Annotated in this window: 54 protein-coding genes (1 of these 54 running past the window's edge); 34 read left to right on the forward strand and 20 right to left on the reverse strand. The window is 69.7% G+C overall.

Features of this window, described 5'->3' with window-relative positions:
• Window positions 1–548: 548 nt before the first annotated feature.
• The 4 genes from MKK84_RS02625 (at window position 549) to ggt (ending at window position 5153) form a co-directional block, all read left to right on the forward strand.
• A complete protein-coding gene (locus MKK84_RS02625; RefSeq protein WP_243916481.1) occupies window positions 549–1463 on the forward strand; it encodes an ABC transporter permease in 915 nt (304 codons plus the stop codon).
• A complete protein-coding gene (locus tag MKK84_RS02630; RefSeq protein ID WP_243916482.1) occupies window positions 1460–2476 on the forward strand; it encodes an ABC transporter ATP-binding protein in 1017 nt (338 codons plus the stop codon). Before MKK84_RS02625 ends, MKK84_RS02630 begins: the two co-directional genes overlap by 4 nt.
• Window positions 2473–3390, forward strand: a complete 918-nt coding sequence (locus tag MKK84_RS02635; protein WP_243916483.1) for an ABC transporter ATP-binding protein — start codon at window positions 2473–2475, stop codon at window positions 3388–3390. The genes MKK84_RS02630 and MKK84_RS02635 overlap by 4 nt, the downstream gene beginning before the upstream one ends.
• 161 nt (window positions 3391–3551) lie before the next feature.
• Window positions 3552–5153, forward strand: a complete 1602-nt coding sequence (gene ggt, locus MKK84_RS02640) for a gamma-glutamyltransferase (protein ID WP_243916484.1) — start codon at window positions 3552–3554, stop codon at window positions 5151–5153.
• A gap of 89 nt (window positions 5154–5242) precedes the next feature.
• Here the strand turns inward: ggt and prfB are convergent.
• Window positions 5243–6371, reverse strand: a protein-coding gene (gene prfB, locus MKK84_RS02645) for a peptide chain release factor 2 (RefSeq protein WP_243916485.1) whose coding sequence is annotated in 2 segments (ribosomal slippage) — window positions 5243–6301 and window positions 6303–6371 — 1128 coding nt in all. Because the reading frame shifts where the segments join, the coding sequence is not laid out codon by codon here.
• 188 nt (window positions 6372–6559) lie between these two features.
• Here prfB and MKK84_RS02650 point away from each other — a divergent pair.
• On the forward strand, window positions 6560–6898 hold the full coding sequence (locus tag MKK84_RS02650; protein WP_243916486.1) for a DUF3140 domain-containing protein: 339 nt from the start codon (window positions 6560–6562) through the stop codon (window positions 6896–6898).
• A gap of 169 nt (window positions 6899–7067) precedes the next feature.
• On the opposite strand, the gene MKK84_RS02655 is transcribed toward MKK84_RS02650, so the two are convergent.
• Together MKK84_RS02655 and MKK84_RS02660 are read right to left on the reverse strand one after the other, a co-directional pair.
• Window positions 7068–7427 carry a hypothetical protein gene (locus tag MKK84_RS02655; protein WP_243916487.1) on the reverse strand — a complete coding sequence of 120 codons (360 nt, stop codon included), beginning with the start codon at window positions 7425–7427 and terminating at the stop codon, window positions 7068–7070.
• Between the two features lie 111 nt (window positions 7428–7538).
• Entirely contained in the window at window positions 7539–7751 is a 213-nt protein-coding gene (locus MKK84_RS02660; RefSeq protein ID WP_243916488.1) for a hypothetical protein, read from the reverse strand.
• 418 nt (window positions 7752–8169) lie between these two features.
• On the opposite strand from MKK84_RS02660, the gene MKK84_RS02665 reads away from it, so the two are divergent.
• The gene (locus MKK84_RS02665) at window positions 8170–8577 is read left to right on the forward strand and encodes a hypothetical protein (RefSeq protein ID WP_243916489.1); all 408 of its coding nucleotides are present in this window, start codon (window positions 8170–8172) and stop codon (window positions 8575–8577) included.
• A 67-nt stretch (window positions 8578–8644) separates the two neighbouring features.
• Here the strand turns inward: MKK84_RS02665 and MKK84_RS02670 are convergent, their stop codons facing one another.
• Together MKK84_RS02670 and MKK84_RS02675 are read right to left on the reverse strand one after the other, a co-directional pair.
• The gene (locus tag MKK84_RS02670; protein ID WP_243916490.1) at window positions 8645–9862 is read right to left on the reverse strand and encodes an LL-diaminopimelate aminotransferase; all 1218 of its coding nucleotides are present in this window, start codon (window positions 9860–9862) and stop codon (window positions 8645–8647) included.
• A gap of 112 nt (window positions 9863–9974) precedes the next feature.
• The gene (locus MKK84_RS02675; RefSeq protein WP_409566429.1) at window positions 9975–10373 is read right to left on the reverse strand and encodes a hypothetical protein; all 399 of its coding nucleotides are present in this window, start codon (window positions 10371–10373) and stop codon (window positions 9975–9977) included.
• A gap of 158 nt (window positions 10374–10531) precedes the next feature.
• On the opposite strand from MKK84_RS02675, the gene MKK84_RS02680 reads away from it, so the two are divergent.
• The gene (locus MKK84_RS02680) at window positions 10532–12373 is read left to right on the forward strand and encodes a PHA/PHB synthase family protein (RefSeq protein ID WP_409566430.1); all 1842 of its coding nucleotides are present in this window, start codon (window positions 10532–10534) and stop codon (window positions 12371–12373) included.
• A gap of 166 nt (window positions 12374–12539) precedes the next feature.
• On the opposite strand, the gene MKK84_RS02685 is transcribed toward MKK84_RS02680, so the two are convergent.
• Complete coding sequence (locus tag MKK84_RS02685; RefSeq protein WP_243916551.1) at window positions 12540–13853, reverse strand: OmpP1/FadL family transporter; 1314 nt, start codon at window positions 13851–13853, stop codon at window positions 12540–12542.
• Window positions 13854–14269: 416 nt separating this feature from the next.
• Between MKK84_RS02685 and MKK84_RS02690 the strand changes: the two genes are divergently transcribed.
• Together MKK84_RS02690 and bioB are read left to right on the forward strand one after the other, a co-directional pair.
• Window positions 14270–15154 carry a fumarylacetoacetate hydrolase family protein gene (locus MKK84_RS02690; RefSeq protein ID WP_243916491.1) on the forward strand — a complete coding sequence of 295 codons (885 nt, stop codon included), beginning with the start codon at window positions 14270–14272 and terminating at the stop codon, window positions 15152–15154.
• 44 nt (window positions 15155–15198) lie between these two features.
• Window positions 15199–16200, forward strand: coding sequence for a biotin synthase BioB (bioB, locus tag MKK84_RS02695; RefSeq protein ID WP_243916492.1), 1002 nt, complete (start codon window positions 15199–15201; stop codon window positions 16198–16200).
• A 30-nt stretch (window positions 16201–16230) separates the two neighbouring features.
• Here bioB and MKK84_RS02700 read toward each other — a convergent pair whose 3' ends face one another.
• The 4 genes from MKK84_RS02700 to mnmA form a co-directional block, all read right to left on the reverse strand.
• Window positions 16231–17691 (reverse strand): sensor histidine kinase, encoded by a 1461-nt coding sequence (locus MKK84_RS02700; protein WP_243916493.1) that lies wholly within the window; start codon window positions 17689–17691, stop codon window positions 16231–16233.
• A 365-nt stretch (window positions 17692–18056) separates the two neighbouring features.
• The gene (locus tag MKK84_RS02705) at window positions 18057–18854 is read right to left on the reverse strand and encodes a TVP38/TMEM64 family protein (protein ID WP_243916494.1); all 798 of its coding nucleotides are present in this window, start codon (window positions 18852–18854) and stop codon (window positions 18057–18059) included.
• On the reverse strand, window positions 18851–19504 hold the full coding sequence (locus MKK84_RS02710) for a class I SAM-dependent methyltransferase (protein WP_243916495.1): 654 nt from the start codon (window positions 19502–19504) through the stop codon (window positions 18851–18853). Before MKK84_RS02710 ends, MKK84_RS02705 begins: the two co-directional genes overlap by 4 nt.
• 25 nt (window positions 19505–19529) lie before the next feature.
• Window positions 19530–20684, reverse strand: a complete 1155-nt coding sequence (gene mnmA, locus MKK84_RS02715; protein ID WP_243916496.1) for a tRNA 2-thiouridine(34) synthase MnmA — start codon at window positions 20682–20684, stop codon at window positions 19530–19532.
• A 249-nt stretch (window positions 20685–20933) separates the two neighbouring features.
• On the opposite strand from mnmA, the gene MKK84_RS02720 reads away from it, so the two are divergent.
• From MKK84_RS02720 to MKK84_RS02755, 8 genes are all read left to right on the forward strand, one after another.
• Window positions 20934–22556, forward strand: coding sequence for a flagellar hook-length control protein FliK (locus tag MKK84_RS02720; protein WP_243916497.1), 1623 nt, complete (start codon window positions 20934–20936; stop codon window positions 22554–22556).
• A gap of 74 nt (window positions 22557–22630) precedes the next feature.
• Complete coding sequence (locus tag MKK84_RS02725; protein ID WP_243916498.1) at window positions 22631–23314, forward strand: flagellar hook assembly protein FlgD; 684 nt, start codon at window positions 22631–22633, stop codon at window positions 23312–23314.
• A 91-nt stretch (window positions 23315–23405) separates the two neighbouring features.
• Window positions 23406–23681 (forward strand): DUF1153 domain-containing protein, encoded by a 276-nt coding sequence (locus tag MKK84_RS02730; protein WP_243916499.1) that lies wholly within the window; start codon window positions 23406–23408, stop codon window positions 23679–23681.
• Window positions 23682–24003: 322 nt separating this feature from the next.
• Entirely contained in the window at window positions 24004–25641 is a 1638-nt protein-coding gene (gene fliF, locus MKK84_RS02735; protein ID WP_243916500.1) for a flagellar basal-body MS-ring/collar protein FliF, read from the forward strand.
• A 23-nt stretch (window positions 25642–25664) separates the two neighbouring features.
• Window positions 25665–26711, forward strand: coding sequence for a flagellar motor switch protein FliG (locus tag MKK84_RS02740; RefSeq protein WP_243916501.1), 1047 nt, complete (start codon window positions 25665–25667; stop codon window positions 26709–26711).
• Complete coding sequence (locus MKK84_RS02745) at window positions 26708–27319, forward strand: FliH/SctL family protein (RefSeq protein ID WP_243916502.1); 612 nt, start codon at window positions 26708–26710, stop codon at window positions 27317–27319. The genes MKK84_RS02740 and MKK84_RS02745 overlap by 4 nt, the downstream gene beginning before the upstream one ends.
• 10 nt (window positions 27320–27329) lie before the next feature.
• On the forward strand, window positions 27330–27662 hold the full coding sequence (gene fliN / locus MKK84_RS02750) for a flagellar motor switch protein FliN (RefSeq protein WP_243916503.1): 333 nt from the start codon (window positions 27330–27332) through the stop codon (window positions 27660–27662).
• A gap of 72 nt (window positions 27663–27734) precedes the next feature.
• A complete protein-coding gene (locus MKK84_RS02755; protein WP_243916504.1) occupies window positions 27735–29093 on the forward strand; it encodes a sigma-54 interaction domain-containing protein in 1359 nt (452 codons plus the stop codon).
• 602 nt (window positions 29094–29695) lie between these two features.
• Here the strand turns inward: MKK84_RS02755 and MKK84_RS02760 are convergent.
• Both MKK84_RS02760 and MKK84_RS02765 read right to left on the reverse strand, forming a co-directional pair.
• Window positions 29696–29980, reverse strand: coding sequence for a hypothetical protein (locus tag MKK84_RS02760; RefSeq protein ID WP_243916505.1), 285 nt, complete (start codon window positions 29978–29980; stop codon window positions 29696–29698).
• Between the two features lie 99 nt (window positions 29981–30079).
• Window positions 30080–31387 (reverse strand): capsule biosynthesis protein, encoded by a 1308-nt coding sequence (locus tag MKK84_RS02765; RefSeq protein WP_243916506.1) that lies wholly within the window; start codon window positions 31385–31387, stop codon window positions 30080–30082.
• 281 nt (window positions 31388–31668) lie between these two features.
• Here MKK84_RS02765 and MKK84_RS02770 point away from each other — a divergent pair, with 281 nt between their 5' ends.
• From MKK84_RS02770 to fliP, 3 genes are all read left to right on the forward strand, one after another.
• Entirely contained in the window at window positions 31669–32112 is a 444-nt protein-coding gene (locus MKK84_RS02770; RefSeq protein ID WP_243916507.1) for a hypothetical protein, read from the forward strand.
• A 63-nt stretch (window positions 32113–32175) separates the two neighbouring features.
• Window positions 32176–33243, forward strand: a complete 1068-nt coding sequence (locus tag MKK84_RS02775) for a flippase-like domain-containing protein (protein WP_243916508.1) — start codon at window positions 32176–32178, stop codon at window positions 33241–33243.
• 5 nt (window positions 33244–33248) lie between these two features.
• Entirely contained in the window at window positions 33249–34016 is a 768-nt protein-coding gene (gene fliP, locus MKK84_RS02780; protein ID WP_243916509.1) for a flagellar type III secretion system pore protein FliP, read from the forward strand.
• Between the two features lie 31 nt (window positions 34017–34047).
• Here the strand turns inward: fliP and MKK84_RS02785 are convergent, their stop codons facing one another.
• From MKK84_RS02785 to MKK84_RS02795, 3 genes are all read right to left on the reverse strand, one after another.
• Window positions 34048–37434 carry a hypothetical protein gene (locus MKK84_RS02785; RefSeq protein WP_243916552.1) on the reverse strand — a complete coding sequence of 1129 codons (3387 nt, stop codon included), beginning with the start codon at window positions 37432–37434 and terminating at the stop codon, window positions 34048–34050.
• Between the two features lie 135 nt (window positions 37435–37569).
• Window positions 37570–38259 (reverse strand): invasion associated locus B family protein, encoded by a 690-nt coding sequence (locus MKK84_RS02790; protein WP_243916510.1) that lies wholly within the window; start codon window positions 38257–38259, stop codon window positions 37570–37572.
• Between the two features lie 114 nt (window positions 38260–38373).
• On the reverse strand, window positions 38374–38550 hold the full coding sequence (locus tag MKK84_RS02795) for a hypothetical protein (RefSeq protein ID WP_243916511.1): 177 nt from the start codon (window positions 38548–38550) through the stop codon (window positions 38374–38376).
• Between the two features lie 372 nt (window positions 38551–38922).
• Between MKK84_RS02795 and MKK84_RS02800 the strand changes: the two genes are divergently transcribed.
• Window positions 38923–40368, forward strand: coding sequence for a homospermidine synthase (locus MKK84_RS02800; protein WP_243916512.1), 1446 nt, complete (start codon window positions 38923–38925; stop codon window positions 40366–40368).
• A gap of 96 nt (window positions 40369–40464) precedes the next feature.
• Window positions 40465–40731, forward strand: coding sequence for a TM2 domain-containing protein (locus tag MKK84_RS02805; RefSeq protein WP_243916513.1), 267 nt, complete (start codon window positions 40465–40467; stop codon window positions 40729–40731).
• Here MKK84_RS02805 and MKK84_RS02810 read toward each other — a convergent pair.
• Window positions 40709–41557: a metallophosphoesterase gene (locus MKK84_RS02810; RefSeq protein WP_243916514.1), complete on the reverse strand. Its 849-nt coding sequence runs from the start codon at window positions 41555–41557 to the stop codon at window positions 40709–40711. The two genes, MKK84_RS02805 and MKK84_RS02810, sit on opposite strands and share 23 nt — an antisense overlap.
• A gap of 8 nt (window positions 41558–41565) precedes the next feature.
• Window positions 41566–42171 carry a cation transporter gene (locus tag MKK84_RS02815; protein ID WP_243916515.1) on the reverse strand — a complete coding sequence of 202 codons (606 nt, stop codon included), beginning with the start codon at window positions 42169–42171 and terminating at the stop codon, window positions 41566–41568.
• Window positions 42172–42356: 185 nt separating this feature from the next.
• On the opposite strand from MKK84_RS02815, the gene croR reads away from it, so the two are divergent.
• The 5 genes from croR to MKK84_RS02840 all read left to right on the forward strand — a co-directional run bounded on the left by croR (window position 42357) and on the right by MKK84_RS02840 (window position 46603).
• Complete coding sequence (gene croR, locus MKK84_RS02820; protein ID WP_243916516.1) at window positions 42357–42830, forward strand: 3-hydroxybutyryl-CoA dehydratase; 474 nt, start codon at window positions 42357–42359, stop codon at window positions 42828–42830.
• A 1-nt stretch (window position 42831) separates the two neighbouring features.
• On the forward strand, window positions 42832–43662 hold the full coding sequence (locus MKK84_RS02825; protein WP_243916517.1) for a TrmH family RNA methyltransferase: 831 nt from the start codon (window positions 42832–42834) through the stop codon (window positions 43660–43662).
• 238 nt (window positions 43663–43900) lie between these two features.
• Window positions 43901–44491, forward strand: coding sequence for a TadE/TadG family type IV pilus assembly protein (locus MKK84_RS02830; RefSeq protein ID WP_243916518.1), 591 nt, complete (start codon window positions 43901–43903; stop codon window positions 44489–44491).
• Window positions 44491–45102, forward strand: a complete 612-nt coding sequence (locus tag MKK84_RS02835) for a TadE/TadG family type IV pilus assembly protein (protein WP_243916519.1) — start codon at window positions 44491–44493, stop codon at window positions 45100–45102. The genes MKK84_RS02830 and MKK84_RS02835 overlap by 1 nt, the downstream gene beginning before the upstream one ends.
• Before the next feature lie 190 nt (window positions 45103–45292).
• Entirely contained in the window at window positions 45293–46603 is a 1311-nt protein-coding gene (locus MKK84_RS02840) for a pilus assembly protein TadG-related protein (RefSeq protein ID WP_279599329.1), read from the forward strand.
• A 220-nt stretch (window positions 46604–46823) separates the two neighbouring features.
• Here the strand turns inward: MKK84_RS02840 and MKK84_RS02845 are convergent, their stop codons facing one another.
• Window positions 46824–47699, reverse strand: coding sequence for a LysR family transcriptional regulator (locus MKK84_RS02845; protein WP_243916521.1), 876 nt, complete (start codon window positions 47697–47699; stop codon window positions 46824–46826).
• A gap of 74 nt (window positions 47700–47773) precedes the next feature.
• Here MKK84_RS02845 and MKK84_RS02850 point away from each other — a divergent pair, with 74 nt between their 5' ends.
• From MKK84_RS02850 to MKK84_RS02870, 5 genes are all read left to right on the forward strand, one after another.
• Window positions 47774–48988: a YbfB/YjiJ family MFS transporter gene (locus MKK84_RS02850; protein ID WP_243916522.1), complete on the forward strand. Its 1215-nt coding sequence runs from the start codon at window positions 47774–47776 to the stop codon at window positions 48986–48988.
• Between the two features lie 260 nt (window positions 48989–49248).
• Complete coding sequence (gene crtI, locus MKK84_RS02855) at window positions 49249–50838, forward strand: phytoene desaturase family protein (protein WP_243916523.1); 1590 nt, start codon at window positions 49249–49251, stop codon at window positions 50836–50838.
• Window positions 50835–51296 (forward strand): DUF2141 domain-containing protein, encoded by a 462-nt coding sequence (locus MKK84_RS02860; protein ID WP_409566431.1) that lies wholly within the window; start codon window positions 50835–50837, stop codon window positions 51294–51296. Before crtI ends, MKK84_RS02860 begins: the two co-directional genes overlap by 4 nt.
• Before the next feature lie 95 nt (window positions 51297–51391).
• Window positions 51392–52381 (forward strand): ABC transporter ATP-binding protein, encoded by a 990-nt coding sequence (locus tag MKK84_RS02865; protein ID WP_409566432.1) that lies wholly within the window; start codon window positions 51392–51394, stop codon window positions 52379–52381.
• Window positions 52378–53586, forward strand: coding sequence for an ABC transporter permease (locus MKK84_RS02870; RefSeq protein ID WP_243916525.1), 1209 nt, complete (start codon window positions 52378–52380; stop codon window positions 53584–53586). Before MKK84_RS02865 ends, MKK84_RS02870 begins: the two co-directional genes overlap by 4 nt.
• Window positions 53587–53596: 10 nt before the next feature.
• On the opposite strand, the gene MKK84_RS02875 is transcribed toward MKK84_RS02870, so the two are convergent.
• Entirely contained in the window at window positions 53597–54076 is a 480-nt protein-coding gene (locus MKK84_RS02875) for a cache domain-containing protein (protein WP_243916526.1), read from the reverse strand.
• 47 nt (window positions 54077–54123) lie between these two features.
• Complete coding sequence (locus tag MKK84_RS02880) at window positions 54124–54429, reverse strand: hypothetical protein (RefSeq protein WP_243916527.1); 306 nt, start codon at window positions 54427–54429, stop codon at window positions 54124–54126.
• Between the two features lie 294 nt (window positions 54430–54723).
• Between MKK84_RS02880 and MKK84_RS02885 the strand changes: the two genes are divergently transcribed.
• Both MKK84_RS02885 and MKK84_RS02890 read left to right on the forward strand, forming a co-directional pair.
• Window positions 54724–55569 carry a type 1 glutamine amidotransferase gene (locus MKK84_RS02885; protein WP_243916528.1) on the forward strand — a complete coding sequence of 282 codons (846 nt, stop codon included), beginning with the start codon at window positions 54724–54726 and terminating at the stop codon, window positions 55567–55569.
• 97 nt (window positions 55570–55666) lie between these two features.
• Window positions 55667–56669, forward strand: partial view of a phytoene desaturase family protein gene (locus tag MKK84_RS02890; RefSeq protein ID WP_243916529.1) — the 5' portion only. Its footprint extends 527 nt past the window's final position; the window shows 1003 of its 1530 coding nt (coding positions 1–1003); the start codon lies at window positions 55667–55669; its stop codon lies beyond the right edge, outside the window.

The raw sequence follows: 56669 nt of genomic DNA on the forward strand, positions 1-56669 counted from the left end.
GGGCGGGGGCTCCGATGGGCGCGGCGAGGCCGGTCACCTCGGCGATGGGGGTGCCGGTGCTCATCGGGGGCTCGCGCAGGTGGCAGCGACGACACTGACACGCGCTCTCCCTCCCCCCTCTGCGGGGGAGGGGGGCCGCCGAGCGGAGACATGAGAGTGATGCGAGGCTGCGGCACAGAGTTAAGTGCTACGGGAACGTGGCGGCGGAGTCGGAAGGCGCGATCCACGCGGCGGAGCCCCACAGACGCAGGCGCTACCACGTCCCGAAGTCGCGGCTGACGTGACCCGGAAGCTGAGTCGGGGATGTGGGGTATGTGTGAGCGCGACGCCTCTCCAGCCCCTTCTGCGGCGGAGGGTGGGGCGTGGGTCAGCAGGCGGCGGCAGAGTGCAGCGCGGTGTCCGAATGCGGCGCAACCTTCTCGTAGCACTGGACCTCGTACCGCACGGGCGCTCCCCTCGCCCGACTGGCTGCGGCGGCCACCCTCCCCCGCAGAGGGGGGAGGGAGAGCGCGTGTCAGTGTCGTCGCTGCCACCTGCGCGAGCCCCCGATGAGCACCGGCACCCCCATCGCCGAGGTGACCGGCCTCGCCGCGCCCATCGGAGCCCCCGCCCTCATCCAGGAACCCGGGACCCTCACGGCGTTCTGGCGCCGCCTGCGCGCCCGCCGGAGCGCTGTCGCGGGGCTCGTCATCGTCGGCCTGCTGATCCTGATGGCGGTCTTCGCCCCCGGGATCGCCCCCTACGACCCAACCGCTACCGACTGGGCCAACGTCCGCGGGCACCCAAGCTTTGCGCACCCGTTCGGCGGCGACGAGGTCGGACGCGACGTGCTTTCGCGGATCATCTTCGGCGCCCGCGCCTCGCTGGGCGCCGGCCTCGTCTCGGTGGCGCTGGCCGTATCCCTCGGCCTGCCGCTCGGATTGCTCGCCGGCTACGCGGGCGGCTGGATCGACGGCGTGATCTCACGGCTCACCGACGCGCTCCTGGCGATCCCGTTCCTGATCCTGGCGATCGCACTGGCCGCTTTCCTCGGCCCGAGCCTCGTCAACGCGATGATCGCGATCGGCCTCTCGGCGACCTCGACCTTCATCCGGCTGACCCGGGCGCAGGTGCGCGCCGTGGCGGCCGAGGAGTTCGTCGAGGCGGCGCGCGCCATGGGCAACCCGCCCTGGCGGATCGCCCGGGTCCACATCCTGCCCAACATCGTCCCGGCGATCCTCGTCCAGGCGACGCTCACCATCGCGGCCGCGATCATCGCGGAAGCGAGCCTGTCGTTCCTCGGCCTAGGCCAGCAGCCGCCCGAGCCGTCCTGGGGCGCGATGCTCAACACCGCCAAGAACTTCATGGACCAAGCGCCCTGGATGGCGATCTGGCCCGGCCTGTCCATCTTCCTGGCCGTGCTCGCCTTCAACCTGTTCGGCGACGGCCTGCGGGACGCCCTCGACCCGAGGCAGCGGACATGACCAAGCCCCTCCTGGATGTCCGCGACCTCGCGGTCGCCTTCGACACCGATGGCGGCGCGGTCCACGCGGTCAACGGCGTGTCCTACACCCTACACGAGGGCGAGACGCTGGGGATCGTCGGCGAGTCCGGCTCCGGCAAGAGCGTGCATGTGCTGGCCATGCTCGGCCTGATCCCGCGCCCGCCGGGCCGCATCACCGGCGGGCAGGTGCTGTTCGAGGGCCGGGACCTGCTCGCCCTGAAGGAGCGCGAACTCCGGAAGATCCGCGGCGGCGCGATCGGCTTCGTGTTCCAGGATCCGATGAGTTCGCTGAACCCGGGCATGACCGTCTCGGCGCAGATCGTCGAGCCCCTGCGGATCCATCTCGGCCTCGACGCCCGCGCGGCCCGCGCCCGGGCCAAGGAGCTGCTCGACCTCGTGCGCATCCCGAACGCGGCGGCGCGCCTCGACCAGTACCCGCACGAATTCTCGGGCGGCCAACGCCAGCGGGTGATGATCGCCATCGGCCTCAGCTGCCGGCCGAAGCTGCTGATCGCCGACGAGGCGACCACCGCGCTGGACGTCACCGTCCAGGCCGAGATCGTCGCGCTGGTGCAGGAATTGAAGCGCGAACTCGGCATGGCGATCATCTGGATCACCCACGATCTCGGCGTGGTAGCGGGCATCAGCGACACCGTGCAGGTGATGTATGCCGGTCGGATCCTCGAGCGCGGCCCGGTGGACGACATTTTCGCCGATCCCCGCAACGCCTACACGCTGGGGCTGCTGCGCTCTCTGCCGGACCTGAGCGCCGGCCGCGCCGGGCGCCGCCGCCTCCACCAGATCGAGGGCGCGCCGCCGGACATGCGCCACCCGCCGCCGGGTGATCCGTTCGCGCCGCGCAACGCCTTCGCGACCCCGCGCTGCCGGGCGGAGATGCCGCCCCTGGCTCAGGCGCCAGGCGCCGCCCCCGGCCACCTCGTCGCCGCTTGGTACGATTTGCCGAACCTGCTGGCGCAGGAGGCCACGCGATGAGCGGGCAGAATTATCCGATCGTCTCGGTGCGCGACCTGTCCAAGCACTATCCCCTGCGCTCGTGGTGGGGTGGCAAGGAATCCGTGTTTCGTGCCGTCGAGGGCGTGAGCTTCGACATCCGCCCCGGAGAGACCCTGGGCCTCGTCGGCGAATCCGGCTCCGGCAAGTCGACCATCGGCCGGGCCGTGACGATGCTCAACCCGCCGACCTCGGGCACCATCGCGTTCGAGGGCACCGACCTCGCCAAGCTCTCAGCGAGCGCCATGCGCAAGATGCGCGCCCGGATCCAGACGGTGTTTCAAGACCCCTACGCGGCCCTCAACCCACGGATGAGCGCCGGGGACTACGTCGCGGAGGCGTTCAAGCTGCATCGGCGCGACATGCGAGGCCCCGAGCGGCGGGAAGCGGTGGCGGCCCTGTTCCAACGGGTCGGGCTCGATCCCCGCTTCATGGGCCGCTACCCGCACCAATTCTCGGGCGGCCAGCGCCAGCGGATCTGCATCGCCCGCGCGATCGCCCTCAAACCCAGCTTCATCGTCGCCGACGAGCCGATCGCAGCGCTCGACGTCTCGATCCAGGCGCAGGTGGTGAACCTGCTGCAGGATCTACAGGACGAGATGGGCCTGTCCTACCTGTTCATCTCCCACGACCTGCGGATGGTACGCTACCTCTGCCACCGGGTGGCGGTGCTCTGGCGCGGGCGGATCGTCGAGCTGGCCGAGGCCGACGCGCTCTACGCGGATCCGCGCCATCCCTACACGCGCCGCCTGCTCGCCGCAGTTCCGGTGCCGCACCCGGCCGAGGAGCGCGCCCGCCTCGCCGCGCGAGACCTCGGGGGCCACGACCAGCCGCCGGATGGACCGCTCACCGAGGTGGCACCGGGGCACTGGGTGGCGCTACCGGGCGCCGGGTAACTATGGCTCACGCGTCTCTCCTCCCCCTTGCGGGGAGGAGCCGGAGGTGGGGGTGGTGCAGAAGGAACCGCACTGCTCGATCCTGAACCACCCCCACCCCTAACCCCTCCCCGCAAGGGGGAGGGGAAACGTTGGACGACTCGGAAACGACAGGACATCCCGTGAGAGACTTCTCCGCCCCCGGCCGCTCCCCGGTCTACGCCGCCAACGCCGCCGTCGCGACCTCGCACCCGCTCTCGACGCTCGCCGCCATCGAGGTGCTGCGCGCGGGCGGCAACGCCGTCGATGCCGGCATCGCGGCGGTCGCCGTGCAATGCGTGGTCGATCCGCTGATGACCGGCATCGGCGGCGACTGTTTTGCGCTGTATGCCCCCGCGGGCGCCACGAAGCCGATTGCCCTCGACGGCTCGGGCCGGGCGCCCGCCGCCGCGACGCCCGACTGGTACGCCGAGCACGGCGTCACGATCACGCCGACCTCGCCGCACGCCGTGACGGTACCGGGCGCCGTCGCGGCCTGGGATCTTCTGGTGCGCGAGCACGGCACCCGCTCCCTCGGCGAGTTGCTCCAGCCGGCGATCCGCTACGCCGAGGACGGGTTCGTCATCCAGCAACGGGTCGGCTGGGACTGGCACCGGGGCGCCGAGCGCGTGGCGACCGATCCGCACGCTGCCGCGACCTACCTGCCCGGCGGACAGGTGCCGGCGATCGGCAGCGTCCTGCGCCTGCCGAAGCTCGCAGCCACGCTCCGTCGCATCGCTGGGGACGGCGCGCGCGCCTTCTATACCGGGCCCGTGGCCGAGGACATGGTGAGCCGGCTTGACGCCCTCGGCGGCCTGCACACCCTGGACGACTTCGCCGCCGCCCGGCCCGACGTGGTGGTGCCGGTCTCGACCCGCTACCGTGGCTACGACGTCTACGAGTGTCCGCCCGCCGGCCAGGGCTTGGCCGCGCTGATGATGCTCAACGTGCTGTCCCACTATGATGTCGGCGCGCTGTCGGAGCTCGACCGGCTGCATCTGTTCGCCGAGGTATGCAAGCAGGGCTACCATCATCGCGACGTGCTGTTCGGAGACGCCGCCCTCGCCAACGTGCCGGTCGAGCACCTGCTCTCCGACGCCTGGAAGGCCGCCGCCCACGGGGCGATCGACATGGGCCGGGCCCAAGAGCCCAAGATCTATCCCGAGATCGCCCGCGAGATGGCCGAGGGCCGCGCCCACAAGGACACGGTCTATCTCTGCATCGTCGACCGGGACGGCAACGCGCTGTCGCTGATCAACTCGATCTTCCAGGGGTTCGGATCCGGGATCCTGGCACCCGAGAGCGGCGTGCTGCTGCACAACCGCGGCCTGTCGTTCCGCACCGAGGGCGGCCACCCGAACAGCGTCGGGCCGGGCAAGCGGCCGATGCACACGATCATCCCCGGCATGCTGATGAAGGACGGGCAGGCGGTCGCGCCGTTCGGCGTCATGGGTGGCCATTACCAGGCCATGGGCCATGTCGAGCTGCTCTCCGGCCTCCTCGATCGCGGCCTCGACGTGCAGAAGGCCCTCGATGCGCCCCGCAGCTTCGCCTATGGCGGGACCTTGGAGATTGAGGGCGGGATCTCCGACGCCGTGATGGCGGGGCTGAAGCAGCGCGGCCATCCGGCGATCCGGGCGCCGCTGCCGCTCGGCGGCGGTCAGGTCATCTGGATCGACCGCAAGGCCGGCACGCTGGCGGCGGGATCGGACCCGCGCAAGGACGGGGCGGCGCTGGGGTATTGAAGGCGGTTCGTGGGCGCCGCCTCAAGCGCGACGTCCTCTCTCCCCCGCGGAGGGGGGAGGGAGATCCTGCGGAGCTGTCCGCGCCCTGATCAATCGATATCCTCGACCGCCTCCATACCGCCAAAGACCCGCTGGGCGAGCGAGGCTTCCATGAACGGGTCGATGTCGCCGTCGAGCACCTCGTCCGGATCCGTGGACTGCGTGCCCGTGCGCAGATCCTTCACCAGCTGATACGGCTGCAGCACGTAGGACCGGATCTGGTGGCCCCAGCCGATATCGGTCTTGGAGGCGGCCTCGGCATTGGCCTTCTCCTCGCGCTTCTTCAGCTCGGCCTCGTACATCCGGGCGCGCAGCATGTTCCAGGCGGTCGCCCGGTTCTTGTGCTGCGAGCGCTCCTGCTGGCACGCCACCACGATCCCGGTGGGATTGTGGGTGATGCGCACCGCCGAGTCGGTGGTGTTGACGTGCTGGCCGCCGGCGCCGGACGACCGGTAGGTGTCGATCCGGCAGTCGGATTCCTTGATCTCGATTTCGATCCGGTCGTCGATCACCGGGTAGACCCAGACGCTGGCGAAGCTCGTGTGCCGCCGGGCGCTGGAATCGTAGGGCGAGATCCGCACCAGTCGGTGCACGCCGGACTCGGTCTTGAGCCAGCCATAGGCGTTGTGGCCCTTGATCAGGAGCGTGGCGCCCTTGATCCCGGCCTCTTCGCCGTCGGTCATCTCGACGATTTCGACCTTGTACTTCCGGCGCTCGGCCCAGCGGGCGTACATGCGCTGGAGCATGTTGGCCCAGTCCTGGCTCTCGGTGCCGCCGGCCCCGGCATGCACTTCGAGATAGGTGTCGAAGCCGTCGGCCTCGCCGGACAGCAGGGTCTCGACCTGCCGGCTCGCGGCCTCCTTCTCGACGGCCAGGATCGCAGCCTCGCCCTCGCGGATCGAGGATTCGTCACCCTCCATCTCGCCGAGTTCGATCAGCGTGGCGCCGTCCTCGAGATCGCGCTCGAGCTTCTTGATCGCCGTGACTGCCTCGTCGAGCTGCTGGCGCTCGCGCATGACGTTCTGGGCGGCCTCGGCATCGTTCCAGAGGTCGGGGTTCTCGGAAGCTGCGTTCAGCTCCGCGAGGCGTTTATCGACTGTATCCCAGTCAAAGATGCCTCCTCAGCAGCCCTATAGACTGCTTGGCGGCATCCGAGGCTTGCTCGATCTCGGCGCGCATCTGGTTCTTCGGAAAACGTGTGAGGCTGGTCGGGCCGGGGTGATACCCGCCGGGGGCCGGACTGTAAACGCCACAGCGCCGCCGTATGAGCGCTCCGTGCGGCGGCCGACCGCAGGGAGGGGAGCGACCCCACCGGCCCCGGACGCGTTGGTATCGACACCTGACGGGGCAAACGAAGGACCGGATCGATGGCAGAGGCCGACCACGCCGAGACCTGGAAGGACTTCAACGAAGCGGTCAACATGACGCCTGCGGCGCTGAAGAAACACCTCGACAGCGAGGCCAGCCAGGAGGTCGGCCAGAAGAAGGACGGCGATGAATCGACCGGCCACGAGATGGGCCGGCGCATCCTGGCGATCAAGGACACGAAAAAGGCCGACCTGACCGACGACGACTACGCCGCCATGCGCAAGGTCGTGGGCTACGTCCACCGCCATCTCAAGCAGGGTGGCGCGGCCCGGAAGGACCCCGACTCGCCCTGGCGGCTCTCGCTGATGAACTGGGGCCACGATCCGCACAAGGATTGAGAGCCCGTTCGACCTGAGCGCACGGTCGTCCGATGCATCAAAGGCCGAGTTCCGGTTTCGAAAGGTCGAGACCTTTCGCGGGTCCAGGGCGGAGCCTTGGAAAGGACTTCAGGGCTCTGCCCTGAAAACCCGCCCAAGGGCTCGCCCTTGGGAAACCCGGATAACCGGCTCAGTAGCGCGGGGGGACGACGTAGGACGGGGCGATCACGTATTCCTTCGGCCGCTTGCGCGCCCCGAACCGGCCCTCGGTGATCTGGTCGTTGTAGTAGTCGAACCCGGTGTAGCCGAAGCCGCCGCCGTTCATCACCTCGGCCACGGGGATCGCGGGCTGGGCGAGATCGGGGCGGCCCGGCGGCACGACCACCGTGCAGCAGCCCTCGGTGTCCAAGACCGTCGGTCCGTTCGGCGCCGTGAACACGTAGGATGGCCCGCGATACGACCCTGGCGCGTAGGCGGCGTCGGAGGCCGAGGCGCCCTGCCCCGCCACGAGAGCGAGGAGTCCGGCGGCGATCAGGGTCTTGGTGCTCACGCGATGCTCCGTCACAGGCCGGCTGGGCCGGCAACTCCCGAACAGTCTAGCTGATCGCGGCCGAATTGTCCCGCTCTTCCGGCCCGACCGGTTAGCGAATGGTCGGGCGGATCAGCCCCGGGCGCGCAGGACCACTTGCGGGCTCGCCGGAACCGGCTTGCAATCCGAGATGAAGGCGTTGAGCGGCAACGGCTTCGAATCACAGGCGTAGACATCCGTCGGGCCCGGCGCCGGGATCGGGTCGCGGGCGATGATCGGGTTCGGCGCACAGGCCGAGGCCGCGGCGGCGAGCAGCAGGGCGGCGATCAGGTTCAGGCGGCGCATGCTTCTCTCGGGACGCGGGGGGACCCCTCCCCTGACCCTGGCCATCGCAATCCGCCCTGACAAGCGCCGGAGCGGGACAGCAGCACCTTTGGCGGAGCCTGTCGCGCCGCGGCAACAATCAGGGCGGGCGCACCCGGAGAACGGAATGCGGGCATCAAGCCGCGTCTGCGTTCCGTTTCATGAGGCAGGGGCCATGGCAGGGTCGGGTTCGACAACACAGTTTCACGACATCGAAGAACAGATTAAAACGAGACTCGCTTCGATAGGCGAGATGGAAATAGATTCCATGATCTTTTGGTGGGATCTCTAAGAATAAAATGGCATAAATCAGGACTAAAATCAGCGCTTTGCGCTTTCTTAACCATCCAGATCTAGGATCTGCTCGTGTCCTGATGCAAACCAGCCTGGAACAAAAGCCATGAGATCGTCCCTCGCATCGTTGATGGCTGATGGGCTCAAGTCTTCGGCCGTCGGCCGTGCCAAAAGCGTTCCCCCCACAGGCTTCGAGGGTGAGATCGCGGTTGCGGCCCAGGTTTTTGCGGATGGCTTGGCCGTGATGTGGGCGGCCCGGCGTGATGCGGCGACGGCGCGGCCTTCGGACCCGGCGAGCAGGCGCGCCCTGCTCGACTCGATCACGAACCGGGCCGGCATCCTAACCGCGCGGACGACCGCATCGGCGGCGCAGCCCGGCACGGCCGGCGGCTTCGCACAGGCCGGGGCGTCGATTCACGACCTCGCCCGCAGGGTCCGGTCGGCCCAGACGCTGGCGCCGCACCCTGCGAACAGGCGTACGGCGGAACTTCGGGCCTCCGGCAGCGCGGCTTAGGTCACCGCCGGACCCGAGCGTCGCACCGCGGAGGGCGTGACGCCGGCCGGTTCGCGTCGGGTCGGCCTTATCCGGCCCGCACCATCGGCACGACGTTGTGCAGGGTCTTGTCGGTGCCGTCGAAGAACCGACGCACGTTGCGGGCGGCCTGGCGGATGCGCTGCTCGTTCTCGACAAGCGCGATGCGCACGTACTCGTCGCCGAATTCGCCGAAGCCGATGCCGGGTGCCACCGCCACATCGGATTTCTCCAGCAGCAGCTTCGAGAATTCGAGGCTGCCCATCTCCCGGTAGCGCTCGGGGATCGGCACCCAGGCGAACATCGAGGCCGCCGGCGAGGGAATCGTCCAGCCAGCCTTGCCGAAGGACTCCACCAGCGCGTCGCGGCGCTTCCGGTAGATGCTGCGCATCTCGTTGATGCAATCGTCCGGCCCGTTGAGGGCTGCGGTCGCGGCGACCTGGATCGGCGTGAAGGCGCCGTAATCGAGGTAGGACTTCACCCGGGTCAGCGCCGAGAGCAGGCGCTCGTTGCCGACCGCGAAGCCCATGCGCCAGCCGGCCATCGAGTAGGTCTTCGACAGCGAGGTGAACTCCACCGTGCAATCGATCGCGCCCGGCACCTGCAGGACGGAGGGCGGCGGATTGCCGTCGAAATAGACCTCCGCGTAGGCGAGGTCCGACAGCAGGATCAGCTCGTGCCGCTTCGCGAAGGCCACGAGGTCCGTGTAGAAATCGAGGTCCGCCACGTAGGCGGTGGGGTTTGACGGGTAGCACACCACCAGGGCGACCGGCTTCGGGATGGAGTGGCGCATGGCCCGCTCCAGCAGCGGGAACATCGCCGGGGTCGGCTCAGCCGGCACGGAGCGGATCACGCCGCCCGCCATCAGGAAGCCGAAGGCGTGGATCGGGTAGCTCGGGTTGGGCACCAGCACGACATCGCCCGGGGCGGTGATCGCCTGGGCCATGTTGGCGAAGCCTTCCTTGGAGCCGAGCGTCGCCACGACCTGCGTGTCGGGGTTCAGGGTCACGCCGAAGCGGCGCTGATAGTAGCCGGCCTGGGCCTTGCGGAGCCCGGCAATGCCCTTGGAGGCGGAATAGCGGTCGGTGCGCGGGCGCCCGGCGGTCTCGCACAGCTTGGCGATGACGTGCTTCGGAGCGTCGAGATCGGGGTTGCCCATGCCGAGATCGATGATGTCGGCGCCTTGCGCGCGGGCGGCGGCCTTGATCCGGTTGACCTGCTCGAAGACGTAAGGCGGCAATCGCTTGATGCGGTGAAAGTCGGTCATGGGCCTGTCCATCGGCGCGCCCCGGAGCTGGCGTCTCTCATTTGTGCCGGTCGCGCGAACCAAAGACTGTAGCAGACTTACGGGCCGCCGCCGACCCACAAAACCGTGGCTTTTACGGAGGCGGGGGCGCCGGCTTGATCGTGGCCGCCGCGCCCTGGCCGGCGCTCGCGGCGGCACGGCCGCGCGCCACGTTGCGACCGCGCGCGCTCTCCAGCTCGGCTTCCAATTCCTTCTGGCCGGTCGCGGATTTCGCCCGGATCGGGCGCTTCGGCGCGTCGACGCCGACAGGCATGTAGTCCGGCGCGGTCTTGCTGCGGGTTTCGGCCACGAAGTCCGGCGCCGCCACGACCCGTGGCCCGTAGCCCGCATCGGAGGCGAGCGAGCGCACGACGTCGCCCGAGCAGGCGGCCAGCGATCCGGCGAGGAGTGCGAAAAGCGCCGCCCGGATGAATGCCGGGTGCCGGCCGGGATCACCGAGGCACGATCCGGGGTTCAAAGAGGGTCGATCCATAGTCACATGTCCATGAGAAGACGCGCGGGCATGAGAAGATCGGCCGGATGTTTCGATCGCGTTCGTGAGCGCACTGGCGAAAACTCTGGCTCGCTCTTTATTTTGTCGGAAACGCGGCCCCTGCGCGGGTCGACGGATAAACCCACAGGGAGGCACGTTTGACCAGCCCTCAGGCGCCGGACCGGACCGCCCCTCCGAAACCGCCGACCAGCGGCGCGATGCCGGCTGGCGTCAGCCCGGCCTTGCCGGACTTCGAGGCGCTGTCGCGCAACGCCGGACAGTTCATGGAGGCGATGGGCCGCAATGTCGGCCGTCTGCTTCAACCCGACGCCCAGGCCGGCGCCCCCGGCGGGGACATGAACGAGGCCGCCAAGGTCCTCCAGCAGGTGGCCGAGGCTTGGCTCACCGACCCGAACAAGAGCGCCGAGGCCCAGGCCCGCCTGTCCCAGGCCTTCTTGAATCTCTGGGGCTCGACCTACCTGCGCCTTCAGGGCCAGCCGGCCGATCCCGTGGCGCTCCCCGAGCCGCGGGACGCGCGTTTCGCGCACGCCGATTGGTCCACCAACCCGTATTTCGACTTCCTCAAGCAGGCCTACCTGATCGGCACCCGCTGGGCCGAAGGGCTGGTCGAGGAGGCCGACGGGCTGGACGCGCATACGCGTCACAAGGCGCAGTTTTACCTGCGCCAGTTCACCAGCATGCTCTCGCCCTCGAACTTCCTGCCGACCAACCCGGAATTGATCCGCCACACCCTGCAGGAGAATGGCGCCAATCTCGTCCGCGGCCTGAAGATGTACGAGGAGGATCTTGAGGCCGGCGGCGGGCAATTGCGCGTGCGCCAGACCGATCCCAGCGGCTTCGAGGTCGGCAAGAACGTGGCGGTCACCCCCGGTGAGGTGGTGTTCCGCAACGACCTGATCGAGCTGATCCAGTACACCCCCACCACCGAGACCGTCCTGCGGCGCCCATTTTTGATGGTGCCGCCGTGGATCAACAAGTTCTACATCCTCGATCTCAATCCCCAGAAGAGCTTCTTCAAGTGGATGGTCGACCAGGGACTGACGGTGTTCTGCATCTCGTGGGTGAACCCGGATGCGCGCCACGCCGACAAGGACTTCGAATCCTACATGCGGGAGGGGATCGAGGCGGCGATCGACGCGATCGGGGTCGCCACCGGCGAGAGCGAGGTGACGGCTGCCGGCTATTGCGTCGGCGGCACGCTGCTCTCCGTGACGCTCGCCATGCAGGCGGCCACCGGCAACCGGCGGATCAAGAGCGCGACGCTGCTGACCACCCAGGTCGACTTCACGCATGCAGGTGACCTGAAGGTTTTTGCCGACGAGGACCAGATCCGCCAGATCGAGGCCCGCATGGAGCAGCAGGGCTACCTGGAGGGCGCCCAGATGGCGAACGCCTTCAACATGCTCCGGCCGAACGACCTGATCTGGCCCTACATCGTCAACAACTACATCAAGGGCAAGGCGCCCACGGCCTTCGATCTGCTGTACTGGAACTCCGACGCGACCCGGATGCCGGCGGCGAACCATTCATTCTACCTGCGCAACTGCTATCTGAACAACACGCTGGCGCAGGGCCGGATGGTGCTGGGCAACGTCCGGCTGGACCTCAAGAAGGTGCAGATCCCGATCTTCAACCTCGCCACGCGCGAGGACCACATCGCACCGGCGCTCTCGGTGTTCGAGGGCTCGAAGGTGTTCGGCGGCAAGGTCGATTTCGTGCTCGCGGGCTCCGGCCACATCGCGGGGGTGGTCAACCACCCGGCAAAGCCAAAATACGGCTACTGGACCGGCGGACCGGTGAAGGGGACGCTGGAATCCTGGATCGAAGCCGCGGTGGAAACCAAGGGCTCGTGGTGGCCCTACTGGTTCCAGTGGATCGAGGCCCAGGCCCCCGAGCGGGTCCCGGCCCGCAAGCCGGGCGGCGACGCGCTGCAATCGCTGGGGCCGGCCCCGGGGACTTATGTGCGGATGCGCGCCTGAGGCAACGGGTCTGGAAAGCAGATCAGGATCGGCCGGAGCCTCCTCTTGTCGTTCCGGGCGAGGCACTGGGACCCAGACCAGCGTAAGATCCGCAAGCGTTCCGTCGGATGGAATGGCAGCGCTGCGCTCGCAGGGACGAGCGCAGCGAAACCGCTGAGCGGGTGCCTCAGTACTTCCGCACCAGCGGCGCGGGGGCCGGCGCCGGCGGGGCGCCGAACACGTAGCGGAAGCCCACCGAGACGATGTCGGCGCTCGAATCGACCACGCCCGCGAAGGCGATGTTGCCGACATTGTAGTCGCGCCCGATGCCGGCCAGGATCCGCGACCGGTCGAGGAAGAAGTGCGAGTAGGCGGCGTTGAGGGTCAGCTTCTCGTTCCACCGATAGCTGGCACCGACCGAGACGTTGTAGCGGTCGCCATCGGGCAGGCGCACCGAGCGGTTGGAGAAGTCGATCGGCGAGGTCTCGTAGGCGAAGCCGGTGCGCAGGGTCAGATTCGGCGCGGCGTCGTACTCGGCACCGATCGAGTAGGTGTAGCCGTCCTTGTAGTTCAGCGGCAGCGAAGTGACCGGAAGGCCGAGCGACTTCGAGACGATGCCGATATTGCCGAGCCTCGACCAGTTGTCCCATTCGAAGCCGAGGTTGACCCGTGCCACCGGCGAGATCGCCTGGGTCAGGCCGACGCTCAGCTTATCGGGGGTGTTGAGCTTGGCGCGGACCTGACCGGCTGCTCGGGCCAGGGCGACCAGCGGCACGCCGATCGAGCCGTCGATATCGTGGTGCACCGAGGAGCGGTAGCCGATGCCCAGCACGGTCCCGTCGCGCGGCGTGATCGTGGCGCCCGCGGTGAAGCCCGCACCCCAGGACTCACCCTTGAGGAAGGAGCTCGGATAGACGGTCGGCTGGATGCCGGGGATCGGCAGCGCCTGCCGCAGGGTCAGGCGAAAATATTCGATGTTCGGACCGGCGGCGACGGACAGCCACTCGTTGACCTTGAAGCCGATCACCGGGTTGAAGGCGAGCGAGAAGATCCGCGACGAGCGTCCGTAGACCTCACCGGCCCAGACCTGCCGCGGCTTGGTCACGAGGCCGAACGGCGCCCCGGTCGAGAGGCCGAGCCAGAGGCGGTCGTTGAGCTGGTAGGAGGTCGCCCCCGCCGGCACGACCGCGCCCTGGCCGATATCGCCGGATCCGCCGAGGCGGGCGAATCCCGGATTGGTGCCGACATCCGGCCGGATCGTGGAGGACAGTCCGATATAGGTGAAGTTCTGCTCCGCGACGAAGCCCGGGTTCATCGTGATCGTCGCGGGATTCCAGAAGATCGAGGAGACGCCGCCCGAACCCGCCGCGGCGCCGGCCCAGGCGAGCCCCTGCGCCTGGGTACTCTGCTCCCGGATCCCGAACGCGCCCGCATGCGCCGCCCCGGCGCCGAGGACCATCGCTGTCGCCGCGAGCATCGCCGCGCGCACCGTCCCGCCCATCTCGTCCCCCAAGCCCTTCGACCCTGTTGGGCACCGTCGAGTGTTCGTGACTCGTTATGCGGCACCGCTTCGCTCATGGTGCCAATTCCGAGGGCAAAACCGCAACGACAATCGGTCATTCCTGCGCAAAGACGAAGCATGCCGAGAGACCTAGAGTATGCTCGAGGATGCTGCAGTTGTTTTGGGAACGACTGTTTTTAAGCGATCCTATCCTGAGTTCCGTCGCACACGCGCACGCAGGAACAATAGATCAACAAACGGGTAGATATGCACTTTTCCGCCGGTGCGTTGCTCGGCGGCAACACGTGCGCGGACACCGGTCCGCAGCGTTCGCGCTTGCGCCTGGACCGGCGCCCGGCCATGGTCCCGGCGACCGGCGGAGACCGGTTCCAGGGTAGGAATTCAGGAGCGCGGCGATGAAGCTCTTCCGGCACGGTCCGAGCGGCGACGAGAAGCCCGGCCTCGTGGACGCGAGCGGGGGCCTGCGCGACCTCTCGAGCGTCGTCCGCGACATCGCCGGACCGGCGCTGTCCCCCGAATCGCTCGCGCGGCTGCGGGCGTTGGATCCCGAGACGCTGCCGAAGCTGCCGCCGGACGTGCGGCTCGGCCCCTGCGTGGGCGGCACCCGCAACGTGGTGGCGATCGGCCTGAACTTCGCCGACCACGCCGCCGAGACCGGATCGCCGATCCCCGCCGAGCCGATCATCTTCAACAAGGCGCCGTCGAGCCTGTGCGGCCCGAACGACGCGGTGATCCTGCCCAAGGGCTCGTCCTGCACCGATTGGGAGGTGGAACTCGCCGTGGTGATCGGCCGGCGTGCCAGCTACGTCCACGCCAACGAGGCGCTGAACTACGTGGCGGGCGCCTGCATCTGCAACGACGTCTCCGAGCGCGACTGGCAGATGAACCGCGGCCCGACCTGGACCAAGGGCAAGAGCGCGCCGACTTTCGGGCCGCTGGGCCCCTGGCTGGTGACGCTGGACGAGATCCCGGACCTCAAGAACCTCGCCATGAGCCTCGACGTGAACGGCGAGCGCCGGCAGACCGGCTCGACCGCGACCATGATCTTCGACGTGCCCCAGCTCGTCGCCTACACGTCGCACTTCATGCTGCTGGAGCCCGGCGACGTCATCACCACCGGCACGCCGCCGGGCGTCGGCCTCGGCATGAAGCCGCCGCGCTACCTGAAGGCCGGCGACGAGATGGTGCTGCGGATCGAGCGGCTCGGCGATCAGCGCCAGACCGTGATCGCCTTCGACGACTGGACCGCCAAGGTCTCGGCCGGCGAGCCGACCGACTGAGCCGGGTGCTTGATTTTTTTGCGCCGATCCCACTCAAAGGCACCATGAGCCAAGTCACCACCCCGCACCCGCAGGACATCCGCCACGATTGGACCGTGGCGCAGATCCAGGCGATCCACGACCTGCCGCTGCTCGATCTCGTGCATCGGGCCGCCACCGTGCATCGGGCGTACAACGACCCGGCCGATGTCCAGCGCGCGAGCCTGCTGTCGATCAAGACCGGCGGCTGCCCGGAGGATTGCGGCTACTGCTCGCAATCGGCCCACCACAAGGAGACCGGGCTGCCGCGCCAGCGCCTGATGCCGGTGGAGACCGTGCTGGCCGAGGCCGCCGCCGCCAAGGCGTCCGGCGCGACCCGGTTCTGCATGGGCGCGGCGTGGCGCAGCCCCAAGGACGGGCCGGATTTCGATGCGGTGCTGGCCATGGTGCGCGGCGTGCGTGGCCTCGGCATGGAGGCCTGCGTCACGCTCGGCATGCTGACTGCGAGCCAGGCCGAGCGCCTCGCTGAGGCCGGGCTGACGGCCTACAACCACAACCTCGATACCGGGCCGGACTATTACGACAAGATCGTCTCCACCCGGACCTACGAAGACCGGCTGAACACGCTGGATCGGGTACGCGAAGCGGGGATCGGCGTCTGCTGCGGCGGCATCATCGGCCTGGGCGAGGGATCGAGCGACCGCGTGGCGATGCTGCACGTGCTGGCCAACCACGCACCCCATCCGGAGAGCGTGCCGATCAACGCGCTGGCGGCGGTTGCCGGCACGCCCCTGGGCGACACAGCCGAGGCGATCGACCCGTTCGACATGGTGCGCATGTGCGCGACCGCCCGCATCGTGATGCCCCGGGCCCGGGTCCGGCTCAGCGCCGGCCGGCGGGCGCTCAGCCGCGAAGCCCAGGCTCTCTGCTTCCTGGCGGGCGCCAACTCGATTTTCTACGGCGAGCGGCTGCTCACGACTGCCAACGCTGAGGCGGACGCGGATGCTGCGCTGCTGGCCGATCTCGGCATTCGCGTCGCCGAGCCGGTCCTGGCGGCTGCGGAATAAGGCTCCGTCCCGAGGGACGGAGTAGGGGCTTCAGCCCTCGGCCAGCACGATCCGGAACCGCGCCCCGCCCTCGCAGGTGTCGAGGGTCAGCGTGCCGCCCATGATCCCGATCAGCTCGGCGGCGATCGGCAGGCCGAGCCCCGTTCCACCGGACCGCGTCGAGCCCGCAAAGGGCGCGAACAGGTTTTCCCGGGCGCGCGCCGGGAGGCCGGGTCCGTTATCGGCGACCAGAATGGTGATCCGCCCCGGTTCCTCGCGGGCGGCCGTGACCCGCACCGTGGCGTCGGCGACCTTGGCGCCGTCGAGGGCCTGTACGGCGTTGCGGACAAGGTTGGCCAACGCCCGCCCCAGCTGCTCCGGATCGGCCTGGACGGACAGGCCGCCCGCCGCCACCGCCACCGCCACCGCCACGGGATGTGCCGAGAGCGCGGCGAGATCCGGGAGTTCCGCGAAGATCGGCGCCAGCGGTGTCCTGACGAGGCGCGGCGCCCGCTCGCTCACCCGGCCATAGGCGAGCGTCGCCTCGCAGAAGCGGATCGCGCGGGCGAGCGTGCCAACGAGGCGCGGCGCGACGCGCTGGACCGTGGGATCGGCGGTGCCTTCCAGGCGATCACCGAGCAATTGCGCCCCGGTCAGGAGATTGCGCAACTCGTGGCTGATCTTGCTGACGGCGAGGCCCAGCTCGGCCAGCCGCCGCTTCTGGCGGAGCTGATCGGCGAGGCTGCGCTGCATCTGCCCGAGTGCCAGCTCGGCCTGTCCAATCTCGTCGCTGCGGCGGGACGGCGCGATGATCCGGCCTGCATCCTCCGGATCGTCCGCGAAGGCGGTGATGCTGGTGACCAGCCGCCGCACCGGGCGCACGATCAGGACCTGCAGCACCACGAAGACCAGCCCCGCCGCCGACGCCGCGATAATCAGCGAGGAGACCAGCAGCCGCAGGGCGTAATCGACCATGGCCGAGCGGAGCGGCGCCTCGTCGAGCAGGATCTCGACCCGATCGAAGCCGATCCCCCCCTCCCCGACTACGCGGATCGGCTCCTGCGTCGGGGCCACCAGGGTCCGCCACGCCCCGCGGATCGCCGAGAAAGCCGTGACGTCGCGCAGGTCGACCGTATCGGCGACGCGTTCCGGCACCGCCTCGATGGCGAGCAGGCGCTGGGTGCCGCCGCCGCGGACCGCGATGGCGCGGGCGTTGACGCCGGCAAGCAGCCGACTCTCCAGCGCCTCCGAGACCGGCTCGCCCGTCCGGCCGTCGAGGACCAGGGCGGCGACCTGCGCGGCCGCCAGCCGGTCGGACATCCACTCGATCCGGTAATTGGCCACGGCCGGCACGTAGGTCAGCACCTCCGCCACCACTACGAACGCCACGGTGACGAGGAACAGCCGGCCGGACAGGCCCAGGCGCAGCCTGCGCCGGTCGGACCCGTCGCGGATCTGGGCCGGGACTGGCACGGCAGCCGTCGCGACCGCGGTGTCGGACTCGAGCGCCATATCGGTCACGCTCCGCGCGGGCGTCGCGGAGGCGGATCGAGACGGCGGTGGTTGCTCGAGCCGGTTCCGGCCTTCGCGGGGGACATGTTCACAAGCCACGGTTTTGCAGGCGATACAGCCTCTAGGCCGTGAGCACTATAATGTAATGGCCCGCGAGCGGTTGCATCTGCCATCGCCACCGGATTCGCGGTCGGGAGCCATCCGTGTGTCCTGGCGCGGTCACGCGCTCGCATTGCGATCCGGCGGATCCGAACATGTGAACCGACACCCCAAGTGCCGTTTCAGCGCGCCCTGCACTTGGGAATAGCGGCAAGTCGTTGTTTTGACGCAGGCTCTCGCGTCGAAGCGGGCTCCGCGTCGGCGGATCACGCCCGAGAGCGGTGCCGGGCGCGCCGGCTCAGGGTCATGCTGACCAGGGCGAAGGCGGCCAGCATCACGAGCCCCGCCACCATCTTGGGCGTCACGAGGTCCCGCAGGGTCAGGGACCGGTCACAGTCGGTTGCGGCGGTGGCCAGGCAGGCTGTCCGGGCAGCCTCATGGGCGGCGACGACATCCTCGATCCCCGCCCCCGTGGTGGCGTAGACGAAGACGCCCGGCAGCAGACCCAGGAAGGTCGCCAGCACGAAGACCCGCATCTTAACCCCGAAGGCGGCCGGTGCGAGGTTGGTCACCCAGAACGGGAACAGCGGCAGCAACCGCAGGACCGCGATGTAACCGAAGGCATCACGGCGAAAACCCTCGGCAAGGCCCGCGAGGCGGGTCCCGCCCATCCGGCGGAGCAGGTCGGCGCCGGGGCCGCGGCCGATGGTGAACACGATTGCCGCCCCCGTGGTGGCGGCGCAGAGCGCGGTCAGCGCCCCGGGCACGATCCCGAACAGGAAGCCGCAGATCATGGTGAGGATCAGCGTGGCCGGCACCGACACCACCACGGCCCCGACATAGAGGCAGTAGGCCGAGACCAGCGCGCGGCCATAATCGGCCTCGACATAGCCCCGCAGCCACGCCCGGGAGTCGAGCAGACGGTCGAGGCTCAGGAGCTGCGCCGCGCCCGAGACGAGGACGATGGTCGAGATGCCGATCAGCAGCACGAGCGGCAGCCAGCGCCGGACGCGCTTCCAGCGGCCCTCGCGGGGGGCCCCGGCGACGGGCAGGACCTCGCTCACCCGGGCTTGCGCATCCGCAGGATCTTGAAGAACCCGCCCGGGAAGGTCGGCTTCAGGCCTAGCACCTCGACGCCGTTGCGCCGGGCCCAGGCCTCGATCCGCGTCGCCTTGAAGTCTGAGGACCAGCCGATCTTGGTGCAGAGCGGCGCCACGATCTCCTCGACCCGGGCCAAGGGGCCGTCGCTCTGGCCGAAATGGTTGGCCAGCACGATGCCGCCGCCGGGCCGCACCACGCGCAGGAACTCCGACATCGCCGCCTCTGGGTCGGGCACCAGGGTGATCAGGAACTGCGCCACCACGGCGTCGAAGCTCGCATCGGCGTAGCCCAGGTGGCAGACATCCATCACCTGCAGCCCCTTCACGTGGGCCAGATTCCGGCGCTGGACCTTCGCGCGGGCGCGCTTGAGCATGTCCTCCGAGAGGTCGACGCCGCAGACGAAGCTCGCCTTCGGATAGTAGCCGAGCGCCAGCCCGGTGCCGACGCCGGCCTCCAGGATCCGCGGGCCATGCTCGGCGGCGGCCTCCACGGCGGCGCGTGCGGCGGGCTCGGTGAGCTTGTCGTAGACCACGTCGTAGACGGGGGCCCAGCGCGCGTAGGCCTTGCGCATCAGGGCCGTGCTCGGCCCGGCCGTCTGCGGCTCGCTCAGCATCGTTCGGATATTCCAGAGATTGAGATCAGGCAGCCTCGCGGGGCCGGGCCGACAACGCGTCGACACGCCGGATGGTGCCGCCACCGAGCACCCGGGCGCGGGGACCGTCATCCGCGTAGATCGCGCAGGCCTGGCCCGGCGACACACCGTCCTCGGGCTCGCTCAGCACTACCTCGGCGGTGCCGTCCGGCCCGACCGTGAGGGTCGCCGGGCGCGGCGGCCGGGTCGAGCGCACGCGCACCGCCACAGGGAGGTCGCGCACGGCTTCGGCCGGCCCCTCGCCGAGCCAGTTCAGCTCCGAGAGGCGGATGCGGGTGGTGGCAAGCGCAGTCCGGGGCCCGACGACCACCCGGGCGGTATCCGGCTCCAGCCGCACCACATAGAGCGGCTCGGCCCCTGAAAGGCCGAGGCCACGGCGCTGGCCGACCGTATAGTGCACGATGCCCTCGTGGCGGCCGAGGACGTGGCCTGCGAGGTCGACGATCTCGCCGGGCCGCGCCGCGTCGGGGCGCAGGCGGGCGATCACGTCGCTGTAGCGGCCCTGCGGCACGAAGCAGATATCCTGGCTGTCGGGCTTCTCGGCCAGAGACAGGCCGAGGTCCTTCGCCAGGGCCCGGGTCGCGGTCTTCTCCATCTCGCCCAGCGGGAAGCGCAGGAAGTCGAGCTGCTCGGCGGTGGTCGCGTACAGGAAATAACTCTGGTCCCGAGCGGGATCGAGGGCGCGGTGCAGCGCCCGGCCACCGCCCGCCAGCGCCCGGCTCGCCACGTAATGGCCGGTGGCCAGCGCGTCCGCGTTCAAATCCCGGGCGAGGCCCAGGAGATCGCGGAACTTCACCGTGCGATTGCACTCGACACAGGGGATCGGCGTCTCGCCCGCGAGGTAGCTTTCGGCGAATTTCTCGATCACCGCGTCGCGGAACCGATCCTCGTAGTCGAGCACGTAATGCGGAATGCCGAGATGCTCGGCGGCCGCCCGCGCGTCGTGGATATCCTGCCCGGCGCAGCACGCGCCCTTGCGATGGCTCGCCGCGCCATGATCGTAGAGCTGAAGCGTGACGCCGACCACGTCGAAGCCCTGGCGCTTCAGGAGCCCGGCGACCACGGAGGAATCGACGCCGCCCGACATGGCGACGACGACGCGCGTCTCGTGGGGGGCTTTGGGGAGATCGAGGGCGTTCATCACGAGGATCCGCAGCCGCCGGCCCGGAAGCTTCCCGGCTGCACGGGGCGTCTATAGCGGGACTCCGCCCGGCTTTCCAGCGCGAACGGCCCGCTTGGGTGCGGCCGCTCGGCAGATCCTGCCGGGCAGGCGGCAGCTTCGACCTTGGTGTCGCGCACCAGTTTCTAGAAAATCTTCGCCTTATCAGTGCTTTAGCGCGGATCAACGTTGGCGCGCCCCTTGCGGCATCGCCCTCAAGAGGAGCCCGGAATGGCGAGCGGTGCGACGGATCGGTTGGATGTCACCGCGTGGAACCCATCCACGCGGACGAGCTGGGAAGCGGCGGGTATCGCCGCGCGGTCCGGCACGTCCACGCAGGATCGGTTCGGCGCGGCCCTCGACGCCGCGCGAATCCGGGACGACGCCGCAGTCACGCAGGCCCGTACGGCCGGCCAGCGCGACGCCGCCGACGCGACGCGGACGCGGCAGGCGACGCAGCGCGCGGAAACCGACGCCTCCCGGACGGTTTCGGAGCGGAACCGAGACGCAGCCACGCAGGCCGAGGCCCGGGCTGCGGAGACGCGTTCTGCTGCCGCACCGCCGAGGAAAGCCGCGACCGCGGTGACGCCCGGTACGCCCGCACCGGCAGCCGCCCCACGCGCCGAGGATCCCGCTGCCGCGCCCGATCCGCACCCGGAGCCATCCGTTTCGGCGGCGCCGCGCGCACCGTCAGAGCTTGCCGAGCAGGACGCACCGGCCCCGCCGAAGGTCGCGGCGGCCGGCACGCCAGCGCAGGATCCGGTGGCCGACACGCCGGTCACCGACGCCGATACCCTCACCCCGGCCGAACCCCAGGCACAGCCGAGCCAGGTCGATGCCCCGGCGCAAGCTGCGCCGCCCGATCCCACCGCCACGCTGCTGAGCCTGCTCGCTGCGATGTCGGGCGGCGCGACCACCAACATCGCTACGACCAAAGGGAAGGCTCCGGCGCCGGAAACGGCCGGCGCCGATAGCATTACAGCCACGCCCCCGGCCGGCGCCGGAGTGACCCTATCGGCAACTGCCTTACCAGCGCCGACCCCCTCCCGGACGGGCACGGTCGACGCTGCGCCTGATGCGACGGTCACGGGGATTGCCGGGCCGGGTGTCGGCACGAAGGCTGCGACCGCGGGCGCGGCGCGATCCGAGCCGGTCAATCCCGGCGCCAACCCGGTCGCGACCGTTCAGACCGGCACGGGCGATCCGACGACGCCCGCGACCAGCCCCGGCGCCGACTTCCTCGCCGCGCTGGCCGATGCCGGACAGGCTGCTGGTCAGTCCGCCGCTTCCGGTGCGGCCGCCCCTGCGCCGCAGGCGGCGGGCTTGGCCAATCCAAACGGCTTACCGGCGGCACCGACGGCATCCGTCGGGTCCGCCGCGCAGGCCGTACCCGTTCAGCCGACTGCGCCCGCCCAGCCCGATCCGGCGATCCCGATCGGGCAGGTCCCGATGACCATCGGCCTGCGCTCGCTGAATGGATCGAACGCCTTCCAGATCCGGCTCGATCCGATTGAACTCGGGCGGGTCGACGTCAAGCTTGAGATCGACAAGGCCCGCGGAACGGTCACGACGCACCTTGTGGTCGATCGGCCGGAGACCCTGGCGATGCTCCAGCGCGATGCGAACCAGCTGCAACAGGCCCTGACGCAGGCCGGCCTCGATCCATCGGCCGGCGGCTTGAACCTGTCCCTGCGCGGCGACGGCAGCGCGCAGACCGGCGGCGGCAATAACCAACAGGGCGGCTCCCCCCAGGGCGGGTCCGCCGGCTGGACCCGGGATCAGGCCGAGGCGCCGCAGGAGATCGCCCCGACGCGATGGCTGCGCGGCTACGGCGGTCTCGACATCAGGATCTAGGCGCGGCGGCCCCTCGCCGAACGCCACGCAATCATCGTGCGCCCGCGCTTGGGCGCGGCACGGGAGAGACCAGCATGACCAGCGGCATATCGGGCCTCGCCAGCACGGCATCGGCGACCAGCGCGGCGTCGAAGAGCGGAAACGCGACCGAGATCGCCAGCAACTTCACGCAGTTCCTGACGCTGCTCACCACGCAGCTCAAGAACCAGAACCCCCTCGACCCGATGGATACCAATCAGTTCACGCAGCAGCTCGTGCAGTTCGCCGGCGTCGAGCAGCAGCTCAAGACCAACGACCGCCTCGACAACATCCTCACCGCCTCGCAATCAGCGAGCTCAGCCACGGCGACGAGCTACATCGGCAAGACCATAACGGCGAGCGGGGCATCCTCGCAGCTCTCGGGCGGCTCGGCCGCCTGGACGCTGACCCCGGCCCGCGCCGCCTCGAAGGCGGTGATCACGATCCTCGACTCCAAGAGCAACGTCGTGGCGACGCAGGCGACGTCGCTCGCCGCCGGAAGCCAAGCCTACACGTGGAACGGCAAAACCTCGGCCGGTCTGACCGCACCCGATGGCACCTATTCGATCAAGGTCTCGGCCACGGACGCCACCGGATCCACCGTCGCGGTCGATACCAGCCTGTCGGGGACGGTGGACGAAGTCGATCTGAGCGGGTCTTCGCCGGTTCTGCTGATCGGCTCGCAGAAAGTTCCGCTGTCGAGTGTGCAGACGATCGGGTTGTCCACAAGTGGCGCTTAACGAATCACATTCGAGCGACGCGCTTCAACATCTCTTAAGCGGGCGCAAGTACCTTGAAGCCTCGACAGGTCAGTCGAGTGTAGAGCGTATCATGACCGAACTTAGCCGCCCGAGAGTCAAGTACGTGATCGGGCCAGACGGCAGTCCTTTGACCATCGCGGACCTCCCGCCCCCGAGCACCCGCCGTTGGGTGATCCGGCGCAAGGCCGAGGTGGTGGCCGCGGTGCGCGGCGGCCTCCTGAGCCTTGAGGAGGCCTGCAAGCGCTATACCCTGACCACCGAGGAATTCCTGAGCTGGCAGTTCTCCATCGACCAGCACGGGCTCGCCGGTCTGCGGACCACGCGGATCCAGCATTACCGGCACTGATCCGGGCGTCTTCAGGGATGGGCCAGTTCGCCCGAACCGACCGGTCCCGAAGTCTCGCGAAGCCGCGTCCCGACCCCGGGCGCGGCTTCGTGGCATTTAGCGAACTCTCCGACGACGTGGACACCGGCTCGGCGCAAGAGGGCGCGCCTCAACAAAGGCTGAGAGCAGCGCACGGTCGCAACGCGACCGGGAACGGCTCTAGCCACCCGCTGCGTGCAACTGCAGGGCCGGGCATTAACGCCCCGCTAACCACGACCTGGGCAAATTCTGCCGGGCGAGCCGCCAGGGCCCGCCTCGCGTTCAGAGTGCAGCGAAGCCGCCCGTGAAGCCGGTCCTCGATCTCGTCACGAAGCTCGGACCGGCCCGCATCGCCGCCATGGCGGCGGTGACGCTGACGCTCATCGGCTTCTTCGCCTTCATCATCCTGCGGGTCTCGCGCCCCGACATGGGCGTGCTGTTCTCCGACCTGTCCATGCAGGATTCGGCGTCCGTCGTCCGCGACCTCGATAGCCGCGGCATCCGCTACGAGACGCGGGGCGAGGCCGGCCAGACGATCCTGGCGCCCCGGGGCGACCTCGCCAAGCTGCGCATGGACCTCGCCGGCAAGGGCCTGCCGACCCAGGCCGGCGTCGGCTACGAGATCTTCGACAAGGGCGACGCGTTCTCGTCCACCAACTTCGTGCAGAACGTGAACCACCTGCGCGCCCTGGAGGGTGAACTCGCGCGCTCGATCCGGGCGATCGGCCGGGTCCAGGCGGCGCGCGTCCACCTCGTCCTGCCGGAGCGGCGCCTGTTCGAGCGCGACCGGGAGAACCCGAGCGCCGCCATCGTGCTGAAGCTGATGGGCGACCTCGATGCCGGACAGGTCCGGGCGATCCGCCATCTCGTCGCCTCCGCGGTGGAGGGGCTGAAGCCCGAGCGGGTCTCGATCGTCGACGAGCGCGGCCGTCTGCTGGCGGACGGGGCCCGGGATGCCGAGGCCGACGTCGCCGGCGGTTACGAGGACCGGCAGGTCGGCCTGGAGCGGCGCCTGCGCGGCCAGATCGAGGACGTGGTCGCCGGCATCGTTGGGCCGGGCCGGGCCCGGGTACAGGTCAACGCCGAACTCGACCACAACCGGACCGAGAGCCGCTCCGAGACCTTCGACCCAGAGAGCCGCGTCGTCCGCTCCGCCCAGACGCGGACCGAATCCTCGCAGACCAGCAATGCCGACGGGCAGGTCAGCGTCGGCAACGAGTTGCCCGGCGCCAACGCCACCGACAAGGCGCCGGCCCCCAAGGACGCAACCAACAAGAACGAAGAGACCACGAATTACGAGATCTCCCGGGTGACCAAGACGGAGATCGCCGAGGGCGGCCGGATCAAGCGCCTGTCGGTGGCCGTGGTGGTCGATGGCGTCTACGCGCCCACGGCGGACGGGAAGCAGACCTACAGCCCCCGCGCGCCCGCCGAGATCGAGCGGATCACCGCCCTGGTGCGCAGCGCGGTCGGGTTCGACAAGGCCCGCGGCGACCAGATCGAGGTGGTCAATCTCCGATTCGCCGAGGCGCCGAGCCTGCCGCAATTCAGCGAGCCGACGCTGATCCAGTCGCTGCTCGCCCCCACCAAGGAGGATGTGCTGCGCATGGCCGAACTCACCGTGCTGGCGCTCCTGACCCTGATCGTCCTGCTTACCGTAGTGCGCCCGCTGCTCCGCCAGGTGCTGGCACCGGTGCCGGCCGCGCCGTTGCTCGCCGCGCCGGGGGGCATGGGCATCGCGGCCGATGCCGCGGCGGTCGCGGGCCCTGCGGGGGGAAGCATCACGATGATCGACCGGGACAATCCCACCGCCCGGCTGATGGAGTTCGCCAAGATCAACGGCCAGGTCCAGGCCGAAACCGTCCAGCGCGTGGTCGACATGGTCCGGGCGAGCCCCGCCGAGACCGTCGAGGTGCTGCGCGGCTGGATCCAGGAAGAGTAGCGTAGGGCGACGAGGGCAGCACGATGGCGGCAGGTCTGGCGAATTCCCTGGCGACGGTGGGCGGCGATTCCTTCGCGTCCATGCCCGGCCCGCAGCGCGCGGCCGCGCTCCTGCTGATGCTCGGCGAGGAGGAAGGCGCGCCGATCTGGCAGATGCTGGAGGAGGAGGAGGTCAAGAAGGTCAGCCACGCGATGGTCCAGCTCGGCACGCTGGAGGTCGCCACCGTCGACAAGCTGATCATCGAGTTCGTGACCAAGCTCGGCAACAGCGGCGGCATCTCGTCGAACTTCGAGCGGACCGAGGCGCTGCTCCTGAAGATCTTCCCGAGCGATCAGGTCTCGCTGATCATGGCGGAGATCAAGGGCGCGTCCGGCAAGCGGGTCTGGGCCTCGATCGCCCAGGTCGATCCGGAGATCCTCGCCTCGTTCCTGCGCAACGAGTACCCGCAGACCGTGGCGGTGGTGCTGTCCCGGGTGCGGGCCGACTACGCCGCCAAGGTGCTGACCATCCTGCCCGAGGATTTCGCGATCGACTGCCTCAACCGGATGCTGCGCATGGAGACGGTGCAGAAGGAGGCCCTGCGCCACATCGAGGAGACGCTGCGGGTCGAGTTCGTCTCGACGATCGCGCAGACCCAGCGCCGCGACGCGCACGAGATGATGGCCGACGTGTTCAACGCCTTCGACCGGCAGACGGAGGGGCGCTTCCTCGCCGCGCTGGATCAGGCGAATCGCGGCTCGGCCAAGCGCATCCGCGAGCTGATGTTCACCTTCGAGGATCTGCTGAAGCTCGATCCAGGCAGCGTCCAGACCCTGATGCGCTCGATCGAGGGCGAAACGCTCTGCCGCGCGCTCAAGGGCGCCAACGAGTCGACCCGGGCCTTCTTCATGAAGCAGATGTCGACCCGCGCGGCCAAGAACCTCACGGACGAGATGGCCTCCCTCGGCCCGGTCCGCCTCAAGGAGGTGGACGAGGCGCAGACGCGGATGACCGAGATCGCCAAGGACCTGGCCGAGAAGGGCGAGATCATGATCGCCAAGAATAGCGCCGAGGAGGAGCTGGTCTATTGAGCGCCCAGACCGCCCGGAGCGCCAAGCCGTTCCTGTTCGAAAACGACTTCCGCAGCGGGCGTCCCAGCGCCGAGGCGCAGCGCGCCGCCGAGTCCGCCGCCCGCGCCGAGGTGGACGCCCATGCCCGCGGGTTGCAGGAAGGCCGGATCCAGGCCGAGGCGCAGATCCAGGGCCGGCTCGCCGACGCCCTGAACCGGCTGGCACTGGCCGCGGCGGGCCTCATCGCCCAGGCCGACGCCCGGGATGCCGAGCGCGAGGCGCAGGCCGTCGAGGTGGCGATGCTGATCGCCCGGAAGGTCGCGGGCGACGCGCTTGACGCGGCCCCGCTCGCCGGCATCGGCGAGGCGGCACGCGCCGCCCTCCAGCACCTGCGCGGCGTGCCCCACCTCGTGGTGCGGGTCCACGACAGCCTGGTCGAGGAGGCCGAGACCCTGATGAAGCGCCTGGCGCGCGAGCGCGGCTATGAGGGCCGCCTCGTCGTGCTCGGCGACCCCGATATGGCGGCGGGCGATGCCCGCATCGAATGGGCCGACGGCGGCATCGTGCGGGAGCGCGCCCGCATCGAGGCGGCGGTTCTGGACGCCCTCGGCCTGGCTCAGAATTCCTGAAGGAAGCCCGATGTCCGACGATTTCAGCCTGCCCCAGCTCGGCGAGAACGACACCGACTACGCGGCCGGCTCGATCCGCGACGCGCCGACCACGCCGAAGACCGCCGCCGATCTCGAGCAGCTGTTCGACGTGCCCGTGATGGTCTCGGCGGTGCTGGGCTCCGCCCGGATGCCGATCGGCGACCTGCTCCGGATGGCGCCCGGCGCCGTGCTCGAACTCGACCGGAAGGTCGGCGAGGCGATCGACGTGTTCGTCAACAACCGGCTGGTCGCCCGCGGCGAGGTCGTCCTGGTCGAGGACCGGCTCGGCGTGACGATGACCGAGATCGTCAAGGGCGAGTAGCCCGGGCGCGTGATTTTTGGGACGCGGGCGCCGGGGGGCTGTCCGCGCCATGAGCTTTGAGAGGGACGAACCATGCGGCTCCTGATAATCGGGCGGCTGAACGGCGAGCTGATCACCGCCTCGAAGATCGCCATGCAGCGCGGGGCTTCCGTGACGCAAGCCGATGCCGTGCCGCAGGGCCTCAACGTGTTGCGCGCCCGCGGCGCCGATCTGATCATGATCGACGTGTCGCTGCCGATCTCCACCCTCGTCGCGGCGCTTGAGGTGGAGCGGATTCGCACCCCCGTGGTCGCCTGCGGGGTTTCGGCGGACGCCTCGGCCGCCGTGGCGGCGATCCGGGCGGGCGCCAAGGAGTACATCCCGCTTCCGCCCGACCCCGAGATGATCGCCGCGGTGCTGGAGGCGGTCGTCACCGACCGCGCCGCCTTCGTGTGGCGCGATCCCTCCATGGAGCGGGTGGTCAAGCTCGCCGAGCAGGTCGCCCGCTCGGAGGCCTCGGTGCTGATCACCGGCGAGAGCGGCACCGGCAAGGAGGTGCTGGCCCGGCACGTTCACCAGAAGTCCAACCGGGCGGGCAAGCCCTTCGTCTCGGTGAACTGCGCGGCGATCCCCGAGGCTTTGCTCGAATCCGAGCTGTTCGGCCACGAGAAGGGGGCGTTCACCGGCGCGGTTGCCCGGCGCATCGGCCGGTTTGAGGAGGCCAATGGCGGCACGCTGCTGCTGGACGAGATCTCCGAAATGGATGTGCGCCTGCAGGCGAAGCTGCTGCGGGCGCTTCAGGAGCGGGTGATCGACCGGGTCGGCGGCACCGCCCCGGTGCGGGTCGACATCCGGGTGCTGGCCACCTCCAACCGCAACCTCGCCGAGGAGGTCCGCAAGGGCACGTTCCGCGAGGACCTGTTCTACCGCCTGAACGTCGTGGCCCTGAAGCTGCCGCCGCTCCGCGAGCGGCCGGCCGACATCCTCGAACTCGCCGCGCATTTCGCAAAGAAATACGCCGCGGTGAACGGTGTGCCGGTCCGCCCGCTCTCGGCCGAGGCGCGGGCTCTGGTGTTGAAGAACCCTTGGCGCGGGAACGTGCGCGAGTTGGAGAACACTTTGCACCGGGCAGTGCTGCTCGCCTCCGGCGACGCGATCGGTCCCGACGCAATCCTGTCCCCGGACGGCGAGACGATCGCCTTGGAGGGCCCGGCGACACGCGCCGTGCAGGCCGCCGAGGCCGCGACCCGCGGGCTGGTGGGACGGACCGTGGCGCAGGTGGAGTGTGACCTGATCCTCGATACCCTCGACCATTGCCTGGGCAACCGCACCCACGCGGCCAAGATCCTCGGGATCTCGATCCGGACCCTGCGCAACAAGCTCAACGAGTACGTCTCGTCGGGCCTCGACGTAGCCGAGCCCGGTGGCGTGCGGAGCGCGGCCTTCGGATAGGGCCGCTCCGATCAGAGGGATTGGGTTCTGGAGGCGATGCGAGTCCCCCCCGCTCCCACTGCGCTACCAGATCCGCAGGTCACTGCCGGATACCAAGAACCTGAGAAACAAGCGCGTTTCGCCTCCTTGTGGGAGGGGCCAGGGGTGGGGGTGACGCAGGATCGAGTGTGACGGTGCCTTCCGCGCCCCCCCACCTAGCCCCTCCCCGCAAGGGCTATGGGCTACACCGGTTCGCTGTCTCGGCAGGGCGCACCCGCCAGCCGCGGGGAACGCGGGTCCCCTCTCCCGTGCGGGAAAGGGACAGGGTGAGGGATGAGAACTTTCAGAATGAAACGCGCCTCGTCAGCGCATCGATCGCGTGCTTTATCCCGAGAGTTCTCATCCCTCGCCCCAACCCTCTCCCGCACGGGAGAGGGGGTCCGTAGGGCTCCGTCATCGATCGTGAGCCTCAAACCTTTGTAGGCCGTAACCACAAGGGGGAGGAGAGAGCTCAGCGGCCAGCGGTGTGTGAACCCGGCAGCCCGCAGAGGCGGGAGGGAGAGACGCGGATCGCTCAGCGGACGATTGTCGTGTCTCGTACCTGCCTCGGCAACGCGTGCAATCTACCGACGCCCGGTCTTCGCCGCCTGGTCGCTCTCGTTCTGAGCGGCGAAGGCCGCGTCCAGCTTGCGCAGCGAGGCGTAGCGGGCGACGTCACCCTCGACGTCGCGGATCGTCTCCTCGACGAGATGGCGCTGGAGCGCGACGCGCGGATCGTTGGGCGGCAGCGCTTCCCGCTCCTGCAGGCGGAGAACGGCCTGCCGCACGACGGTGTAGACCGCCTCGCGCTCCTCCCGGGTCATCGACGGCTGGATCGCCTTCGCGACGAGATCGGAGAAATCCGACATGGACCGTTAGACTTCGCTCTTCCATCGGGCGCCGGGACCGCCGGGCCGCCCCCCTCTACAGACCGGGCGGCCCAGGATCCAGAGGCGCGCTGCAGCCGCCTACATTCTCTGGTCGCGGATACCCGCGATCAGAAGCGACGACGAGCTCCAGATCACGAAGAAGCAGAAGAACGCCACCAGCAGCGTGTGGCCACGCTCCGGGTAGAGGCTGTCCGTCGGCAGGACCGGCGGCACGAAGGTCGCCAGGAAGATATGCTGCTTGGACGCGGCGACCCGCGCCCGGTCGAGCAGCAGATGGGCCGATTCCTCGAGCTTCTCGGCGATCGTCCGCTCGACGAGCAGACCCTCGTACTGGAGCAGCGCTTCGGTCAGGTTCGCGCCGCCCGCGGCACCCGAACTCGTCATCTCGTCCTGCAGGATCTTCATCTGCTGGTCGATGGCCGTGATGTTGGCGACGAGCGTCTGGATCGAGCGCGAGCGCTCGTCCAGGCTGGAGCTGCGCAGGACCTGGAGGTCGTTCTCAGCCTTGAGCTTGTCTTTCTTCAGCAGCGTCAGGGTCGCCAGCGTCCCCTCGGCGGACTTGACCGGATCGATCACGCCCCACTGGTTGCGGAAGGATTGCAGGGCAATGTGCGCCTTGCGCAGGCGCTCCTGCGCGGTTCTGGCGTCGGTCTCCGCCTGGACGACCATGTCGGCCTGCGCACGCTTCGAGATGTCGTTGATCAGCGCCTCGGAGCGCGTCACCACCTCGCGGGCGATGGTCAGCGCGTCCTCGGGCGTGAAGGCCCGGACCGACAGGCGGATCACGCCCGAGATCGAGTCGATATGCGCGATGACGTGCTTGCGCCAATACTGGGTGAGATCCTCGATCGGGTCGGTCGGATCGAACCGAGTCCAGAAATCGGCCTCCTGGCGGGAGAACATCTTGGACAGGCCGATGCTCTTCTCGAGCGACTCGACCATGGTCTGGCTGGCGATGTAGTCGCGGACGATGAAGCTGTCCTGGCTGTTATGCTTCTGAATGAGGTTCGTGTACTGGCCGAGGGAGATGTTCTCCATCGGTTCGACGTTGCCGCGCACCGTGAACTGGGCCTCGGCGACGTACTGGTTCGACGCGAAGCCGAACAGGTACAGCCCGACCACGAGGGTCGGCAGCAGGACGAACAGGCTGATGCGGCGGATGATCCGCGCGCCGTAGCTCGACGTGTCCTCCCGGCGCGGGCGCAGGCCGGGCAGCTGCGTCCAGTCCAAGCGCTTGCGAATCGCGGTGGCCAGAGCCTGGGCGCCGCGCTGCTCCGGAACCGGCCGGATCGTCTCCGCGCTCCGCCGCAGCTCGGTCATCGTCGGGGCTGCGAACGTCACGATCTCGCTTTCGCGCGTGTCGTCTTTGACGTCGTCGAGGCTCATCCGCTCTCTGTTCCTGGGTCTGCGCCGGTTCCGCTGATGCGGCGCCGGCCAAGGGGCGGCCCGTGCGCGGAACCGGAATCCCGTTCTTTTAGGCCCTTTTTATGGCGCCCGGGTCGACCTGCGGGGCGCGGCGACGGGCGACCGAGAGCGCTCTGCGCCAAAGTGGATACCGGTTCGGCGCCAGAGAGCGCGTCACGACAGAAGCTTGGAGCCGCGCTCGATTGCACCGCGATCGGGCACGGCTCTAGCCCGATGCCGGTATCGCGCCCTACCTTCTCCGGATGATGACAGAACCACGCTCAACGGGCGACGCCGATCGTCCCGCTGCCGGCCGGCCGGCCGGCCGCTCGGCCAAAACCAAGCTCACCGAGATCGTGGTGGTCTGCTCCAAATGTGCCAAGCGGCAGGGCTTGCGCGCGAGCGCCGTGCGTGCGCTCCTCAAGAAGGCCGGGAAACAGGCCGCCAAGGAGACGTCGGGCAACCGGAGGAAGCTCCGCATCGTCGAGTCGGGTTGCCTCGGACCGTGCCCGAAGCGTGCCATCGCGGTCGCTACCGGTGCGAGCCTCGCGGCCGGCCGCGTCCTCCTGCTCGATCCCGAGGCCGGGCCGGCGGAGGCGCTCGCCACCATCCTCCAACCCATCCCGCCGCGCCGGCCGTCCCCCGAATTCGGCCCCAATACCGTACTAGCGGCGGTACCACCTGACGAATCGCCGCCGGCGCGCTGACCGGCACAACTTGGAGCCGCCCCTGGTGCCCGCCTTCAGACACGTCACGCACGCACTGCGACCGTGAAGGAAGCGCGCCCATCCGGAAAGCGCCGGGTCATCCGCGCCCTCGTCCGCCGCCTGCCGCTGCTCGGCACGCTGATCGGGCTGGGCTTCGCGATCTGGCTCGTAGCGACCAACGACCTCCAGGCGGTGGCCACGGCGTTCGGCCGGATCGGCGTCGTGGGCTTCGTCGGCGTCACGCTGGTGCGGACGCTGGTGCTGCTGGTGTGCGGACTCGCCTGGGCGCGCATCCTCGACGGTCTGTCGCCGGCGCCGGCCTCGGCCTGCCTGATCCTGCGCTTCGTGCGCGAGGGCATCAACGTCCTGTTGCCGGTCGCCTCGGTGGGCGGCGAGGTGCTGGGCGCGCGGCTCCTCACCTTCTGGGGCGTGGCCGGCTCGCTCGCCGCCGCCTCGGTGCTGGCCGATCTCTTGTTCCAGGTCGGCACGCTCGCCCTGTTCGCCGGCCTCGGGGCCGGCCTTCTGAGCCGCGTCGAGGGCGCGGAGGCGGCCGAACTCGCCGGTTGGACGCTGCGCACCCTCGCGGTGGCGGCGCTGGCCGTCGCAGCCTTCTTCGCGCTCCAGCGGACCGGGATCGTCCGCGTCCTCGAAGACCGGATAAACGCCCTCGGCCGGCGCTTCGTGCGCGAGGCCGACGCCCTGCCCGAACCGCGCCAGCGCATCCAGGGCGCGCTGGACGCCGTCTGGGCGGCGGGGCGGCGGGGGCGGCTCGCCCAGTCGGTCGCCCTGCACGCGCTGGCCTGGCTCCTCGGTGCGACCGAAATCCTCGTCGTCTTCACCTGCATCGGCGTCGACAATGTCGGCCTGACCGACATCCTGGTGATCGAGTCGCTGAGCCAGGCGATCAAGGCCGCCGCCTTCCTGGTCCCGAGCGGACTCGGCGTGCAGGAAGGCGGGCTCGTGCTGGTCTGCGGCCTGTTCGGCATCGATGCCGGAACGGCCATCGCCCTGTCGCTCGCCCGCCGGGTGCCCGACGTGGTGCTGGGCCTGCCGTCGCTCCTCGTCTGGCAGAATCTCGAAGCCCGCCGCGAGGGCGTGCGCCCCGCCGCGCCGACCTGCGACCGCTCGTGACCTCGATGCCCGATCCGCCGACAGCCCCGACCCGCCCCGGCCGGGGGCGCAGGCTCCGGCGCCTCGGCCTCGCCGCGATCCCGCTGCTCGCCGCCTCGCCCGCCCTCGCCCAGAGCGTCACCCTGGACCTCGGCGCCGGCGGCACAACCGAGCGCGCCCTCCAGCTCGTCGCGCTGATCACCGTCCTGGCGGTCGCCCCCTCGGTGCTGGTGATGGCCACGGCCTTCACCCGGATCGTCGTGGTGCTCTCGCTCCTGCGCTCGGCGCTCGGCACCCAGACAGCGCCGCCGACCGCGGTGCTGGTCAGCCTCGCCCTGTTCCTGACCGCCTTCGTGATGGCCCCCACAGGTCGCGCCGCCTACAGCGCCGGGATCGAGCCCCTGATCGCCGGACGGATCACGCAAGCTCAGGCCTTCGAGCGCGCGTCGGCGCCGTTCAAGACCTTCATGCTGAAGAACGTCCGCGAGAAGGACCTCAAGCTGTTCCTCGACCTCGCCAAGGTGCCGACGCCGAAGGGGCCGGAGGATGTCGGCCTCGAGATCGTCACCCCGGCCTTCATGATCTCGGAGCTGAGGCGCGCCTTCGAGATCGGCTTCCTGCTGTTCATCCCGTTCCTGATCATCGACCTCGTGGTCGCCTCGGTGCTGATGGCGATCGGCATGATGATGCTGCCGCCCGCCACGGTCTCCCTGCCGTTCAAGCTGATCTTCTTCGTGCTGGTGGACGGATGGACGCTGGTGGCGGGCTCGCTGGTGCAGAGCTACGGGAGCTGACGCCGCCCGAGCGGGATGACGCGCCGCGCGCTCATCCCGGCGGCGTGCCGGGGGTCTCGGCGTTGCTCTGCCGATCACCGCCCTGCGGCTCGGAACCGCCCTCGCCCACGGCCTTGGCCTTCCCCCGGTCGGGGGTGGCGGCGTCCGGGTAGCGCTTGCGGTACTCGGCCAGGAAGGCCGACAGCGTCTCGGCCTTGGTGGCCTGGGCCGCCACCGCCCGGAAGCCCGGGCTGCGGGTCGGGTCGGAGCCCGTGAGCAGCGCGAAGGTGCGCGCGTCGGGGCTCGCCGCCATGGCCTCCGAGAACTTCGCCTTGAGCCGTTCCAGGCCGATCGCCTCGCCCGCGAGGTTGTAGGCGATCGCGGCGCGCATCGCGTCGGCCCGGGACGCCGCGTCGAGGGGCTGGCCGGATCGCCACGCCTCGCCGAGCAGCGCCTCGTGCGTCTCGCCGGCGTCGCGCCAGCGTCGGGCACCCCAGTAGATATCGGCCCGCAGGCGCTCGATGTCCGGCCCGGCCACTCCCTCGAGCGTCTCCAGGGCGAGGTCGGTGCGGGTCAGGTCCGAGAGGGCGCGGGCGCGGATCAGGTTCCGGGCACGCTTCAGCTCGCCCGGCAGCTCCGGCAACTCGGTCGCGTCGAGGACCTTCAGCGCCTGCAGGGGCTTGTCGTCCATCAGCCGCACCGTGGCGAGCCGCGCCGCGACCGCCGACCGGGCCGGGCCGGTCAGCCGGTTGTCGATCTGGTACTGCAGGAGATCGGCGGCGGGTTCGAGGAGATCGAGGCGCACCAAGCGGTCGGCCAGCCGGCGCACCACCTCGTCGCCGCGCCGACCGATCGGGCTCAGCTCCCGGAAATCGAAGAACAACGCCACGGCCTCGACCCCCGACAGGCTCTCCCCCTTGTCGGTGAGGTACAGGTTCTCGAAGGCGACCTGCGCCTCGCGGGTGAGTGCCACCGAAGCCGTGGCGTTCGGCGCGAAGACATTGGCCCGGCGCGCCGCCGTGAAGGCCTGGCGCCAGTGTCCGGCGGCGAGGTGGAGGCGGGCCACCCCGGCCGTGATGCTCTCCTCGATCGGGCCGCCATGCCAGGTGAGGGCGAGCCGTTCCAGGCGCTCGGTCGCGGCCTCCGGCGTCAGCGTGCCGGCGGATTGCGCGAGCAAGGTGCCCCGCAGGGTTGCTTCGGCCGAGACCGGACGCACCGCCTCCCTCTCGAGGCGAGTATAGGCGTCGAGCGCCGCCTTGACCTGGCCGGTCGCCTCCGAGACGCGGGCGCGGACCAGGGCCAGCCGGTCGCGGATCCAGGGGGGCAGGTCGCGGGCATCCACGGCGCGGGCGGCAGCCGTTTCGGCATCGTCGTTCTCGATCGCCGATTCGGCCGTCGTGGCGCGGATCGTCTGCGCCAGATCCGTGGGGTATTCCTGGGCGAGCGGCAGGACCTTGAGGAAGCCGGTCTCGGCGGCTTTCCAGTCCCCGGCGCCGGCCGAGGCCATCGCCCGCCACAGGGCGGCCTCCGGATTCCCAGCGAGGATCGGGGCGGACAGAGCCTTCAACGCCTCGGCGTTGCGTCCCATTCGCACCTGCGCGATGCCCCGCAGCAGGGCCGTGTCACGCTGGCCGGCGAGCAGGGGATCGTCGGCGGCCGCCGCTTCGAGCGCCGCGAGGGCTTCAGGATCGAGCCCGTTGGCCAGATAGGTGCGGGCCAGCGCGAGCCGGGCCGGGCCGCGATCGGCCGGATTGGCGGCCGCGGCGGCATCGAGCGCCTGGCGCAGGGTATCGCGCACCACACCGGACCGTGCCCGGTTCCAGGCCTCGGGCGTGATCGCGAGGGTCCCCGGATCGGCCAGGGCGACTTCGTCCCTCCGCGCGGGCGCCGACGTGGCGAGCCCCCCGGTCCGGCCGATCGTCACCGTGTCGAGTTCGGGCCGCACCGCGAGATCGTCGGCGCTGGCCAGCACCGCGAGGCCGTGCCGGCTCGGGAGGATCTCGAAATCCACGAATCGCCGGTTCTTCGGATTGCCGACCGGCCGCCGGGACGCCGAGGTGACCACCGCGATGCGCTCGCCGTCGAGGTCGAGCCACGTCGCCGAGCCCGGGCGGGGCAGGCCGAGGGACACCGCGATGCGGCCCGCGCTGTCGGGCTTGCGCAGGGGGTCGATCGTATCGCTGGGGCTCAGGACGTCGCCCGCCGAGAGTTCCCAGCCGACCCCGCCCTCCGTCGAGACCGCATTGAGATCGACCAAGCGGCCCTGGGGCGCCGAGAAGCGCAGGATCGTCAGGGGTCCGGTCCGGGTGGGGCTTCCCACCGGCACCAGGCCCTGATGGCTGGTCGGAGCCGGGACCGGCTCGGCGGTCTCGAAGGCGAGCGTGACCACACCGCCGCGCTCGAACAACACGGCCGGCGGCATGGCATGGAACGGAAAGACCAGGCCCGACCCAGCCGGGCGGATCGGCGGCGGTGCCGGCGGGCGCTCGGCGACGGCCGGCGCTCCAGCACGAGCCGACGGCGCGGAGGGAGGAGCGGGAACGGCCGGCGCCGCAGCCACCGGTGCCGGTGTCGCCGGCCCGGGTATCGCGACGGCGGTGCCGGCAGGTTCCGCCGGCTTGCGCCGGACGGCGTCCAGGAGGAAGGCCCCGTCCTCGCGCTCCGAGCCGATCTGGAACCCGTCTTCGGGGGTGACGAGCAGGCTGGCCGAGGTCTCATCGGTCTCGGTCGCCAGCTTGGCGATGCCGGGCCGGGGACGCCCGCGTGTCCCGGACGAATCGATGGTCCAGGGACCGACGACGCGCAGCCGCGTCGTAGTGCCCTCGGCGGTGAGGGTGGTGACGGCCTCCGCGGGCATCCGCAGCGAGAGACGCGTCAGCGTCGGGAGGAGCGCCAGTTCCAGCGACAGGGGCTTGCGCACCGGCTCGGGGATGCGGGCCTTGAGCGCTTCCTCGGCAACTCTGGCGCGACGGGCGAGTTCGGCCACCACCTCGGGCGGCAGCGGCGGCGGCAATCCGGCCCAGCCCTCCGGCAGCAGATCCACGAAGATGCGCTCGCCGGCCATCTGCAGGTTGACCCGGTAGGGCCGCTGCAAGGCGACGCGCAACCCGGTCCCGTCCGGGTCGCGCCGTACGCTCGACACGTAGGCGGGCATCTCTTCGGCCAACCGCTCGGGACCCTGCCCGACGCGCTCGCCGTAGCCGAGGAGAAGGACGCCGCCGGCGAGCTTCGCCTTGACGGTGACCGGCTTGTCGAAGGTCAGCACGATGCGGCCGTAACCACCGGGACCGGTGCCGGTCTCCGCGCCTTTGGCACCGGTCAGCCGGGCGGCCAGCGCCGGGTCGATGACCGCCAGCAGGGCGAGCACCGGAAGCGACCCGCGCAGCAGTCGCCGCCCGAGCCCCTGACCGATCCGGGGTCGCCCGCCCTCCGATCCCATCGCCTCGCCGATCCGATCCCGGCGTGCGGCGCTGTAGGCCGCAGCGCGCGGCGCCACATGTCGCGGGCATCCTGCGGTGGGGCCACTAACGCGGCCTTAACCGTAACCCGCAAATCCGCCGGATCGCGCTCCCGGTCAGCCGCTCAGGGCGACGGCGCGGTCGAGGGCCTGGGCAAATCCCTCCAGCGGCACCGTGATCGTGGCGTCATCGCTGCTGCCGGACTTGTGGCCGATCACGAACAGCTTCTTGGCGGTCCGCATGCCGTCGAGGGCCGGCGTCGGAAAGCCGATCGGCACGAAGCAGCCGTCCGGCCCGCAGGCGCTGTAGGGTGCGCCCTTGCCGAGGACCTGGTCATCCAGCTTGAAGGTGATGCCCGGCTCGATCGAGAGGCCGAACGGCATCAGCACGATCCCTTCGGCGCGGCCGTCCTTCGGCGTCTGGAATTCGATGCCGAATTTGCGCCGGCCCGTCTGCGAATCGCCCTGCGCCTGAGCGACGATGCAGGTGATCTTCGCGCCGGGATGCGTGCAGGTGATCGACCAGTCGCCGTAGCTCTCGGTCACGGAATTGGCGCCCGTGGGCCACGCGGCATGGGCCGGCGCCGGTGCGGCAGCCGATGTGGCCTGTGTTGCCTCTGCGGCAGCGGGCTTGGCCGCCGGCTTCGGGGCGGCGGGCTTCGGCTTGGGCTTCGGCCGGGCCTTCGGCGGCGCCTCGGCCGGGGCGGCCTCCGGCTCGGCATCCTGAGCGCGCGGCGCCGCCAGCGGAAGGGCGAGCAGCAGCGTGACGGTCAGGCTGGAGCGCAGGAGCGCGCGAATCGTCGGCATGGAATCAACAACCCCCGGGGCCATGGAACGGCAGAGCCGCCTAAAGCCCTAGCGGGGACGACGCAATTGCTCCGGCCGATTCGACGCCGAAACCGCCTCGCCGCATCCGAATTCTCAAAGCGGGTTGGGGCCGCCGATGGCGCGGGCCAGGGCACAGCGACGGGCGAACGCGACCTCGGCGCCGCTGCGGACCGCGCGGGCGCAGGCGAACATGAGGGTGAGGATGCCGGGATCGCGATCGACGGTCTCGGTGACCGGGCCGGGGATCCGGGAGGAGATGAGAGCGAGCATGACGGACTCCGACGGGCTGTGGCTCGGACGTTTCCGTGAAATCCCAGGCTGCGTGACCATCTCGGCGGCCTTGCTGCAACGCAATATGAGGAATGCGGCCTGCGCCGGCCACGGGTCGAGACGCGGATGCATCATGCGTAAGGCTCATGGCAACGAGCCAACACGTCAACGTTGCGTTTACGTCTTGATGCAGCGGATGGTTGACCGGACCCAGGCGAGACGCCATTGAGCGGCTTTCGGCGCTGGCCCCACCGGTCGCGCCGCAGCGCAAGCGTGGACCTGTCGCCGCAGTGTCACATGCGCGCCATAACCCGCCCGCTGGCCAGACCGCGCGGACGCCCGCCGCGTCCGCCAGATCCGAGGATTTTCCGTATGACCGATCAGCCGTCCCGTCACCCGATCCATGGCCGCATCAGCGGCCCCATCGTGATGATCGGCTTCGGCTCGATCGGCCGGGGCACCCTGCCCCTGATCGAGCGCCATTTCGAGTACGACAAGGCCCGCTTCACGGTGATCGACCCGGTCGACACCCACCGGGCGCTCGCCGAGAAGCACGGCCTGCGCTTCCAGAAGGTGGCGCTGACGCCTGAGAACTATCGCGAGGTCCTCACCCCGCTCCTCACCGAGGGCGGCGGCCAGGGCTTCTGCGTGAACCTGTCGGTCGACACCTCGTCGCGCGCCATCCTGGAGCTCTGCCGCGAGCTCGGCGCCCTCTACATCGACACGGTGGCCGAGCCCTGGCCGGGCTTCTACTTCGACAAGTCGAAGAGCCAGGGCGACCGCACCAACTACGCGCTCCGCCAGGACATCCTCGACGCCCGCACCCAGAAGCCCGGCGGGCCCACCGCGGTCTCGTGCTGCGGCGCAAATCCCGGCATGGTCTCGTGGTTCGTCAAGCAGGCGCTCCTGAACATCGCCCAGGATACCGGCCTGCAGCGGCCGGAGCCCAAGTCCAAGGCCGAATGGGCCGGCCTGATGAAGGATCTGGGCGTGAAGGGCGTCCACATCGCCGAGCGCGACACCCAGCGCGCCAAGAACCCGAAGCCGCGCGGCGTCTTCGTCAACACGTGGTCGGTCGAGGGCTTCGTCTCCGAGGGCAACCAGCCGGCCGAGCTCGGCTGGGGCACGCACGAGACCTGGAAGCCCGACAATGCCCGCGAGCAGGAGAAGGGCTCGCGCTGCGCGATCTATCTGCTGCAGCCGGGCGCCGACACGCGGGTGCGCACCTGGGTGCCGACCGCCGGCTCGCAGTTCGGCTTCCTCGTGACCCACAACGAGGCGGTCTCGATCGCCGACTACTACACGGTGCGCGCGGGTGAGCAGGCGGTGTTCCGGCCGACTTGCCACTACGCCTACCACCCGGCCGACGACGCGGTGCTGTCGCTCCACGAGATGTTCGGCAAGGCCGCCAAGGTGCAGGAGCAGCACCACATCCTCGACGAGACCGAGATCGTCGACGGCATCGACGAGCTGGGCGTGCTGGTCTACGGCCACAAGAAGAACGCCTACTGGTACGGCTCGCAGCTCTCCATCGAGGAGACCCGCCGGATTGCCCCCTACCAGAACGCCACCGGCCTGCAGGTGACCTCGGCGGTTCTCGCCGGCATGGTCTGGGCGCTGGAGAACCCCGAAGCCGGCATCGTCGAGGCCGACGAGATGGATTTCCGCCGCTGCTTGGAGGTCCAGACCCCGTATCTTGGCCCGGTCGTGGGCGTGTACACGGACTGGACGCCGCTCACCGACCGCCCGGGCCTGTTCCCGGAGGACATCGACACCAGCGATCCGTGGCAGTTCCGGAACGTGCTGGTCCACGGCTGATGGCATCCGGGCCGGCGGTGCGCATCCGCCGGCCCACGCTTGCCTTCGGCACCACCCTGTCCCAAGCTCGACCGTACAAGTCAGGGAACGGGACAGATGGCATCGACGATCCAAGAGAAGATCCTGATCGAGCAGCGCATCGCTCATGAAGGGCCGAGCATGCTTCGCGCCTTAATCCTTTGGTTCTTCTTCGGTTTCTTCTCAGACCATCGCTTTTATCTCGGCCGTGTCGGCGGCGCGATCCTTCAGATCGTCCTGAACTGCTTCCTTACCGGCCTGAAGCGGCCGAGCTGTGCGGCACTGGACGATCCGGCCTGGGATTTGGCTCGGGATCGGAACGCTATGTCCCCGCAGAGACCGTGAAGTCCGGCCGGTAGGTCGCCCCCTCCACCGGGTTCGAAACCCAGCGGCAGCGCCCGACCGCGAGGTCGTGGCCCGCATGGAAATGCCCGGAGATCCAGAGATCCGGCCGCTCGGCATCGGCGAGGTCGTCGAGCGCCGTGGAGGCGTAGAAGGCCGGCACCCACCAGGGGACGCCGGGCTCGTCCCGGTAGCGATCGGCCGCACGCGGGCTCGCCGGATGGTGGGTGATCACCACGGTGGGGCCGTCATGCGGGATCCAGAGCGCGGCGTGCAGGGCCGCCCGCTCGGCTTGGTGCTCGGCCATCGCGTCCGCGGGCTGCCAGGGGCTGCCGTCGGCCTTCCGGATCGAGCCCAGATATTCCCGCGACCCGGTGACCGGGTCGGTCATGCGCGCGGCCGCGTAGGCGATCGGATCCTCCGGGCGCCCGGGCGTCTCGGCGTCGAGCCAGCGCCCGGCCAGCGTCCAGTCGCTCCACAGGGTCGCGCCGACGAAGCGCACACCGTCGATGGTGCAGGCCTGCGCCCGCTGCAGCAGGTGGATCCGGGCGCCGAGGCCGTTCAGCCGCGCGACCTCCGACTCCAGGGCTGCCAGCAATTCCGGCGCGGTGCGCCCGTCGCCGGTCGGCGCGTAGCGCTCGTGGTTGCCCGGGACCAGCACGATGGGCCGCCCCTGCGCGAGGTGCAGCAGACCCGCCAAGCCGCGCTCGGGATGCCCCTCGTAGAGATCGCCCGGGCAGGCGAGCAGGTCGAACGGCTCGCTCGGCGGCGGGATCAGGTCGAGGCGGCGCCGTTCGAGGTGGAGGTCCGAGATCGGATAGATGCGCATGGTGATGATTACCGGGCCGCCCGGCGCTCGGCCGCCGCAGCCTTGAGGATGTCGGCGGCGGAATCGGCGTTGAGGATCGCGATCCCCCCAGCCACGACGAGATCCGGCCAGGGCGAAGGATAGAGGGCGGTCACCAGCCCGGCCGCGATGATGGCGAGGTTGGCGAAGGCATCGTTGCGGGCCGAGAGATAGGCCGCCTGGGTCAGGCTGCCCGAGCCGGTCCGGTGCCGGGCGAGCATGACGGCGCAGGTCAGGTTCACGGCGAGCGCCCCGAGCCCGGCAAGGGTCAGCGGCAGGGCGGCCGGGGCCACGAAATCCGAGATCTTCCCATAGGCCGCCCAGGCGCCTGCCAGCGCCGGCAGGAGCAGGATGCCCGCCATGGTGGTGCCGAGGCGGGCGCGGTTGCGCGCGCTCCAGCCGAGGCCCGCGAAGATCAGCAGGTTGATCGCGGCGTCTTCCAGGAAATCGAGGCTGTCGGCGATCAGCGCCACCGAGCCGATGGCGAGCGCAACCGCGATCTCGATCCCGAAATAGCCGAGGTTCAGCGCCGCCACGCGGGCGACGACGGGGCGGAGGGCGGGCGGCGCGGGTTGGGCGGCATCATCGGCAATCACGGGGCGCGTCTTCGCCGAGTACGGCGCACCTGTCGAGGGCTGTTGAGAAAACCCTGCCCGCGCCTCAAGAAAGTTCGAGGCTCTTACGCCTTTGTCCGGGTGGATTCGATGCCGCGATCGTGCGAGGCCAGCAGAGGGCCGGGCGCGCAAGGCGTCGCAGGCCGGAAGCGGAGGTCTGCCGAGCCATGCTGCCCGAATTGCGCGTGCTCTATTTCGAGGATCTCGAGGTCGGGCTGTCGGAGACCCTGTCGAAGACCATCGCGTCCTCGGACGTGGTCGGCTTCGCGGAGATCACCGGCGACCGCAACCCGATCCACCTGTCCGAGCACTTCGCCGCCCGCACGCCCTTCGGCACCCGGATCGCCCACGGCCTCTACACCGCCGGGCTGATCTCGGCGGTGCTCGGCACCCGCCTGCCGGGCCCGGGCGCGGTCTACATCTCGCAGACCCTGAACTTCCGCGCGCCGGTGCGCATCGGCGACGTCGTGGAGGTGACCGTGACGGTCGCCGAGCTGATGCCCGAGCGGCGGCGCGCACGGCTCGCCTGCCAGTGCTCGGTGGCGGGGGAGACGGTGCTCGACGGCGAGGCGCTGGTGAAGGTCCCGACCAAGGCCGAGGCCGACCCGCTCGCCATCCGCATCGAGCGACAGCAGGGCTGAGGTGGAGCCGGTTCCGGAGACGATCACCGATCCGGACGATCCGCGCCTCGAACCCTACACCCGCATGCGCGAGCGCGACCTCGTGGGCCGCGCCGGGCGCTTCATCGCCGAGGGCGAGGTGACCCTGCGGCTGCTGCTCGGCGGACGCAGCCGCTTCCGCGCCGAATCGATCCTGCTCCTGCCGGAACGGTGGCCGGGCCTCACGGAGGCCGTGGCGGCATGCCCTGCGCCCCCGCCGGTTTTCCTCGCCAGCCGAGCCGTGATGAGCGCCGTGGCGGGATTCCCGATCCACCGCGGGGTGCTGGCGGTCGGCCTGCGCGGTGCGGCGCCCGACGCGGCGGCGCTCGTGCCACCCGCGCCCGCGCCGGCCCTGGTGCTCGGCCTCGCGGGCCTGACCAACCACGACAATGTCGGTGCCGCCTTCCGCAACGCCGCCGCCTTCGGGGCGGATGCCGTGGTCCTCGACGCCGCGAGCTGCGATCCGCTCTATCGCAAGAGCATCCGGGTCTCGGCCGGCGCCGCCCTGATCCAGCCCTTCGCGCAGCTCGCGGCGGGCCAGGACTGGCTGCAGCTCGCCGAAGCGCTCGACCTCCAGCCGCTGGCGCTCAGCCCGGGCGCAACCGAGACCCTGGAGCAGCACGCAGCACCCAAGCGGGCGCTCCTGATCCTCGGCACGGAGGGGCCGGGGCTCGATACGGCGATCCTCGCACAGGCGCGGCCGGTCCGCATCCCGATGGCGGCGGGCTTCGATTCCCTCAACGTCGCCACCGCGGCAGGAATTGCCCTTCACAAGATCGCGTGCGGCCAGGGGCGTCTCGACGTCGAGCGATAAGTTCCAGCGCGGACGCCACGCCCGGGATCACAGTTCCAGCCCGTTCAGCGCGCGATTGATATCTTCGGTTGAAATTTCTTCTCCGATACAACCATAGAATAGAACACTATCGATCTGCCGCCCTATTTTCCGGGACCGCATAGGCAAAAACGTAAGATTTCCATGGTCTACCCGGCCGTAGTACCGCAACCTGGCGGGTCGGACCGTGAGATCATCAAGTTCTGTCGCGCGCCATTGGTTGAGGCTGCCGAATCCGGTCTCACGGCTGTGGCGTGAGCAGAGCGGTGCAACGGCGGTCGAGTTCGGGCTCGTCGCGCTGCCGTTCCTCGCCATGGCCGGCGCCTGTCTCGAGAACGGGATCGTCGCCTGGGAGCAGGAGATCATCCAGCAGGCCGTCGTCGAGGCCGGGCGCCAGATCTATACGGGCTCGTTCCAGACCGCGAATGCCGGCACGACCGACGCGGCGACGCTGCTGAGCCGATTCCGGACCGCGATCTGCACACAGCCGAACGGCGCCCCACGGGTGACGATCTTCAACTGCGCCAACGTCCGCGTCAGCATCACGCCGGCCGCCAGCTACGCCGGAGCCACGACGGTCTCGCCCGTCGCCTCCACCGGCAATGGCGTCAGCGACTGGAACCCGAATTTCCAGAGCTACACCTGCGGTGGAGCGTCCTCGATCATGGTGGTTCAGGCGGCCGTCGACATCCCGGTCTTCTTCCCGTTCCTCGGCGCGGCGACGGCAAACCTGCCGAACAAGCGGCGCGTGCTCCAGGCCGCAACGGTGTTCAAGATCGAGCCCTACACCACCCAGTCGGTCTGCTCCTGATGACCGCCCTCTCGCAGACCCTGAAACGCTTCCGGGCCGACGGACGGGGCATCGCCGCGGTCGAGTTCGCCCTGGTTCTCCCGGTGCTGATCGCCATCTACTTCGGCACCGTGGAGTTGACCCGCGTCCTGGATGCGAACCGCAAGCTGACCTTGTTCGCCCGCACGCTCGCCGACCTCTCGGGACGCGCCGACAACCCGAAACCTTCCGCCGCCGACATGACGACGATCGCCGGCGCGGCGACCGCGATCCTCCGGCCGCTGGACGCCTCGGGCCTCCAGATCGTCGTCAACGCCATGGGCGTCGAGTCGGTCTACGGCACACTCTACGGCGGCGTGTGCTCCAGCTGGCCCCAGAACGCGACCCAGCGCCCCGCCCAGCAGATCAACGGGACGAACGGCTTGCCGGCTACGCCGGCCGCCTATCAGTTCGACGGGGCCCGCTACATCCTGGCGGAGGTGTCGATGGCCTACACGCCGATCATCGGCAGCGCCCTCTACCGTTGGATCTTCGGTCCGCGCGGCCTGACCTTCACCCGGCAGATCCCATGGTCGCAGCGGACCATCAACGAGATCGTCATGCCGGGCGGCGTGGCCTGCCCGACCTTCTAGAGCCTCATCGCGCGACGGGGGCTCCCGTTTTCGGGACGCGCTGCGGCAGGACCAATAACCGGACGCCAACCCCCGATCGCGACGGTCGGGCCCGGCACCGTCCCTGTTCCGACCTGTGTTCCATCGCGCTCCCGCCGGACGCCACCAGATCCACCGGCAGAGCGCCCGACCGCGCGAGGATATCGTGTCGTTGTTTCCTGGCCGCGCCATCCGCTCCCTTCGCGTGCGCCTGACGGATTACCGGCGGGCGCGCTCCGGCCAGGTGGCGATCACCCTCGCCCTCATGGCGATGCCGATCCTGTTCGCCTCGGCCGCCGCCATCGATTACGGCCGTCGGAACGCCGCCAAGGCACGGCTCGACGCAGCGCTCGACGGGGCCGTCCTCGCGGTCATGTCCCAGAAGACCAACACCATCACGCAAACCAATCTCCAGAACATGGAGACGCAGTTCCGGAATGAGGCCGCCAAAGTCCCCGGCGTGACCATCACCTCCTTCACGCCCGGAACGCCGGTCAGCGGAGCCTCGACCCTGAGCCTGACGGCAAGCTACACGGGCACCGTGAAGACCAGTCTGGCCTCGATGATGAAGGTTACGTCGATGAACATCGGCGCAACTTCGTCCAGTACCCGCAATCTGTTCCAATACATCAATTTTTACCTGCTGCTCGACAATTCCCCGTCAATGGGACTTGCGGCAACCGACACCGACGTCAACAACATGAAGAACGCGACGCCCGACCGTTGCGCATTCGCTTGCCACGAGCACACCTACGACAGCCAGGGCAATGTAACCGGTGAAAATCCGAACGACTACTATCACGTCGCGCAGAAGAACAACATCAAACTACGCATTCAGGTCCTGCGAGATTCGGTCTCGGCGCTGGTCGATCAAGCCAACGCCAGCATGACGCTGAGTCAGCAGTTCCAGATGGAGATGTGGACCTTCAACGATTCCGCGACGCAGACGCGGTTGCAGGCCATGACGCCGGCCCTGAACCAGATCAAGACAGCAGCTGCCAACATCGACATCGCCTACGCGTATCGCATTCAGACCGACAATCAGACCGACTTCGAGCGCGCCATTGCGAAGATGAACGCGACAATCCCGGCCAGTGGGACAGGCGTCACATCGGCGTCGCCAATCCGGTTCCTGTTCTTCGTCACCGACGGTGTCGAGGATACCGGCGGCACCGTCACCAACCAGAACGCCGGGTTTCAGATCGCCAGCAATCGCTTCATCGGCCCATTCAGTCCGTCGACCTGCAACGCGCTGAAGAACAACAACGTCCGCATCGGGATCATCTACACGCAATATCTTCCGATCTACGACAATCCATTTTATGTATCCAACGTCAAGCCGTACGAGAACCAGATCGGACCGATGCTCAAGGCCTGCGCGTCGGACGGCCTGTATTACCCCGTCGCCTCCGGCGGCGACATCACGGCCGCCATGCTCCAGCTGTTCTCGACCGCCGTGGCCTCCGTCAGACTGAGCAATTGACGCGCTCGTGCGGCGAGCACGGTTCGTCGTGCCCGCGACGCGGCTGTGGCTTTCTGCAGTATCAAAGAGACGACGCATGGGGGGATGCTCGTCGCCGCACTGCCGGCGTCCACCCGTGGATGGATCTCAGATTTCACGCACGCTCGACAGGGAAGGCATGCGCCGAGATGGGCCAGCGCTTTGTCTACCGACCCTGTAGACAGCTGAGACCGCCGCCGTGTCACGCCGCCCGGGCATCGACGGCCGGCTTCGGGAGCAACGCCATGAGCGCCTGCAGCGGGGCGCTCGCCTCCCCGGTCCAGACGAGATGCGTGCGATTGCGGCGCAGGCGCTCGGGCAGCGGATGGCGCTGCACCGTATCGCTCAGAACGGCATAGTCGAGCATCTCGCTCGGCACGATGGCCGCCCCCGTCCCCGCCGCCACGCAGGCCACGATGGCGTGGTAGGAATTCATCTCCAGCACCCGCTCGGGCGACGCACCCTCCCCGTCCAGCCACGCGACGAGGCGGGCGCGGTAGGAGCACCCGTGCGGGAAGGCCACGACGGTGCGTCCGCCCAGCGCGACCGCCTCGCGGATCGTGGTCGCGCCCTTGCCGGTGATCAGCACGAGATCCTCGTCGAAGACATGAACCGAGGAGAGGCTTCGACGCTCGAACGGCTCCGAGACGAAGGCCGCCTCGATCTCGAAACCGCTGAGCTGACGCAGCAGTGCGCGGGTCGTGCCGGTCTGCAATTCGATCGCGACATCCGGATACCGCGCGTAGAAGGCCGACAGGATCGGCGGCAGCCGGGCGCCGGCCGCGCTTTCCAGGGAGCCGAGCCGGAGCACGCCGCGCACGGCCCCGCCGCGCAGATCCTGCTCGGCCTGATCGGCCATCTGCAGCAGCTTTTCGGCATGGCCCAGCAGGGTCCGCCCGGCCTCCGTCAGCGCGAGGCTGCGTCCCTGGCGGCGGAACAGCGCGACGCCCAGGCGCTCCTCGAACTGCTTGATCCGGGTGGTCACGTTGGAGGGCACCCGGTGCAGGTGCGCGGCAGCCCGCGTCACCCCGCCCTCGCGCACCACGCTGCGGAAGATATCCAGATCGTCGAGATCCATTGTTCTCATGGCGAGAACGATAGGTCACAAAAATTCATTTTCCAACACGATGAGAGCCGTGTTCAACCGACTCGATGAGCACGACGCAGCCAACCGCCGCCCGACCACAACCCACGATCGGGCCGATCGTCGGGGCCGGCCTCGTCGCCCTGGCGGTCGCCATGGGGATCGGCCGGTTCGCCTTCACGCCGCTCCTGCCGCTGATGGTCCGCGACGGCACCCTGAGCCCAGTCGCCGGCGCAGAATGGGCGGCGGCCAATTACGTCGGCTACTTCCTCGGCGCGCTGACCGCCGCATGGTTCGCGGGCGATCCGCGACGCGGGTTGCTGCTGAGCCTGCTCGGCGTGGCGCTGACGACCTTCGCCATGGCGGCGATCGACGCCGATACGGTCGCGCTGCTCGGCCTTGCACTGCGCGGCGCAGCCGGGGTGTTCAGCGCCTGGGCGCTGGTCTGCGCGAGCGGCTGGTGCCTGGCCGAACTCGCCCGGCGACGGGCCGGTCAGGCCGGGGCCTGGATCTACACAGGCGTCGGGCTCGGGATCGCCCTGGCCGGCCTGCTGACGTGGCTCGGCGGACGCCAGCCGGCGCAGTGGCTCTGGCTCGAACTGGGCGTCATTGCCGGCGCCGGCGCGCTTTTCGTCTGGGCGCAATCCTCCGCGCCATCCTCCAGAGCCGACACGCAGACGGCCGAGATCACCGAACCGGAGGCCGCATCCGCCGCGCCGATGCCCCGGAGCCGGCAGTTCTCCCTCGTGGTCTGCTACGGGACCTTCGGGTTCGGCTACATCGTCCCGGCGACCTTCCTGCCCTCCATGGCGCGAGCGCTGGCGCCCGATCCCCTGGTCTTCGGGCTGACATGGCCGCTGTTCGGCCTCGCGGCCGCGCTCTCGGTGGCCGCGGTGGCGCGCTTCCTGCCCCATGGCTCCCGCCAGCGGATCTGGGCACTGGCGCAGGGCGTCATGGCGCTCGGCACAGCCCTGCCCCTGTTCGTCCAGACCCTGCCGGCCATCGCGGTGTCGGCCATTCTCGTGGGCGGCACCTTCATGGTCGCCACCATGGCGGGCCTGCAATTGGCCCGCGCGGCGCGGCCCGACAATCCGACGCCGCTCCTGGCCCGCATGACCGCCGCCTTCGCGGCCGGGCAAATCGCCGGCCCGCTGCTGGTGCGCGCCCTCGGCTCCGGTCGCTGGGGCGGTTGGGACGCGCTGGGCTGGACCGGAGCGGTTGCCACGCTGCTGCTGATCCTGACGGCCTTGTGGCTGTGGCTGTCCGAGCGGCCTGCTTTTTGAAGCCCTCGCTGCCGAAGTGGGCACCGGTTCGGCGCAAGAGGACACGTCACAACAAGGCTGAGAGCCATGCCCCGTCCTGAAGCCCCCTAACCGATCGCCCCAGTTCAGCGGATGTCGACACGAAGAACACCCGGTAAGGTTGTCCCGGTACGATCGACCGCGTCAGTCTGCGCGCGACAAACGGCAGCAATTGCCGCGCGCGCCAGATGGCCTAGCTTGACCATTGGGCGTGCGGGGGAATCGACAGGGAGTCGGCGGCGTTGCTTCAGTCTGGGAATGGGTTGCGGGCGCTGACCGGTCGCCGGGTAGCCGTGGTCGGCGCCGGTCCGGGGGGCTTGGCCTCCGCCCTGCTTTTGGCGCGGGCCGGGATCCACGTGACGCTGTTCGAGAAGGACAGCCAGGTCGGCGGCCGCACCAAGACGGTGTCGGCGCCGGGCGGCTACAAGTTCGATATCGGACCGACCTTCTTCCTCTATCCCCAGATCCTGGCCGACATCTTCGCCAGCTGCGGCGAGCGGCTGGAGGACCACGTCAAGCTCGAACGGCTCGATCCGCAATACCACCTCGTGTTCGAGGGCGAGAGCGGGATCTCGGGGACGATCCGGGCGACCGGCGACATCGCCCGCATGGAGCAGGAGATCGCCCGCCTCGCGCCGGACGACGCCAAGAACGTGCAGGCGTTCTTCACCGAGAACCGGACCAAGCTCGAATACTTCAAGCCGATCCTGCAGCAGGCCTTTCACACCCTGCGCAGCCTCGCGAGCCCGGCGATGCTGGCCGCCCTGCCCTACCTCCACCCCGGCCGGAGCGTCGACCGCGACCTGAAGCGCTACTTCGCCGATCCGCGGGTGCGCCTCGCCTTCTCGTTCCAGACCAAATATCTCGGCATGTCGCCGTTCCGGTGCCCGAGCCTGTTCACGATCCTGTCGTTCCTCGAATACGAGCACGGGGTCTACCACCCGGTCGGCGGCTGCGGCGCGGTCTCCGACGCGATGGCGGGTCTGGCCGGTCGCATGGGCGTCGACCTTCGGCTCAACACCAACGTCGAGCGGGTGCTGTTCGACGGCAAGCGCGCCAACGGCGTCGTTGCGGACGGCGAGACCTTCAACGCCGACGCGGTGCTGATCAACGGCGACTTCGCCAAGGTGGTGCGAGCCTTGGTGCCGGAGCGGCATCGCCCGCGCTGGCGCGACGCCAAGATCCAGAAGGCGCGGCTCTCCTGCTCGACCTTCATGCTCTACCTCGGCATCGAGGGAAAAATGCCCGAGAGCCTGGGGCATCACACGATCCTGCTCGCCGAGGGCTACGAGAAGAATATCCGCGAGATCACCGAGGGCACGCTGCCGATGCAGCCCTCGCTCTACGTGCAGCATGCCGGCTACACCGACGGCGGCATGGCGCCCCCCGGACAGACTGCACTCTACGTGCTCGTGCCGGTGCCGAACCTCAAGTCCGGGATCGACTGGGCTGCCCAGCGGGAAAGCTACCGCGCCCTGATCATGGAGCGGCTGAAGCTCCTCGGAATCGAGGATCTCGAAGCCCGGATCCGCTACGAGCGGATCATCGACCCGACCCAGTGGGAGGAGGATTTCGCCGTCCACGAGGGCGCCACCTTCAACCTCGCGCACGACCTGATGCAGATGCTGTATTTCCGTCCGCACAACCGCTTCGGGCCGGGGCTCTACATCGTGGGGGGCGGCACCCATCCGGGCTCCGGCCTGCCGGTGATCTACGAGGGCGCCCGCATCTCGGCCCGTCTGCTGATCGAGGAACTGGCCGGTGCCCGCGCGGCCGCCTCCGCCGGCATCCCCGAGACCGCACCGCTGGCCACCTCCCACGAGGCCTCGTGAGCCGGCCGAGGGGTCGGAGGCCCGGTCGACGGCACGGTCTGCCCGGGCTCGTGGTCGCGGGCACGCTCTGTGCCACCGTGCCGGCGACGGCCGCGACCGTGCAGGTCGTGATCGACGGGATCGAGCCCGGCGGCGGCCCGGTGCGGGTCGCCCTGTGCCAGGGGAGCCTCGCGGAGGCCGCCTGCGCCCGGGGTGACGAGGCCTCGGCCTCCGCCGACCGGCTCCAGTTCACCTTCCAGGGTGTGCCGACCGGGACCTACGCGGTGGCGGCCTACCAGGACGCAAACAGCAACGGCCGCCTCGACCGCACCGGGCTCGGCCTGCCGCTCGAACCCTACGGATTCTCAGGCGTCGCCGGACGCCGGGCGCGGCCGGACTTCGCCGAGGCGGCCTTCAGCCTTCGGGAGCCGGGCGGCTCCATTCGCGTGCGCCTCGCACGCGCCCTGCCGCGGCGCTGACGCGGATGGGCGATCCCCAGGAGCGCTCTGCGCCGAAGTGGATACCGGTTCGGCGCAAGAGAGCGCATCACGACAAGGGACCAGAGCCGGGCCCGATCGCAACGCAGTCGGGCACGGCTCTGGTCCGGATCGCGGGCGTCGGTCTCGACCTCGGCGGGCGGCGGGTCCTGGAACGCGTCGATCTCGACCTCGAAGCCGGCGGGACCCTGGCGCTCCTCGGCCCGAACGGGGCCGGCAAGTCCTCCCTGATGCGCCTCGTGGCGGGCCGGCTCGACCCGAGCGCGGGCTCCGTGCGGGTCGGTGGCGCGGATCCGTATCGCGCGGGCAGCGCCCGCCGCGCCATCGGCTGGGTCCCGCAGGAGATCGCCCTCTATCCGAAGCTGACGGTCGCCGAGAATCTCGGCGTGTTCGGCCAGCTCGCGGGTGTCGCCCGGCGCGACCGGAAGGCGGCCGTGGAGGCCGCGCTGGCGATGGCCGACATCGCCGAGGTCGCGCGGCGCCCGGTGGGGACCCTGTCGGGGGGCTACCGACGCCGGGTCAACATCGCCGCGAGCCTGATGAACCGACCCAGTCTGGTCCTGCTCGATGAGCCGACGAGCGGTGTCGACCTCGCCGCCCGTGCGGCGATCCACGCCGTTCTCGACCGGCTGAAGGCGGCCGGCACCGCGATCCTGATCGCCACCCACGATTTTGCGGAAGCCGAGCGTCTGGCCTCACAGGTCGCGTTCCTGGCGCAGGGCCGGATCGTGCGCGCGGGCCGCCTCGCCGATCTGCTCGCGCAGCTGCGCACGGGCGCGCCCGAGCGGGAGCTGAGTCTGACGGTCCCGGCGGACGCAGCCGCAGCCGCGTCCCTGCGCCGGGCCGGCTTTGCGGCCGCCGAACCGGATGGCCTCGTCTGGCGCTCCGTCGAGCGCTCCGGGCTCGACGGAGCCGCCCTGCTCGGAGCCCTGCGGGCCCAGGGCATACCGGTGGCCGAGGTCCGGGTGCGCGCTCCGCGGCTGGAAGCGCTCTACCTCGACGCCCTTCGGCCCCGCGAGGCGAACGACAGCGGGACCACCACCCTGCGGGCGGGGATGGCCCGATGATCGGCGCCGCGTTCCGCGTGATGGCGCTCAGCCTGCTGCGCGACCGCGCCGCGCTGGTCATGGCCTTCGTGCTGCCGACCGTGATGTTCTCGATTTTCGCGGCGATCTTCTCCGGGGCGACCGGCGACCGGATCCGCATTCATGTCGGGCTCGCCGACCTCGCACAGACCACCGCCACGCGGCGCCTCACCGACGCGCTGGCGGCCGATCCGTCCCTGCGGGTGACGCGCCTGCCCGTGACGGACCTCGCGGGCGTCGCCGAGGCGGTGCGCTCGGGCGAGGTCGATGTGGCGCTCGCCCTGCGGGGCGACCTGATCGCGGCTCCCACGGGGAGCGCGCCCGGCCCGGCCGACCAGCCGGTGGTGCTGGTGGAGAATCCCGCCAAGGCCCTGGCGACGCCGATCGCGCTCGGTCAGCTCCAGCGCGTGCTGAACGCGGCCTTGCCCGACGTGGTCCTGTCGCGGATCGTTGCCGACGTGGAGCGCAGCGGCAAGATCGGCCCGGACGAACGCCGCTTCCTGGACGAGGCCTTCGCCGAGCAGCGGGCCAAGAAGGAGCCGTTCAGCTTCGCCAATCTGGTCGAGCGGCGCAGCACCGCCGTGGGCACGGCGAACGCCCGGATCAGCTACTATGCGGGGGCGATCACCGCAGTGTTCCTGCTGTTTGCCGCCATGCAGGGAGCGATGTCGCTGGTCGAGGAGCGCGAGACCGGCCTCGCCGAGCGGCTGATGGCCGGTCCAGGCGGGCTTCCGGTGGTAGTGCTCGGCAAGTTCGGCTTCCTGACGCTTCAGGGCGTCGTGCAGGCGGGGCTGATCTTCCTGGCCGCCGCGCTCCTCTACGGGGTGGAGATCGGCCCGCACTGGCCGGCCTTCCTGGCGACCTGCCTGCTGGTCTCGGCCATGGCGGCGGGGCTGGCGCTCGCCGCCTGCGCCCTCGCGGCGAGTCGCCAACAGGCGCATCTCGCCTCGACCTTCGGCGTGCTGCTGCTCTCGGCGGTGGGCGGCTCGATGGTGCCGCGCTTCCTGATGCCGCCCTGGCTCCAGCAGGCCGGCTGGCTCACCCCCAACGCCTGGGCGATCGATGCCTATCAGAACGCGTTGAGTGAGGGGTTCGCCGTCGCCGCTCCGGCGCTGGCCGTTCTGGGGGGCCTGGCGCTCGGCGGGCTCGGGCTTGCCCTCACGCTGGTGGCCAGACGCACGGCCTGAGCGGACGACGCTATTCGACGTAGACGCCGGCCCCGATCAGCGCCCCCGTGCCCGCGACGTGGGTCTCGCAGACGTAGCTCCATTTCACGGTGGGCACCGCCTGCCCCGGCCTCGGGAACATGTAATCGACCCAGCCCGAGCCGAACCGGCTGACGGTCTCGATGAAGTCCTGATGGAATTGCTTCCCATCGGCATCGCGCTCGTGGAGCAGGTCCCGTCCCTCGCGGTTCGGATAAGCGGCGTTGAACAGCACGACGCCCCGCATGTCGACGACGAACAAGTAGACATCCCCGTAGCGCCATCCGCTGCCCTTCCGCCGGAACTCGGTGAAGGCGGCGGGGCCGCGCTCCTCCACGAACTCTGCCGCCCGGTTGACGAGCTTCTCGATCTCCACGGCCTGATGGAAGACCGGCGGCGTGCGCGTCCCGGACGCGGGCAGCGTCACGCCGAGCAGGAGCAGCACCGGCCAGATCAGCAGGGCTCTCGCCATGGCCTCACCTCACCGAAGCACCTTCCGGCTTTCGATCCCACGGCCGGTCAGGCCCGTGTCTCCAGGGCGGGACCGCCGGGTGTCAGGCGTTGTCGCAGGGTGGCCAACCACCTGCGCCGTGGGGGCGGGACCGTCTGGCCAACGGCATTGGGCAGGGCCTCGAAGGCGAGGCGGTTGCGGTGCAGCTCGATGATCCGGTGGAGGTGTCGCATCGCCGTGAGCCCCTGCGCGGCGATCAGGCGATGACCCTCGCAGGCGTCGTCCTCTACGAGGCGCTGCACGGCATCCTCGGCCCGGGCGATCAGCCCCCGCGACTCCAGACAATACAGCTCCATCTCAGCGAGATCTGGCATCTCGAACTCCCTGCTGATCGCATCTCAGTATTAAACCCATCCTGAATACTGTTGTGGTTGGCCGGAAAGCATCATCCGTTTGGGGTGTATCGCGCTTCCGTACCGATCACCGTTTCGTGCGCGCCCCGCGACCGCATCGGACGGCGCGATTGCCGGCGCTCGGTCGGCCAGCCAGTCGCGCGTCCGGCCCGGAAACCAGGGGCGTGACGATCCGCGCCGGCCCTGCGACCAGGGGCGCGCGGACACGGCCGGCGTGATCGGTCACGGTCCGGTCCCGCCTGACGAGAAGAATCCATGCTCCGCCTGCTCATCGCCGACGGCAACGATCGTGCGGCCCGCGGCCGGCACGTCGCCGCCACGGGCCGGACCTCGGCCGAGTCCTACGCCGCCGTGGTACGGGCGCTCGCCCCCGGGACAACCTGCCGTTTCGTCAGCCCAGCCGATGCAGACGCGAACCTGCCGGCCGGGCTCGAGGATTTCGACGGCCTGATCTTCACCGGATCGACCCTCAAGGTCTCCGAGGGCACGCCCGAGGTGACCCGGCAGCTCGATCTGATGCGCGCGGCCCTGGAGGCGGGCCGGCCGATCTTCGGTTCATGCTGGGGCGTCCAGGTCGCCGCCACGGTGGCTGGTGGCAAGGCCGCCGAGAACCCGCGCGGCCCCGAATACGGTTTCGCCCGGTCGATCACACCGACCGAGGAGGGCCGGACCCATCCGCTGCTCGCCGGCCGCCCAGCCGCCTGGGACGCCCCGGCGGTCCACTCGGACGCGGTGCTGCAGCCGCCGCCGGGTGCCCGCGTGCTCGCCGGCAATCCGATGCTGGGCATCCAGGCGATCGAGATCCGCCACGGCACCGGCTGGTTCTGGGGGACGCAGTACCATCCGGAACTCGACCTCGACGAACTCGCCGCGATGCTGCGCCTCTGCGACACGGCCCTCGTGGAGGCCGGCTTCGCGGAGGATACCGGGGCGGTGGCCGCCTATGCCGACGAGATTGCCGGCCTCGATGGATCGGACGCGGAGGCGGCCCGCCGCCTCGCCTGGCGCCATGGGATCGGCCCGGAGGTTCTGGACGCGGAGTTGCGCCGCCGGGAAATCGGGAACTTCCTGGCCCGTCTGTCCACAAGCGTGGACCGATAGACCCGCGCCGCGACCGGGTGGCGCGTTGACCCGCCCGGTCGTGGGTCTAGCTTCGCTGGAGCGGGCCGCCTCACGGCCTCGGGAGCGACCCATCAGGATGACCCAGGATTCTACGGTCGCCGTCATCGGCAGCGGGCTCGGCGGACTCGCGGCCGCGTGCGTCGCCGCCGCACGGGGCCACCGCGTGACGGTCTACGACAAGAACGGCTGGCTGGGCGGCAAGGCGGCGGTGCTGTACGAGGGCGGCTTCCGCTTCGACATGGGCCCGACCATCCTGACCGTACCCCGGGTGCTGGAGCGGATTTTCGCCGAGGCCGGCCGCTCGGTTCACGACTACATGGATTTGCGCCGACTCGACCCGCAATGGCGCTGCTTCTTCGACGACGGCAGCCAGATCGACCTGATGCAGGACATCGCGCGGATGGCCGGCGACATGGAGCGCTTCGCCCCCGGCAGCGGCGAAGGTTATAAAAAATTCCTCTCCATCTCGGAGCATCTGCACGGGGTTTCGGAACGTTTCTTCTTCTGGAAGCCGGTCGAGGACCTGTTCGACACGATCAACATCCGCGCCAACATGAACCCCGGGACGCTGCGCGACGTCCTCTCCCTGCGCATGCACGCCTCCGTGGCCTCGACGATCCGCGGCAAGGTCAAGGATGCCCGGCTCGCGCAGATGCTCGACCACTTCGTGCAGTATGTCGGCTCCTCGCCCTACGGTGCGCCGGCGGTGCTCTGCGCCATCGCGCACATGCAGACGGCCGACGGGGTCTGGTACCCGATGGGCGGCACCCGCGCCGTCGCCGAGGGGTTGGCGAAGCTCGCCCAGGAACTCGGCGCCACCTGCAAGACCGACACCGAAGTGACCGGCATCGAGACCGCCAACGGCGCGGTCCGCGGAATACGCACCGCCGCGGGCGTCACGCCGTTCGACGCGGTGATCTCCAACATGGATTCGGTGCGCACCTACCGCGAACTCGTCGGCGGTGATGCTGCCAAGGCTTACGCCAAGAAGAACCCCGAGCCGGCCTGCTCGGGCGTGGTGCTCTATCTAGGCCTGAACAAGCGCTACGAGCACCTGAACCACCACGATTTCGTCTTCT

This window comes from Methylobacterium sp. E-065, assembly GCF_022829605.1.
Taxonomy (GTDB): Bacteria; Pseudomonadota; Alphaproteobacteria; order Rhizobiales; family Beijerinckiaceae; genus Methylobacterium.

Bases quoted from the DNA above. Each gene is read 5' to 3' on its own strand.
- MKK84_RS02625 (WP_243916481.1), top strand. From the start codon at position 549: ATGAGCACCGGCACCCCCATCGCCGAGGTGACCGGCCTCGCCGCGCCC.
- MKK84_RS02630 (WP_243916482.1), top strand. From the start codon at position 1,460: ATGACCAAGCCCCTCCTGGATGTCCGCGACCTCGCGGTCGCCTTCGAC.
- MKK84_RS02635 (WP_243916483.1), top strand. From the start codon at position 2,473: ATGAGCGGGCAGAATTATCCGATCGTCTCGGTGCGCGACCTGTCCAAG.
- MKK84_RS02650 (WP_243916486.1), top strand. From the start codon at position 6,560: ATGGCAGAGGCCGACCACGCCGAGACCTGGAAGGACTTCAACGAAGCG.
- MKK84_RS02660 (WP_243916488.1), bottom strand. From the start codon at position 7,751: ATGCGCCGCCTGAACCTGATCGCCGCCCTGCTGCTCGCCGCCGCGGCC.
- MKK84_RS02665 (WP_243916489.1), top strand. From the start codon at position 8,170: ATGAGATCGTCCCTCGCATCGTTGATGGCTGATGGGCTCAAGTCTTCG.
- MKK84_RS02670 (WP_243916490.1), bottom strand. From the start codon at position 9,862: ATGACCGACTTTCACCGCATCAAGCGATTGCCGCCTTACGTCTTCGAG.
- MKK84_RS02675 (WP_409566429.1), bottom strand. From the start codon at position 10,373: ATGGATCGACCCTCTTTGAACCCCGGATCGTGCCTCGGTGATCCCGGC.
- MKK84_RS02685 (WP_243916551.1), bottom strand. From the start codon at position 13,853: ATGGGCGGGACGGTGCGCGCGGCGATGCTCGCGGCGACAGCGATGGTC.
- MKK84_RS02690 (WP_243916491.1), top strand. From the start codon at position 14,270: ATGAAGCTCTTCCGGCACGGTCCGAGCGGCGACGAGAAGCCCGGCCTC.
- bioB (WP_243916492.1), top strand. From the start codon at position 15,199: ATGAGCCAAGTCACCACCCCGCACCCGCAGGACATCCGCCACGATTGG.
- MKK84_RS02700 (WP_243916493.1), bottom strand. From the start codon at position 17,691: ATGGCGCTCGAGTCCGACACCGCGGTCGCGACGGCTGCCGTGCCAGTC.
- MKK84_RS02710 (WP_243916495.1), bottom strand. From the start codon at position 19,504: ATGCTGAGCGAGCCGCAGACGGCCGGGCCGAGCACGGCCCTGATGCGC.
- mnmA (WP_243916496.1), bottom strand. From the start codon at position 20,684: ATGAACGCCCTCGATCTCCCCAAAGCCCCCCACGAGACGCGCGTCGTC.
- MKK84_RS02720 (WP_243916497.1), top strand. From the start codon at position 20,934: ATGGCGAGCGGTGCGACGGATCGGTTGGATGTCACCGCGTGGAACCCA.
- MKK84_RS02725 (WP_243916498.1), top strand. From the start codon at position 22,631: ATGACCAGCGGCATATCGGGCCTCGCCAGCACGGCATCGGCGACCAGC.
- MKK84_RS02730 (WP_243916499.1), top strand. From the start codon at position 23,406: ATGACCGAACTTAGCCGCCCGAGAGTCAAGTACGTGATCGGGCCAGAC.
- MKK84_RS02740 (WP_243916501.1), top strand. From the start codon at position 25,665: ATGGCGGCAGGTCTGGCGAATTCCCTGGCGACGGTGGGCGGCGATTCC.
- fliN (WP_243916503.1), top strand. From the start codon at position 27,330: ATGTCCGACGATTTCAGCCTGCCCCAGCTCGGCGAGAACGACACCGAC.
- MKK84_RS02755 (WP_243916504.1), top strand. From the start codon at position 27,735: ATGCGGCTCCTGATAATCGGGCGGCTGAACGGCGAGCTGATCACCGCC.
- MKK84_RS02760 (WP_243916505.1), bottom strand. From the start codon at position 29,980: ATGTCGGATTTCTCCGATCTCGTCGCGAAGGCGATCCAGCCGTCGATG.
- MKK84_RS02765 (WP_243916506.1), bottom strand. From the start codon at position 31,387: ATGAGCCTCGACGACGTCAAAGACGACACGCGCGAAAGCGAGATCGTG.
- MKK84_RS02770 (WP_243916507.1), top strand. From the start codon at position 31,669: ATGATGACAGAACCACGCTCAACGGGCGACGCCGATCGTCCCGCTGCC.
- fliP (WP_243916509.1), top strand. From the start codon at position 33,249: ATGCCCGATCCGCCGACAGCCCCGACCCGCCCCGGCCGGGGGCGCAGG.
- MKK84_RS02785 (WP_243916552.1), bottom strand. From the start codon at position 37,434: ATGGGATCGGAGGGCGGGCGACCCCGGATCGGTCAGGGGCTCGGGCGG.
- MKK84_RS02790 (WP_243916510.1), bottom strand. From the start codon at position 38,259: ATGCCGACGATTCGCGCGCTCCTGCGCTCCAGCCTGACCGTCACGCTG.
- MKK84_RS02795 (WP_243916511.1), bottom strand. From the start codon at position 38,550: ATGCTCGCTCTCATCTCCTCCCGGATCCCCGGCCCGGTCACCGAGACC.
- MKK84_RS02800 (WP_243916512.1), top strand. From the start codon at position 38,923: ATGACCGATCAGCCGTCCCGTCACCCGATCCATGGCCGCATCAGCGGC.
- MKK84_RS02805 (WP_243916513.1), top strand. From the start codon at position 40,465: ATGGCATCGACGATCCAAGAGAAGATCCTGATCGAGCAGCGCATCGCT.
- MKK84_RS02810 (WP_243916514.1), bottom strand. From the start codon at position 41,557: ATGCGCATCTATCCGATCTCGGACCTCCACCTCGAACGGCGCCGCCTC.
- croR (WP_243916516.1), top strand. From the start codon at position 42,357: ATGCTGCCCGAATTGCGCGTGCTCTATTTCGAGGATCTCGAGGTCGGG.
- MKK84_RS02835 (WP_243916519.1), top strand. From the start codon at position 44,491: ATGACCGCCCTCTCGCAGACCCTGAAACGCTTCCGGGCCGACGGACGG.
- MKK84_RS02845 (WP_243916521.1), bottom strand. From the start codon at position 47,699: ATGGATCTCGACGATCTGGATATCTTCCGCAGCGTGGTGCGCGAGGGC.
- MKK84_RS02850 (WP_243916522.1), top strand. From the start codon at position 47,774: ATGAGCACGACGCAGCCAACCGCCGCCCGACCACAACCCACGATCGGG.
- MKK84_RS02870 (WP_243916525.1), top strand. From the start codon at position 52,378: ATGATCGGCGCCGCGTTCCGCGTGATGGCGCTCAGCCTGCTGCGCGAC.
- MKK84_RS02875 (WP_243916526.1), bottom strand. From the start codon at position 54,076: ATGGCGAGAGCCCTGCTGATCTGGCCGGTGCTGCTCCTGCTCGGCGTG.
- MKK84_RS02880 (WP_243916527.1), bottom strand. From the start codon at position 54,429: ATGCCAGATCTCGCTGAGATGGAGCTGTATTGTCTGGAGTCGCGGGGG.
- MKK84_RS02885 (WP_243916528.1), top strand. From the start codon at position 54,724: ATGCTCCGCCTGCTCATCGCCGACGGCAACGATCGTGCGGCCCGCGGC.